This window comes from Kitasatospora sp. NPDC059088 (assembly GCF_042738155.1).
Taxonomy (GTDB): domain Bacteria; phylum Actinomycetota; class Actinomycetes; order Streptomycetales; family Streptomycetaceae; genus Kitasatospora.
Genome location: NZ_JBHYGR010000078.1, coordinates 877 through 42133, shown reverse-complemented (window position 1 = coordinate 42133; position 41257 = coordinate 877). Strand labels below are relative to the sequence as shown.

Here is a 41257-nt window from a genome sequence, read left to right as displayed (position 1 = left end):
TGGCACGCTGTTGAGTTCTCAAGGAACGGACGCTTCCTTCGGACCGCCTTCCAGCGGGCCCTCCGGGCGCTTCGTTCTTTCGTGTTTCCAGCTTATCAGATGTTTTCCGCTCCGTTTTCCGGGGCTTCGTCATCCAACTCGCCGGTGTCTTCTGCGGCTTGACGCCCCGTCCGACGTTTCAAACTCTAGCCGATCCCCGCTCCGAAAAGCGAATCCGGCCGCAATCCGATAAACAGCGCACGCCGAATAAGCACCGAGCCGAGACGCGTAAAAGCGAAACGACCGGCACGAACCGGAAGTGGTGATTCAAGGGATTGGCCGCTCCGGGACCGTCCGCGCCGATGCGTGTCCGGTGCTCCCTGCCGGGCGACTAGGAAACACTACCCCTCTCCGGCATCGGGAGCAAACGGGCCCCGGGGACCGTCCGGGTGCAGAGCGCCCGGCCCTGCTTCACGTACTCGCCGTTGGGGTGGTCGTTGCCGGTGACCCAGCGCAGGGCGGTGGCCTCGTCCCGGCCACCGTCGCGGTGGCGGCGGAGCAGCCGCTCCTCGCGGACGGTGTCGTCGGTGTCGACGTACCAGAGTTCGCGCAGCAGCCGGCGGGCCTCCGGCCACGGGGCGTCCGCGGCAGCGAGGTAGTTGCCCTCGGTGATGACCAGGCGGGTGTGCGGGCGGACGACGTGGCGGGCCGCGACCGGTTCGTCCAGGGTGCGGTCGAAGTCGGGGACGTAGATGTCCTGGAACCGGTCGGCCGCGACCCTGCGCAGCAGGGCGACGTAGCCGTGGGCGTCGAAGGTGGCTGGGGCGCCCTTGCGGTGGGTCAGCCCGAGGCGGTCGAGCTGGGCCGTGGAGAGGTGGAAGCCGTCCAGCGGCAGGTACGCGGCGGTGCCGGGGCCCTCGGCGCGTTCGACCTCGGCGACCAGGTGCCGGGCGAGGGTGGACTTGCCGGCCGCGGGCGGGCCGACAAGTCCGAGGATCGTGCGGGCGTTGCTGCCCGGGCCGCGGAGGAGTCCGAGGGCAAGGGCGGTGAGGCGGTCCTCGTTCATGGCCGCACCCTACTCACCGGCCCGGGGCCGACGGTCGGCTCAGGCGGAGCCGGTTGCGGTGTCGGGAGCGGCGGTGGGGACGAGGGCGGGCAGCTCCAGGGTGAGCGTGCCGGCGTCCGCGTCGAGCAGGGCGGGGACGCCGAGCGGGACGGTCAGGGTGGACGGGCAGTGGCCGAAACCCAGCTCCCAGAGCACGGGCACGCCGAGGCCGCCGAGGCGGTCGGTCATCACGTCCCGTACCCGTTCGGGCCGCCCGCAGCCCTCCCAGGAGCCGAGGGCTATGCCGGCCACGCCGTCGAGGGCGCCGGAGCGCAGGAGCTGGGTCAGCAGCCGGTCGAGCTGGTACTGGTGCTCGTTGACGTCTTCGAGGACGAGGATGCGGCCCGCGTAGGAGGGGCGGGCGGCGGGCGTGCCGCGTTCGGCGACGAGTACGTGGAGGCAGCCTCCGGCGGTGACGCCCCGGGCGCGGCCGGGGACGAGCGGGCCGGCGGTGGGCGAGGTGAGGACGGTGGTGGCGGCCGGGTCGAAGAGGGTCCGGCGCAGGTGCTCGGCGGTGGGGCCGTCCTCGACGAAGGAGGCGGCGGCGGCCATCGGCCCGTACAGGGTGGCGAGGCCGAGGCGCTGGGCGAAGGCCTCGTGCAGGGAGCTGACGTCGCTGAACCCGATGAGGGGCTTGGGGCGGGCGGAGCGCAGGGCGGTCCAGTCGAGCAGGTCGACGATGCGGTGGACGCCGTAGCCGCCCCGGGCGCAGATGACGGCGTCGACGTCGGGGTCCAGCCACGCGTCCTGGAGGTCGGCGGCGCGGTCGGCGTCGGCACCGGCCAGGTAGCCGAGGGTGGGGTGGGTGTCGAGGACGTGCGGGGCGACGGTGACCCGCAGGCCCCAGGATCGGAGGATCTCGCAGCCGGCGGTGAGGCGCCCGGCGTCGATCGGGCCGCTGGGGGCGACGACGGCGATGTGGTCGCCGGGGCGCAGCTGCGGCGGGCGGGTCAGTCCCTGGCCGGGCGTGGTCGGTTGCTGGTCCATGGACCGGACCTTTCGGGGAAGGGGCGGGCTGTGGGCGGCCTCGGGGGTGTGGTCGAGGCCGCCCGGTGACGATATGCCCGCCGGTCGACCGGCCGATGTCCGCAGACGGGCCCGTCACGGGGCGCCGGTCGGCTTGAGGGCCGTTCAGATCGCGCCCATCACCTCCCGCACCTCGGCGAGAGTGGCGTCGGCGATGGCGTTGGCCCGTTCGGCACCCTCGCGCAGGACCTGCCGCAGGTGGCCGCGGTCGGCGGCGAGCTCGGCGCGACGGGCGCGCAGCGGGCGGAAGTACTCGTTGACGGACTCGATGACGGTGCGCTTGAGGGCGGCCGCGCCGCCGTCGCCGACCTCCTCGGCGATCGCCTCCGGGGCGCGGTCCTGGCAGAGCGCCGCGAGCAGGACGAGGCCGGACACCTCGGGGCGGCCGACCGGGTCGTAGCCGATGCGGCGGTCGGCGTCGGTCTTCGCGCCGCGGATGATCCGGGCGGTGGTGTCCTCGTCGGCGCCGAGGGCGACGGCGTTGCCGCGGCTCTTGCTCATCTTGCCGCCGTCGGTGCCGAGCAGCATCGGGGCGTCGGAGAGCAGCGCCCGGGGGCGGGGGAACACGGCGCTGCCGTCGGCGTGCGGGTAGCGCTCGTTGAAGCGGCGGGCGACGGTGCGGGCGACTTCGAGGTGGGGCAGCTGGTCCTGGCCGACCGGGACGAGGTCGGCCTTGCAGAACAGGATGTCCGCGGCCTGGTGGACGGGGTAGGTGAACATCAGCCCGTTCACGGCGGCCTGGCTGGAGTGGGCGATCTCGTCCTTGACGGTGGGGTTGCGGCTGAGTTCGGCGACGCTCACCAGGCTGAGGAAGGGCAGCAGCAGCTGGTTGAGGGCGGGAACGGCGCTGTGGGCGAAGATCGTGGCCCGTTCGGGGTCGAGGCCGGCGGCGAGGTAGTCGAGGACGAGGTTCTCGGTGTGTTCGGCGAGCCGGTCGGCGATGTCGCGGTCGGTGATGACCTGGTAGTCGGCGACCAGGACGAACATCTCGACGCCCTGGTCCTGCAGCCGGACCCGGTTCTGCAGGGTGCCGAAGTAGTGGCCGAGGTGGAGCGGGCCGGTGGGGCGGTCGCCGGTGAGGACCCGGTGGGAGGACGGGTCGTCGATCCGGTCCTGGGCGGTGAGGTCGGACGTGCCGGCGGTCATGGCCGTGGTGGCGACCGCACCAGCGGTGGTGGTGGCGGCGCCGGTGGTGGTGGCGGTGGTGGTCATCGGGTTTCTCCCTCGGTACGGCGGCGGTGGCGGCCGTCCGGGGCGAGGGGCCCGTCCCGTGGGGAAAACGCGACAGGGCCGTCCATCCCGGACGGCCCTGTGGTCAGGCGAGTGGGGTGACCGTCCTAGGACGGCCACCAGCACAGGCCCACGAAGCGCTTCACGGCTCCAACGATAGCGCCGGCCCCCTGCACCGGTCACCCGGTTCAGGTCTCCTGCACCGGCCCCCTGCACCGATCCCCGACACCGTGGACCGGCGTCAGTCCTCCACGACCAGGGCCCGGGTGCCCTGCCGCAGCGTCTCGCCGCGGAAGAACTCCGGGCGGATCCGGCCGTACCAGGTCATCAGCGCGGCACCGAGCAGCAGGATGCCGACGCCGATCACGAACACCGAGCCGACGCCGAACACCGCGCCGCTGCCGTAGTCGGGGGACCAGGCGTCGGTCAGGGTCTGGAGGAGGACGGCGCTCAGCAGCAGGCCGCCGAGCAGCGGGGCGACGCCCATGAGCAGCAGGTCGCGCGGGCTGTCGCGGAGCGAGTGGCGGAAGTGCCGGACGCAGGCGAAGGCGGTCAGCGCGTAGTAGAAGCAGATCATCAGACCGAGCGCCAGGATGGTGTCCTGGACGACGTTCTCGCTGATCAGGCTCATGCCGACGTAGAAGACGGCGGTGGCGAGGCCGGCCGCGACGGTGGCGTAGCCGGGCGTGCGGAAGCGCGGGTGGACGGTGCCGAAGCGCGGCGGCACGGCGCGGTAGGCGCTCATCGCAAGCAGGGTGCGGGCCACCGGGATGAAGGTGGTCTGCAGGCTCGCGGCGGCACTGGCGACGACGGCCAGGAACAGCAGGATGCTCCACGGCGAGCCGAGCACCGGGCGGGCGAGCGCGGCGAAGACGTTGTCGGCCGTGGCCGGGTTGCCGAGGCCGTCGCCGGTGCTGCCGACACCGGCGAACATCTGGGCGGCGACCGCGACCAGCAGGTACGAGCCGACCAGGGTGACCATGGAGACCATCGCGGCCCGGCCCGGGGTCTTGGTGCTGCCGAGGGTCTCCTCGTTCATGGTGAGGCAGGTGTCCCAGCCCCAGTACATGAAGATGGACAGCGACAGGCCGGCGGTGAACGCGCTGAACGAGCCGACCTGGAGCGGGTTGAGCCAGGAGAACGAGAAGCCGATCGAGTCGGGCAGGTCCCCGGCGGCGGCCTTGCCGATGGCGATGGCCGAGAAGAGCAGCAGCACGGCCAGCTGGAGGCCGACCAGGCCGTACTGGAACCACTTGGTGGCCGTCATCCCCCGGTAGCTCATCGCGGTGGCACCGGCGATGAGCAGCACCACCGTGAGCAGATGGACGGCCTTGTTCTGGTCGAGCCCGGCGATCCAGCTGCTGCCGGTCATCTCACCGAGCATCAGGTAGAGGAACTCCGTCGCCACGCCGGCCAGGTTGGAGAGCACGATGATGGTGGCGACGGTCAGTCCCCAGCCGGCCATCCAGCCGACCCGGGGGCCGAAGGCCCTGACCGTCCAGGTGAAGGACGTACCGCAGTCCGGGAAGTCCTTGTTCAGCTCCTTGTACGCGAACGCGACGAGCAGCATCGGCAGGAAGCCGGCCAGGAACACGGCCGGCATCTGGACGCCGACCGCGGTGACCGTCGGCCCGAGCGTCGCGGTCAGGCAGTACACCGGGGCGACGGTCGAGACGCCCAGCACCACGCTGCCCAGCAGGCCCACCGAGTTGCCCCGTAGACCCTTGTCCCCCGCTCCCCCAGCCGCCCCCGGTTCGGGAACGCCACCACTGGTGCCACTGACCGGGGCACCCTGCGGAGCACCGGGCGCCGTTGCCCGGCCGCTGCTTGTGTGCTCTGAGAGCTGCTGATCAAACACCAGCGCACTCTAAGCCGCGCGAAGAAGGTTGAATAGACCAACTCTTGGTGATTTTGTGCACTGATGATGACCTTTGGCCCCTCGGTGCGCACCCCCGTGCGGAGGGTGCGTCCGGCCACGGGATAGGTTTGCCTCACCTAACCTCGACCGTCCGGTCCCGACCGTGAAGGAGCGTCGCGTGGCCCCCGACTCCGACGACCCGAACCTGGCCCCCGCCCCCGCCCTCGTCCCCGCCCTCGTCGCCCGCACCCCCAGCCGGCGCCGCTTCCTCGCCACCGGAGTGACCGGCGCCGCCGTGCTCGGCCTCGGCGGGCTCCTCGCCGCCTGCGGCAGCTCGGGGGGCTCGGGCGGCTCCGGCGGGTCCGGAGGCGGCAGCGGCGCGAAGCCGGGCAGCGGCGGCTCGCCGGACCAGAAGTCGGTGAAGCAGGGCGGCGACGACTACGCCGGTGTCATCGAGAAGATGAAGGGCTTCGGGACCGACGCCGCCCCCGGCGTCTACCCGCGCACCGTCAAGCACGCCATGGACGAGACCGTCATCCCCGCCAGGCCCACCCGGGTCGTGGTGCTGGACACCGGCGAGCTCGACAACGTCGTCTCGCTCGGCATCCAGCCGGTCGGGGTCGTCCACACCGACGGCTCCAAGTCGCTGCCCTCCTACCTCAAGGACAAGGCGGGCAACCCGGCCGCCGTCGGCACCATCAACAGCCTCAACCTGGAGGCGATCGCGGCGCTCAAGCCCGACCTGATCCTCGGCAGCCAGCTGCGCGCCCAGGACCAGTACGCCCAGCTGTCGAAGATCGCGCCGACCGTCTTCTCACTGCGCCCCGGCTACCCGTGGAAGCAGAACTTCCTGCTCAACGCCAGTCCCTTCGGCCTGCAGGCGGAAGCCAAGACGCAGCTCGACGCCTACCAGGCCGCCGCCACCGCGATCGGCGCCGCCCTCGGCGGCAAGCGGCCCACCATCACGCCGCTGCGCTTCATGCCCGGCCGGACCAGGCTCTACGCCGAACTCTCGTTCATCGGCACCATCCTCACCGACGTGCCGCTGCCGCAGCCCGCGATCGAGCAGGTCAAGGAACTCGCGGTGGAGGTCAGCCCGGAACAGATCGACAAGGCCGACGCCGACTGGATCTTCTACGGCGTGTACGGCAGCCCCAGTTCGACCAACCAGGACGCGGTGCTGGGCGGGGCGCTCTGGAAGACCCTCGGGGCGGTCAAGTCCGGTCAGGCGCGGCCGGTTTCGGACGAGACCTGGTTCCTCGGGCTCGGCGTGACGGCGGCCAACGCGGTGCTCTCCGACCTCAAGGACTTCGTCGCGTCCGGGAGTTGAGCCGATACGCCCGGTAGGGTCCGCCGCTGATCACCCGGTGGTCACGGCGTGCTCCCGGGCGCCCGTGCGGGAATGACGCTTGGAGCTGGTGGCGCGGTGCGGGAGGATCGTCGGGACCGTCCCCCGAAGGGCCCGCCGATGACTTCGCTCCACCCCGGTTCCACCGACCCCGCCCCGCCCGGACCGTCCGGGACCGCTGCGGACGGTGCCGACTCCTCGCCCCCGACCGACGGGCCCCGCCCGCCCGGCGCGGGGGCGCCGATCTGCTCGATCGCGACGGCGGCCGACGTCGGCGCGCCCGGCGCCCCGGGCGCCCTCGTCCGCCACGACTCGGTGCCGCAGCCGCGCACGCCGGAGGACGTCGAAGCGCGGCTCCGGCGCGCCAAGGCGGACGGCACTGCGGCGGATGGCGCTGCGACGGATGGCGCTGCGACGGATGGCGCGACAGCGGACGGCGGCGGCGCTGCCGGCGGTTCCGCGGACAGCGGCACCGACGACTGCGGCGCTGCCGACGGCGGTACGGCGAGCGACACGACGAGCGGCGCGGCGACCACGGCACGGCTCCGGGAGGCGTTCGCCGACCGGCTGCGGGCCGCGCGCGCCGAGGGGCGCTCGCTCGCCGAGCTGGCGGCCGCGTGCCGTCGGCCGGTGGCGGAGGTACGGGCGCTGCTCGGCGAGGCCGAGGAGGCGTCCGAGGCGGAGTCCGGGCCCGAGGCCGGCGTCGACGCCGGTGCGGATGCCGGTTCGGGTGCGGGTGCCGGTTCGGGTGCGGGCTCCGCCTCCGAGCGGACCGGGTCGGGGTTCGTCCGGTTCGAGCGGACCGCAGCGCCCGTCGAGGGCAACCGGCCCGCAGCGGTGGCGCGTTCGGGGCGCGAGGAGCTCCGGAGCCTCGGCTCGCGGCGGCCGTCGCCGTCCCGCCGACTGCGTCGGATGCACCCGCCGGCCGGCCCGACCGGGCAGGAGGCGGCCGCACGGGAGACGGCCGCGACCGACCCGGCCGGCACCCGGCCGCCCGGTGCGGGGTGGACGGGTACACCGACCGGTGCAACGGGGCCGGTGGCCGGTCACCCGACCACCGCGCCCCCGGAGCCCGGGACGAACGCCGCGTACCGGGCCGGCACCGGGCTCGGGGTCGGGACCGGAGCGGGCACCGGAGTGGGGGTCGAAGGCGCGACTGCTGTCAGGGCTGCCCTCGGGACCGGTACCGAGGCAGCCCGGGCCGAACCACCGCTCGGCATCCTGATCGGCGGCAGCCCGGTCCAGTCGGACGCCGTGGGTCGCCCGGAGGAGCGGACACCGGTCCGGGTGACGGCGGAGCCGATCCGGGTCGGGCGCGGGACCAGCCTGGTCGTACTGCCCTCCTGGCGTCCCGCCATCGCCGTCTCGGTGTCGACCGAGCAGCTGATCATCGAAACCGGGCTCACCGTCGAGCAACTGGCCGGCGCCCGGCTGACGGTGCGGATGAACCCGTGGGCGCTGCACGACCGGGAGCTGGACCTGCACGGCTGGGAGCCCGGCCCGGCCGGGCCGGGCGGACGGGCCGCCCGGCGCGGCGGGCGCGGTCAGGCGTTCGGGATGTAACCGAGGTCGACGGGCACCGGAGGGCGCCCGTCGACCGCCCAGCCCGCGCGGACGGGCTCCAGCAACTCCGGTAGCCGGGGCGGCCAGAGTGCGTCCGCGTTCTCGTCGGCGAGCTCGGCCGGGGTCCACCAGCGCCAGTCGAGGATCCGGTCCTGGGCGTGCACCGCACTGACATCGCCGACCGGGCCGCGGTGCGGTCCGCGGGTGAGGTAGATGTGCTCGTGCTGGCGGACCGGGGTTCCGTGCCAGGTGAAGTCGTGCTCCCAGGTGCAGAGCAGCGGGCCCGGTTCGAGATCGGTCCAGCCGGTCTCCTCCCACAGTTCGCGCCGGGCGCCGACCAGCGGGGTCTCACCCCGCTCCAGCCCGCCGCCGGGCATCGTCCAGTGGACGCCGACCTCGTCGTTGTCCGAACGGAGCAGGAACACCGAGCCGTCGCCGTCCAGCACCACCGTACGGGCGGCCCGGCGGGGAACGCGTCGGTGCGGTCGCAGCAGTCTTCGCATCGGGACACTCTGACAGCGCCCGCACCGGGCGTCGACCGGATCCGCCGTCCCGACGCCCCACGGGGGAGGAACCGGGGCGACCGACCGCCGCCGGATCGCAGCCGGGAGCGGCCCGCTGGCCTTACCCTGACCGCCATGCCCGTACCCTCGATCCTCTTCCCCGCCGATCCGCTCAACCCGCGCCGGCCCGATCCGCACTTCGCCTGGGAGGCCCGGCTGCTACGGGAGTTGGGCGGTGAGCACCACCTCGTCGACCACGACGCACTGCTCGCCGGACACCCCGAGGAGGCGGTCCGGCGGGTGCCCCGGGACTGCGGACCGCTCTGGTACCGGGGCTGGATGCTCCCCTCCGCCCGGTACGCCGGGTTCGCCGCCGCCCTCACCGCCCGCGGCGGCAACCTGCTGACCAGCGCGCCCGGCTACGCGGCGGCGCACGAACTGCCCGGCTGGTACGGGGTGTTCGAGGGCGCGACCCCGCCCAGCGTCTGGATCCCGTCCGACGGGACGGCGGCACCCACCCCGGCGGAGCTGGCGGACGCCGTGGCCCGGCTCGGCGGCACCGGGCCGGCGATCGTGAAGGACTACGTGAAGTCCCGCAAGCACGAGTGGCACGAGGCCTGCTACGTACCGGAGTTGGCGGACCTGGCGACCGTCGGACGGGTGGTCGGGCGGTTCGTCGAGCTGCAGGGCGAGTCCCTGGCGGGCGGGGTGGTGCTGCGCCGGTACGAGGAGTTCGAGCGCGCCGACGGAACGGGCCGGGCCGCTGACGGTGCTGAGGGAGACGCGAGCGGCGCGGGAGGCGCGGGAGGCGCGGGAGGCCGTGGCGGCACGGGCGGCGTCGGCAACGCGGGCGGCCCGAACGACACGGGCGGCGACGGGCGGGCGGTGGAGGTCCGGGTGTGGTGGCTCGACGGTCGGCCGATCCTGGTCGGCCCGCACCCGGACACCCCGCACCAGCGGGTCGAGCCCGACCTCACCCACGTCCCCGCACTGGTGCGAAGACTCGGCTGCCGCTTCGTCACCACCGACCTCGCCAGCCGGGCGGACGGCTCCGGCTGGCGGGTGGTGGAGGTCGGGGACGGCCAGGTGAGCGACCTGCCGCGCGGCGTCGACGCCTCGGGCCTGCTGGCCTCGCTGATCGCCGCCTGAGCACATCGCCCAATCGCCCGATCGTCGGACCGCCGGGCCGCCGGGCTGCCGGGCCGCCGTCGGACCGCCCGACGACCCGACCGCGGTTACCCGGCGGCGACCGTCTCGGTCGGGGCCGGGTGGCCGTCCGCGATGAACGCCTGCCAGAGCCGGGCGTACGTCCCGTCCAGCGCGAGCAGTTCGGTGTGGGTGCCGTCCTCGACCACCCGGCCGTGGTCCAGCACGACCACCCGGTCCGCGCGTTCGGCGGTGGTCAGCCGGTGGGCGATGACCAGAGTGGTGCGACCGCCGCTGAGCCGGTCCGCGGCCTGGTTGACGGCGGCCTCGGTGGCCAGGTCGAGCGCCGCGGTGGCCTCGTCCAGCAGCAGGATGTCCGGGTCGACCAGTTCGGCCCGGGCCAGCGCGATCAGCTGGCGCTGACCGGCCGAGAGGTTGCGTCCGCGGCCGGCGACCTCGTGGTCGTAGCCGCCCGACAGTCCGACGATCATGTCGTGCGCGCCGACCGCCCGGGCTGCCGCCTCCACCTCGGCCGCCGAGGCGTCCGGGCGGCCGTAGGCGATCGCCTCGCGGACCGTGCCCGCGAACAGGTACGCCTCCTGCGGCACCACGCCCAGCCGGTGGCGGTACTGGGCCAGGTCGTAGCGGGTGAGGTCCACCCCGTCGACCCGGACGGTGCCCTCGGTCGCGTCGTAGAACCGCGCGACCAGCTTCACCAGCGTCGACTTGCCCGCGCCGGTCTCGCCGACCAGCGCCACCGTCTGACCGGCGGGTATGTGCAGGTCGACGGCGCTCAGCACCTCCGGTGCGCCGTCCGCCCCGCCGTTGTAGGCGAAGCCGACGCCCTCGAAACTGATCTCGCCCCGCAGCCCCTTCGACACCGGGACCGGATCGGCCGCCGCGGCCGTGGTGGTCGGGGTGCGCAGCAGCTCACGGATCCGGCCGAGGCCCACCGAGGCCTGCTGGTAGCCGTCGAACACCTGCGACAGCTGGTTGACCGGGGCGAAGAACAGGTCGATGTAGAGCAGGTACGCGACCAGCGCGCCGACCGTCAGCGTCCCCGCGTCCACCCGGGCGGCGCCCACGATCAGCACCAGCGCGGCGGCCACGCTGGAGAGGAACTGGACGAACGGGAAGTACAGCGAGATGTAGAACTGCGCCCGGACCCTGGCCTCCCGGTAGGCGATGCCGCGGGCCACGAAGCGGTCGGTGTTGGTGTCCAGACGGCGGAAGGCCTGGACGATCCGCATGCCGGCCACGTTCTCCTGGAGGTCGGCGTTGACCGTGCTGATCAGGTCCCGGGAGCGCTCGTACTGGTCCTTTGACCTCTTCCGGAACACCAGGGTGGCGATCACCAGCAGCGGCAGCACCGCGAAGACCACCAGGGCCAGACCGGCGTCGATGATCAGCAGGGCCACGAAGATCCCGGCGAAGGTCAGCAGACTGACCACCGCGGTGACCATTCCGGTCTGCAGGAAGGACGTCAGCGAGTCCAGGTCGGTGGTCATCCGGGTCATGATCCGGCCGGTCAACTCGCGCTCGTAGTAGTCCAGGCCGAGCCGGTTGAGGTGGGCGAAGATCTTGAGCCGGAGGGTGTAGAGCACCCGCTCACCGGTCCGGCCGCTGACCCGGTTCTCGGCACCCTGCACCAGCCAGTCCAGCAGCACCACGACGAGCGCGGTGATCGAGGCGACCGCGACACCGGCCATCAGGCCCTTGCGGACGCCCTCGTCGATCCCGTGCCGGATCAGCACCGGCAGCACCAGCCCGGCGGCCGCGTCCAGGGTGACCAGCAGGAAGGCGATGAGCAGCGGGGTGCGGAAGGGGCGCAGCAGGCGGCCGAGGCTGAAATCCGGATCCCCGGCCTCGGCCTCGGCGCGGGGGACGGCGGGGGCGTCGGCGGCCGGCGGGAGGGCGGCGACCTTGGCCAGCAGCTCGGGGTCGGCGGTGCGGGCCGCCTTGGCGAGGGCGGGGGTGGGGAGTGCGGGGGTCTGCGCGGACGGCCGGTCCTTCTCCGCGGCCGGCGCGGACTCGGACTCGGAGCCGGAGGCGTCGGTGGTGGCGGAGCCGGAGGCGGCGGAGTCAGCGGGGGTATCGGCGGTGCCGGTGCTGGTGGCGGTGGCGGGCCCGGGTTGTGGCTCCGGTGCACGGCTGGCTTCCGGGTCGGTGATCAGGGCCCGGTACTGGGGACATCGGGCTTCGAGTTCCTCGTGCGTGCCGAGGTCCAGCAGTCGGCCGTGGTCCAGGACCGCGATCCGGTCGGCGAGTTGGAGGGTCGAGCGGCGGTGGGCGATCAGCAGGGTGGTGCGGCCGGTCATCACCGAGCGCAGCGCGTCGTGGATCTCCGCCTCGACCTGCGGGTCGACCGCCGAGGTGGCGTCGTCCAGCAGCAGGATCCGGGGGTCGGTGAGGATCGCCCGGGCCAGGGCGATGCGCTGGCGCTGGCCCCCGGAGAGGGTCAGGCCCTGCTCGCCGACCTTGGTCTCGTAGCCGTCCGGCAGCGCGCGGACGAACTCGTCGGCCTGGGCGGCGCGCGCGGCGGCGACGATCTGCTCGTCGGTGGCGTCCGGGCGGCCGTAGGCGATGTTGGTGCGGACCGACTCGGAGAAGAGGAAGCTCTCCTCGGGCACGATGCCGACCGCCGCACGGACCGAGTCCAGGGTGAGGTCGCGCAGGTCGTGGCCGTAGAGGCGGACGGCGCCGCCCGCCGGGTCGTAGAAGCGGGGCACCAGCTGGGCCACCGTCGACTTGCCGGAGCCGGAGGCGCCCACCAGGGCGAGGGTCTCGCCGGGGGCCAGCGCGAGGCTGAGCCCGTGCAGCACCGGGGCGGGGTGCTCGGGGTCGTAGCGGAACTCGACCCGGTCGAACTCCAGAGCGACGTCCGGGGTGCGGGGGCCGACGGTGCCGGCCGGGGCGCCGGCCGGGGCGCCGGCCGGGCGGTCAGCCGCGGTGTCGGCGGGGGTGTCGGCGGGGGTGTCGGCGGGGGTGGTCCCGTCCCTCGTCAGGTCCAGGGTGAGCGCGTCCGGGCGCTCCTGGACGAGCGGGCGCTCGTCGATCAGCTGCAGCACCCGCTCGACGCCCGCCCGGGCCTGCTGGCCGACCGTGATGACCATGGTCAGCATCCGCACCGGGCCGGTCATCTGGGCGACGTAGGTGGAGAAGGCGACGAACGTCCCGAGCGAGACCCGACCGTCGACGGCCAGCCAGCCGCCGAAGGCCAGCACCGCGACCTGAGCCAGGGCCGGGATCGCCTGCATCGCCGGGTTGTAGCGGGCGTTCAGGCGGATCGACCGGAGCCGGGCGGCGAACAGGTTGCGGGAGACCAGCTCCAGCTTGTCCTGCTCCTGCGCCTCCTGACCGAAGCCCTTGACCACCCGGACCCCGCCGATAGCGCCGTCCACCACGCCCGCGACGGCGGCCGCCTCCTGCTGGGCGGCCCAGGTGGCCGGGAACAGGCGCTTACGGCTGCGCACGCTGACCCACCACAGCGCAGGGGCCATCACCACGGCTATCAGGGTCAGCGGCGGGGACAGCCAGACCATCACGCCCAGCGACATCACGAACATCAGCAGGTAGCCGGTCATCATCGGCAGCATCGAGAGCAGGCCGTTGATCAGCTGGAGGTCCGAGGTCGCGCGCCCCACCACCTGACCGGTGTCCAGGCGGTCCTGGCGGTGGCCGTCGAGCCGGCCGAGCGAACGGAACAGGTCGCTGCGCATGTCGTGCTGGACGTCGAGGGCCAGCTGGCCGCCGTAGTAGCGACGGACCTGGGTGCAGCCGAAGACCACCACGGCGGCGAGCAGCAGCACCACCGCCCACGGGGTCAGCGAGCGGGTGTGGGCGACGATGACGTCATCGATGATCAGCTTGGTGACCAGCGGCACCAGCGCGGTGACAGCCATGCCGACCAGCGAGGCGCCGAAGGCGAGCAGCACGCTGCGACGGGACCGCCAGCTGTAGCCGATCAGGCGACGCAGCCAGCCGTCGGCCTGAGCGGCCGGGCTCGGAGCGGCGGCCGGGCTCGGAGCGCCGTCCGGGCTCGGAGTGGTGGCCGGGCTCGGAGTGGCCGCCGCCTCCGGCGCGGGGCCTGCTTCGGTGGCCCTCAGGCCGTCGACGGGGGCCGCCGGGTCGGGGCCGGGGGCCGGTTGGCCGCTCGGGGATTGCTCCACCATGGATCCGTGAGTCTCGGGCATATTTAGGGATGCTAACCATTTCGTCGGGTGGCCGCCACGGCATTTCCGGCCGCGCGAGGCGATCGGAACTGACTCCGGTACGGCCCGGATCGTCCGGTCCGGCGACTGGGCAACAGCTTGCGGCCTGCGGTGATTCCCGATCGAACACAGCTGCGGCCCGACGGTCCGGCCCTTGCCCCCAGGGTCGCCCGAAGACCCGGCGCGCGCCCAGCGCCCCGGGGGCGGGCAGGCGCCGTCCTTTGGACCTAGGCCCTGTCCGGTCGAGCCTTGCCCGGGACGGTACCGGGTCGGCGACGTCGGGAAAGGGCAGCGGACGGGGAGTGAACGGGCCTACGCGGACCCAACCCCCCGGTCGACGCCCGTGGCGTCGGCCGCAGCCACGGAGTCGGCGGCCGCGGCGAAGGCGCCGTGGGCGAGGGTGTGCAGCAGCGCGGCCATGCCGTCGCGCTGCAGACCGGCGCGCTCGCCCTGGGCCGGATCGGGGCCGACGCTGTGCGGGGTCGAGTTGATCAGGCCGAAGACCGCGTGCACGGCGGCCCGCGCCACGGGCTCCGCGCCGGGATCTGCGAGCGGCGGATGGGCCTGCCGGACCACGTCCACCCACAGCTCGACGTAGCCGCGCTGGAGCCGCCGGACGGTACGGCGGTCCTCCTCCTTGAGGTTCAGCAGCTCGCGGTCGTGCAGGGTGATCAGGTCGCGGTCGTTCAGGGCGAAGTCGACGTGGCCGCTGATCAGGGCGTCCAACGTGGCGGCCGGGCCGTCGCCACCGCCCGCCCGGCGTCGCCCCTCCTCCAGCAGGCGCTCGCTGATGCCGATCAGCAGGTCGGCCAGCATCGCGTCCTTGCCGGCGAAGTGGCGGTAGAGGCCGGGGCCGCTGATGCCGACGGCCTTGCCGATCTCGTCCACACCCACGCCGAGGAAGCCCCGGGCGGCGAACAGTCGCGCGGCCTCCCTGCGGATCTGGTCGCGGCGTGGGAGCGCGGAGGCTGCGGGGACGTTCGGCATGCCGCCCATCGTAGACAGTCGGGTTATCGGCCGTTAACCTGAGCGCGTAAGTTAACGTTAATTAACGTGAGGATCAGGGGCGCACCGTACTCGGCCCGCCCGCCTGCTGCCGAGGGCAAGGGAGCTCTTGGGAATGGTCATCTCAACCACCGGTGCCTCCTCCGGCGTCCGGTTCGGCGCACCGACCGGCACCGCGCCGGCACCGGGTGCCACAGCACCGATCGCCGCAGCACCGGGAGCCGCCGCGCCGGCACCCCGGCTCGGCACCTCCGCCGACCCGGGCTCCGCGGCCTACCGGGCCAACACCGAGGCGCACCGGGCCCTGGTCGCCGAACTGCGCGCCAAGCTCGACGCCGCCGCCCTCGGCGGGGGCGCCAAGGCGCGCGCCCGGCACACCTCGCGCGGCAAGCTCCTCCCCCGCGACCGGGTGGACACCCTGCTCGACCCGGCGTCGCCCTTCCTGGAGCTGGCGCCGCTGGCCGCCGACGGGATGTACGACGGGGCGGCGCCCGCGGCCGGGGTGATCGCCGGCATCGGCCGGGTCGCCGGACGCGAGGTGGTGGTGGTCGCCAACGACGCCACCGTCAAGGGCGGCACCTACTACCCGATGACGGTGAAGAAGCACCTGCGCGCCCAGGAGGTCGCGCTGGAGAACCGCCTCCCCTGCATCTACCTGGTGGACTCCGGCGGCGCCTTCCTCCCGATGCAGGACGAGGTCTTCCCGGACCGCGACCACTTCGGCCGGATCTTCTACAACCAGGCCCGGCTCTCGGCCGCGGGCATCCCGCAGATCGCCGCCGTGCTCGGCTCCTGCACGGCCGGTGGCGCTTACGTCCCGGCGATGAGCGACCAGGCGGTGATCGTCCGCAACCAGGGCACGATCTTCCTGGGCGGACCGCCGCTGGTGAAGGCCGCGACCGGGGAGGTGGTCACCGCCGAGGAGCTGGGCGGCGGTGACCTGCACTCCCGCACCTCGGGCGTGACCGACCACCTGGCCGAGGACGACGCCCACGCGCTCTCCATCGTCCGCACCATCGTGTCCGAGCTCGGCCCGCGCACGCCCAGGCCGTGGCCGCTCACTACGGCCGAGCCGCCGGCCGTCGACCCGGCCGGCCTGTACGGGGCCGTCCCGGTCGACCCGCGCACGCCCTACGACGTGCGCGAGGTGATCGCCCGGCTGGTCGACGGCAGCCGCTTCGCCGAGTTCAAGGCCGAGTACGGCGCGACCCTGGTCACCGGCTTCGCCCGGATCCACGGCCACCCGGTCGGCATCGTCGCCAACAACGGCGTGCTGTTCTCCGAGTCGGCAGTCAAGGGCGCCCACTTCATCGAACTGTGCGACCAGCGCGGTATCCCCCTCCTCTTCCTGCAGAACATCACCGGCTTCATGGTCGGTCGGCAGTACGAGGCGGGCGGCATCGCCAAGCACGGCGCCAAGATGGTCAACGCCGTGGCCTGCACCCGGGTCCCGAAGCTGACCGTGGTGATCGGCGGCTCGTACGGGGCCGGCAACTACTCGATGTGCGGCCGGGCCTACTCACCCCGCTTCCTGTGGATGTGGCCGGGCGCCAAGATCTCCGTGATGGGCGGCGAGCAGGCGGCCTCCGTACTGGCCACCGTCCGCCGTGACCAGTTGGAGTCGCGCGGCGAGGAGTGGCCGGGCGAGGCGGAGGAGGAGTTCAAGCGCCCGGTCCGCGAGCAGTACGAGCGCCAGGGCAGCGCCTACTACGCCACCGCCCGGCTCTGGGACGACGGCGTGATCGACCCGATGGACACCCGCACCGCCGTCGGTCTCGCCCTCACCGCCTGTGCCAACGCCCCGCTGGCGCCGCCCGCTCCGTTCGGTGTCTTCCGCATGTGACCGCTCCGGGGTGGCCGCCCCGACGCGACCGCCCCGACGCGGGCACTCCGACGCCACCGCTCCGGTGACCCCGCTCTTCCGGGTGTGACTCCTGCGGCGCCGGTCCGACGACCGGGCCGGCGCCGCAACCGCCCACCGCCCCCTCCTCTCTTACGGCTCCCCTCGACCCGGAGGAACGCCTCCCATGTTCGACACAGTTCTGGTCGCCAACCGCGGTGAGATCGCCCTGCGGGTGATCCGCACCCTGCGGCGGCTCGGTGTCCGCTCGGTCGCCGTGTTCAGCGACGCGGACGCCGACGCGCCGCACGTCCGCGAGGCCGACGTCGCGGTCCGGCTCGGCCCGGCCGACCGCAGCGACAGCTCGGCCGCCGAGACCTACCTGCGCACGGATCAGATCCTCGCCGCCGCCCGCCGCACCGGCGCCCAGGCCGTCCACCCCGGCTACGGCTTCCTCGCCGAGAACCCCGGCTTCGCCCGCGCCTGCGCCGACGCGGGCCTCGTCTTCATCGGACCACCTCCCGGTGCGGTCGAGCTGATGGGTGACAAGATCAACGCCAAGGAGGCCGTCCGGACCGCCGGCGTCCCCGTGGTCCCCGGCAGCCAGGCCACCGCGCCCACCGACGAGGACCTCGTCGCCGCCGCCGACGAGATCGGCTACCCCGTCCTGCTCAAGCCCTCCGCCGGTGGTGGCGGAAAGGGCATGCGCCTGGTGCGGGACCCGGCCGAGCTGCCCACCGAGATCGCCGCCGCCCGCCGCGTCGCCCGGACCGCCTTCGGCGACGACACCCTGCTGCTGGAGCGGTGGGTCGACCGACCGCGCCACATCGAGGTGCAGGTGCTCGCCGACGCCCACGGCACCACCGTCCACCTCGGCGAGCGCGAGTGCAGCCTCCAGCGCCGCCACCAGAAACTGATCGAAGAGGCTCCCTCCGTCCTGCTCAATGCCGAGACCCGCGCCGCGATGGGCGCTGCGGCCGTCCGCGCCGCCGAGTCCTGCGGCTACACCGGGGCCGGCACCGTGGAGTTCATCGTCCCCGGCATCGACCCGGATGCCCCCGCCTCCGCCGCCGAGGGGGTGCGGGACTTCTTCTTCATGGAGATGAACACCCGCCTCCAGGTCGAGCACCCCGTCACCGAACTCGCCGTCGCCGTCGGTCCGGAATCGGCCCGACTGGACCTGGTCGAGTGGCAACTGCGCGTCGCCTCGGGCGAGCCGCTCTCCTTCGGCCAGTCCGACGTCTCCTTCCTGGGCCACGCCATCGAGGCCCGCATCTGCGCCGAGGACCCGGAACGGGACTTCCTGCCCACCGGCGGTCGCATCCTCACCCTGGACGAGCCCCAGGGCGAGGGCATCCGCGTCGACTCCGGGGTCGCCCCCGGAACCGTCGTCACCAGCGCCTACGACCCCATGCTCGCCAAGGTCATCGCGTACGGGCCCGACCGCCCGACCGCGCTGCGCCGGCTGCGCGCCGCGCTGGCCGACACCCGCATCCTGGGTGTCACCACCAACACCGGCTTCCTGCGCCGACTGCTCGCCCACCCCGACGTCGTCGCCGGCCGACTGGACACCGGCCTGGTGGAACGGACGGCCCAGCAGCAGCCGGCCCTGCTCGTCGCACCGCACTCCCCGTCGAACGCGGCAGCCCCGACCGCGGCGACCCCGGACGCGGCAGCCCCGACCGCGACCGATCCCGCCGACGCCTCGGCATCCGAACCACCGTCACCCGCCCACCTCCTCTACTACGCGGCCGCGCTGGCACGGCACCTGGACCTCACCCCGGCCGCCGACCCCGGCGGCTGGACCGACCCGTTCTCCCTCCCCTCCGGCTGGCGCCTCGGCGGCACCCCCGCCTGGACCACCCACCGACTCCGGACCCCCGGCCAGGACCCGGTGTCGGTGCGCATCCGTTCGATCACTGCGGGCAACGTAACCGACGCCACTGACAATGCGTCCGGGGCCGCCCGCGAGGTGGAGCTCCAGCTGGACGCCGGGCCCGTCCACCGCGCCCGCGCGACCCTGGTGGCCGAGCGGCTGCACCTGACCGTCGACGGCCTGCAGACCGCCTTCACGCTGGCCACCGACGCCACCCCCGGCCTCCCGGCCGGCCCGGTGACCTGGCTCGGCATCGAGGGCGACGCCTGGCCGATGCACGCCTACGACCCGGTCGTCGAGAGCGCCGGCGGCGCCTCGGCGCACCACGGCGCGCTGACCGCCCCGATGCCCGGCACCGTCACGGTCGTCAAGACCACGGCGGGCGAGACGGTCCGCAAGGGCCAGCCCCTGCTCGTGCTGGAGGCCATGAAGATGGAACACGTGATCGCCGCGCCGCACGACGGCGTGGTGGCCGAGCTGCGGGCCACCGCCGGCGCCACCGTCGCGATGGAGGACCTGCTGGTCGTGGTCACCCCGGCCGAGGCGGCCGCCGAGCCCGCGGAGGTGCGGTCGTGACGTCCCCGGAGAGCCCCGCCACGGAGACCCCCGCCCCGGGGGCCGCCACCCGCGAGCCCGACGCGCTCGACCTGGGCCTGCCCGACCCGGTCCGCGCCCCCGGCCTGCCCGAGGAGGTCCGGATCCACGAGGTCGGGCCGCGCGACGGGCTGCAGAACGAGAGCTCCCTGGTGCCCGTCGAGGTCAAGGCCGAGTTCATCGGCCGGCTCGCCGCCGCCGGGCTGCGGACCGTCGAGGCGACCAGCTTCGTTCACCCGAAATGGGTACCCCAGCTCGCCGACGCCGAGGAGCTGGTCCCCCGGCTCGCCGGCCTGCCGGAGCTCCACCCCGGTCTGCGGCTGCCGGTGCTGGTCCCCAACGAGCGCGGCCTCGACCGCGCGCTCGCCCACCACGCCACCGACATCGCGGTGTTCGCCAGCGCCACCGAGACCTTCGCCCGGCGCAACCTCAACCGTTCCGCGGACGAGGCCATGGCGATGTTCCGCCCGGTCGTGACCCGGGCCACCGAAGCCGGGGTCACCGTCCGCGGCTACCTCTCGATGTGCTTCGGCGACCCCTGGGAGGGGCCCGTCCCGGTCGACCAGGTGGTCCGGTACGGCGTCCAGCTGCTGGAGATGGGCTGCGCCGAGCTGAGCCTCGGCGACACCATCGGCGTGGCCACCCCCGGCCAGGTCGGCGCGCTGCTGGCCGGGTTCGCGAAGGCCGGCGTGCCCGTCGGCCGGATCGCCGTGCACTTCCACGACACCTACGGCCAGGCGCTCAGCAACACCCTGGCGGCGCTGCGCGAGGGCGTCACCACGGTGGACGCCTCGGCGGGCGGACTGGGCGGCTGCCCGTACGCGAAGAGCGCCACCGGCAACCTGGCCACCGAGGACCTGGTGTGGATGCTGCACGGGCTCGGCGTCCGGACCGGCGTCGACCTGCGCGCGCTGGTCGCGACCAGCGGCTGGATGGCCGGGCAGCTCGGCCGCCCGAGCCCCTCCCGCACCGTCCAGGCGCTGCTCGGCGCCGCCCGGGGCTGACCCGCCCCGCCCGACTTCCCGGCGCCGGCCGCCCGAACGGCCCGGCCGGCGCCACCACACCGCTTTCATCCGTCAACCACACCGTGCGACCGTCACACCGTCAGACGGACGCCGGCCGTCCCGCTCATGCCCGCGGCCACCCCGGCCGGGCACCAGGAGGATCAGATGCTCGACCACCGGCTCAGCAGCGAGTACGAGGAACTGCGGCGCACCGTCGCGGAGTTCGCCCAGGACGTGGTGGCGCCGAAGATCGGCGGGTTCTACGAGCGGGAGGAGTTCCCCTACGAGATCGTCCGCGAGATGGGGCGGATGGGCCTGTTCGGCCTGCCCTTCCCGGAGGAGTACGGCGGCATGGGCGGCGACTACTTCGCCCTCGGCCTCGTCCTGGAGGAACTCGCCCGCGTGGACTCCTCGGTGGCGATCACCCTGGAGGCCGCCGTCTCGCTCGGCGCGATGCCGATCCACCGCTTCGGCACCGAGGAGCAGAAGCGCGAGTGGCTGCCCCGGCTGACCTCCGGCGAACTCCTCGGCGCCTTCGGCCTCACCGAGCCGGAGGGCGGCTCGGACGCCGGGGCCACCCGCACCACCGCCCGCTACGACGAGGCCACCGACGAGTGGGTCATCAACGGGACCAAGTGCTTCATCACCAACTCCGGCACCGACATCACCGGACTGGTCACCGTCACCGCGCTCACCGAACCGATCGCTCGTTCGAGTGAAGAAGGCGAATTGCGCTCGCCCGTGCGGGAGATCTCGTCCATCATCGTGCCCACCGGGACCCCGGGGTTCCAGGTCTCGAAGAAGTACTCGAAGGTCGGGTGGAACGCATCCGACACCCGCGAACTGTCCTTCACCGACTGCCGCGTCCCCGCGGCCAACCTGCTGGGCGAGCGTGGCCGAGGCTACGCCCAGTTCCTGCGGATCCTCGACGAGGGCCGCATCGCGATCGCGGCCCTGGCCACCGGCCTGGCCCAGGGCTGCGTCGACGAGTCCGTCAAGTACGCCGGCACCCGCCGGGCCTTCGGCCGCCCGATCGGTGCCAACCAGGCCATCCAGTTCAAGCTGGCCGACATGGAGCTGCGCGCCCACACCTCCCGCCTGGCCTGGCGGGACGCCGCTTCCCGGCTGCTGCACGGTGAACCGTTCAAGAAGGAGGCCGCGATCGCGAAGCTGTACTCGTCCGAGGCCGCCGTCGACAACGCCCGCGAGGCGACCCAGATCCACGGCGGGTACGGCTTCATGAACGAGTTCCCGGTCGCCCGCTTCTGGCGCGACTGCAAGATTCTCGAGATCGGGGAGGGCACGTCCGAAGTCCAGCGCATGCTCATCGCCCGGCAGCTCGGCGTCACGTCGTGACGATCGGCAGCTGACCGTCGACTCCTGACGGCCGGCTTCCGGTGGTCACCCCGGGAGCCGGGCCCACCGGGCCAACCCACCGCTCCACAAGGGCTGTTGAGGAGTGACCGCGTCGGCGGGTACCGCCGCCGCGGGGACTCCGCGGCAGCGGGCAGTCCTCAAGGGATCACGATCACCGGGCGGTTGGCCCGCCGCGCCAGCCGCCCGGAGACCGAGCCGAAGATCTTGCCGAGCAGGCCGTGCGTCGTGCCGACGACGATCGCGTCGGCGGCGTACTCGCGGCCGACCTCCTCGATCTCGTGGCAGATGTCGCCGCCCCGCTCGATCAGGACCCACGGCACCCCCGCGAGGAAGTCCGCGCAGGCGAGTTCCAGGCCGAGGACCTCCGTGCGGTGGTCCGGGAGATCGACGAAGACGGGAGGCTCACAGCCCGCCCAGACCGTGGCGGGCAGGCGGTTGGCGACGTGCACGATCACCAGGCCGCACTGCGACCGGCGGGCCATGCCGACGGCGTAGGCGAGGGCGCGCTCGCTCGACAGCGAGCCGTCGAAGCCCACCACGACGCCGTGCTGGAACACCGGATCGAGGGAGCGCCCGGGCGCGTCCGTCGCCGACGGCTCGGTGTGCCCGCCGAGCGGACCGGAGGCAGTGTCCGGACGTTCGGCACCGGGGCCGGGGCGGCCCGTCACCGGGGGCTCCGCGGGCTCGGCCGGACGCCCGTCACGGCGCTGGCGCGGCCCGGGACGGTCACGCCTGGAGAGGCCGCTGCGCCGGAGGCCGCGCAGGGCGCGCACCAGGGCGTGGGGTTCGGCCCACCCAGGGCTCGCGGCTGCGGGCCGCGGCGTCCCGACGGCGCCTGCCCGTCCGCCGTCCGGCCCGCCGTCGGGGTGGGCCGAACCGTCGGCACGGCCGCCGACCTCGGCACCGGTGCCGGCACCGGGGTCGAGGTCGAGGTCGAGGTCGGCGCCAGGATCGCGGCCGGTAGCGGCACTGCCGTCCGCATGCTGTTCGGGCTGCCCGCCGGGCAGTTCGACGCGCCGCTCGCCGCGCTGCTCGCCGATGCGTCGGTCGTCGAGCTCGGCGACACATGGCTCGACACGCGCGTCACGCGCGTCGTCGCGCTCGTTGACGCGGTCGTCGTCACGCACGCCGGACGGGTCGAGGTGGGTGCGGGCGCCGTCTCCCCGGGGCCCTGCGCCCGCACTGTGGGGCGCGTCCGGTTCGACCGGTCGGGAAGGCTCAAAACCAGCCATGGCTCACGGCTCTTCAAGGGAGAGGGGCCGACAGGAGAGGAGGACAACGCTGCCCGGGCAGCAGGCCCGCCCACGGGATGACGTCGGTCGGCGACGCGCAGCACCGTATGTGACCTTTTCCTTTCAGAGTACGACGAGCACGGGGCCCGGCCCAGCGGCGAAGCCCCGGAGCGGCGTTGTTCCCGCGAAAGGAGGATGCGCCCGCCGTGGCAGTGCGCCCTGCCCGCAGGCGATCGCGCCCCCCTCCAGAACGGAGGTTCTAAGGAGCTTGACTGAGCGGGCCCAGTGGCGCAACAGGCCCGCCGGACACCGTGACCGGACTGTCATGGATTGGCGACGATCCGTTGCGGAATGTCGCCAACCGTTACGTCCCACGGATCCCGGCCTGCTCACCGGCCCGCCCAGGCCCGCCCCGTCCATCCGGTGTCCGGGTCCTTTCAGCCACTTCGTACGGCTTCGCGACGCGGTCTGGCATTTGCCAGGTGCATGGGCCGGGCCGCTGGCACCATGCTCGGCATGCCGCTGCTCCTGTTCGACCTCGACAACACGCTGCTCCCCCGGGACGCCGCCTTCCGGGCCTGGGCGCGGGACTTCCTGTCCGAACACCACCTGCCGCCCGGGGACCTCGACTGGTTCGTCACCCTCGACGGGGGCGGCTACGTGCCGCGCAGCACCGTACTGTCCGCGGTCCGGCGCCGCTATGGCCTGGACGCCTCGCTCGAGTTCCTGCTCGCGCACTTCCGACGCGGCATCAACTCGCACATCCACTGCCCGCCCCGGACGGTGGAGGCGCTGCGGACCGCGCGGGCGGCCGGGTGGACCCTCGGCATCGTCTCCAACGGCGGCACCCGGCCGCAGTTGGAGAAGATCCGGCGGACCGGGCTGGGGCCGCTGGTCGACGGCTGGGTGATCTCGGAGGAGGCCGACTGCGTCAAACCGGACCCGCTGATCTTCGAGATAGCCGCCCGGCGGTGCGGCATCCGACCGGCCGGGGACTGGACGGCGCACACCTGGATGGTCGGGGACCACGCGCCCGCCGACATCGCCGGTGCCGAACTGGCCGGGCTGCGCAGCGTCTGGCTGCACCACGGCCGACCGTGGGCGGAGAACGGCTACCGGCCCACGCTGAAAGCGGCCGGGATCCCGGAGGCCGTCGGCCTGGTGCTGTCCGCACGCAACGCACCCTCCGCACGCAACGCGCCCTCCACGCGCACGGGCGCCCGGCCGGGGGTGCGCGCGGGTGGGTCCGGGCGGCAGCAGGCGGCCACCGTGCCCGCCCGTGCGACGGCGCAACTCGGCGCACGGACCGGCGCACGTGTCACGGCGACCGCCCTGGAGGGTCCGAGTGCGCCCGTTCCCGTGAGCGTCGGGACGGCCGTCGCCCCGGTTGCCGGGGCCGGGTCCGGTGTCCGAAACCGATCAGGCGGGTTTGCCGCGATCGCCGACGGCCTCCAACGCCCGGGAGCGCGCCGGGGGCCGGACGCCGGGGCGGCCGGGGACCTGCGGACGGGCGGTGGGGCGGAGCCGGGCGCGAACCGCGACCGGTCGTTCGCGCCGGGGCGGTCAACCCCCTTCCGCAGCGCGGCTGGTGGGGCGGGTGGAGCCGAAGGTGCTGGTGGAACGGGTGGTACGGGCAGTGCGGGTGGGGCAGGAGATATGGACGGGACGGGTGGGACGGGGCCTGCCCGTACGGTGTTCGCCGTGGCGCCCGCCGTCGCAGAGGTCGTCGCCGTGGTCGCCGCGGCGGTCGCCGGGTAGCGCGGGCCCGCAGGTCAGCCTCTCGGTGAGGTCCTGGTCCACCACCAGGTAGGACCCTGTCCGGTGAACCCGAGCTTGCGGTAGAGCGGTTCACCGACCGAGGTGGCGACCAGGGTGGCCGGGCGGTCCGGGTGGGCATGGGTCAGCGCGGCCTCCAGCACGGCCCGGGCCACGCCCCTTCCGCGCTGGTCGGGCAGGGTGGCCACCCAGTACACCCCGGTGGCGGTGCCGTCGTCGTAGGTGAGGCAGGCACCGGCCGGTGCTCCGTCGACGCGGCCGAGCCAGGCCCGGCAGCCGGGTTCGGCGAGCAGCCGCTCCGGGAGGGCTTCGCCGCGGGTCCAGGGCTGTCGGGCGGGCAGCGGGAAACCGTCCACGACGATGCGTTCCACCAGCGCGAGGGCGTCGCCATCCGATGCCTCATCAACCGTCAGGAGGGCGCCGTCGTGCGCCGTCGAGACGAAGGGCAGCCCGGCGTCCGGGCCGTCGACCGCCGCGCCGTCGACCGCCGGGCCGTCGGCCACCGAGCCGGCGGCGGTCACACCGCCGACCGGTCCGGGCTCCCGGGCCATCACCGGCATGAGCGGCATCAGGACGGCTCCGAGGTGGGTCAGGTCGAGCCCGCCGTACGGGTCCTCCAGGGTGAAGCGGATGGTGCCCCACTCGGCCTGGAGCTCGGCCAACTGCCGTTCCAACACGGCTGGTTCGGCGTAGGGGCGGGTGACCACGAAGCGCTGGGAGTCGTCCGGGGTGCGGGCGCAGCGGACGGCCGTGAGGCCCGGTCTGACGCGGGAGTGCCAGCCGTGCGCACGGGCTTGGGCGAGCCAGAAGGCGGCGGCGTTGTCGTTGGCCTGTTCGAGCCGGCGGTCGGTGTTCACGGCAGGAACGTAGCCGGGCCGCGGGGGTAACGGTCCGCCCGTCCTGGCACTGGCCGGATGAAGCCTGGGAGGCGCACGGCCGGTGCCCGTGCGCCCTCCCGTGCACCGCCGATTTTCGGTCAATTTCGCGCCACGTGCTCCGCCTTGGGCAAATCCGCAGCCCAGACCCGCCGACCGGGCGCCCGGAAGCCGGACACCCCAGGAACCGTCCTGCGACAACCAGCCACCGTTGTACCGGCCCTCTTCCCAGAAGGGTCGACGGGTGCCACGCTTCGTGATCGAATGCATCACGCCAAATTGCCATGTCGACATAGCGTCGGATGGTGAACTTGTCACAACGGCAACGGTCCACCCGATAGATTTCGATCTTGGCCAGCAGTGCCGCACCACCCACACCACACCACCGAGGGGGCTTGAGCGCCTTGAGCAGGGTGAGCAGGAGCGACGCGGGTCCTGACAGCGGCCAGGCGCCGACCGGCACCGCGAGTCGGCCCGTGAGAAGCACCGGCACCTCCGCGATCGCCGCCACCACCCGCGCCTCCGGCATCCCGAGCCCCTCGGGCCACGCCTCGCACTCCCCCTATCCCGCCGTGCCGTCCGCAGCCCCCGGCCACTCCCCGGTCGAGCACGGCGGCCCCGCCCCGTACGGCACGCAGCCGGCCCCGGGCGGGCATCAGAGCGGGTACCAGGGTGGGTACCCGGGTGGCTACCCGAACCCCGCCGGACAGCCCGTCAGCCGAGGCCCCGTCAACCCCGGCCACGGCGCGGCGCACGGCGCGGGCCAGCCCCACGGCGGCCCCGCGCAGCCCTACGGCGACTACCCGGGCTACCCCGGCCACCCGGCCTACCCCGCCACCGGCGCGGCCCCGGGGCTGAACGGTTCCGGCGCCGGCCCGCTCGGCGGCGGCGGCCTGGCCCTGGGCACCGCCCCCGGCCACGGCCCGCTGGGCCACGGCGCCCCGGGCGGCAACGGCTCCGCGGGCGCGCTGGCGACCATCGGTTCCCCGCGCAAGCTGTCCGGCCGGCGCCGCCGGGAGACCGTCGCGGTGCTGATCTTCGGCGGCGCACCGATCTTCGAGAGCTCGATCCCGCTCTCCGTCTTCGGCGTGGACCGCCAGGACGCCGGGGTGCCCCGCTACCGACTGCTGGTCTGCGCCGGGGAGGAGGGACCGCTGGCCACCACGGGCGGCCTGACCCTCTCCGCTCCGTACGGGCTGGAGGCGCTCGCCCGGGCCGGCACGATCGTCGTACCGGCCTGGCGCTCGATCTCCCAGCCGCCCCCGGTCGAGGCGATCACCGCCCTGCGCAAGGCCCACCACGAGGGCGCGCGGATCATCGGCCTCTGCACCGGTGCGTTCGTGCTCGCCGCAGCCGGCCTGCTGGACGGCCGCCCGGCGACCACCCACTGGATGTACGCGCCGACCCTGGCCAAGCGGTACCCGCGGGTGCACGTGGACCCGCGGGAGCTGTTCGTGGACGACGGCGACGTGCTGACCTCGGCCGGCACCGCCGCCGGCATCGACCTGTGCCTGCACGTGGTGCGCAGCGACCACGGCGCCGAGGCCGCCAACGCGCTGGCCCGCCGCCTGGTGGTGCCCAGTCGCCGCAGCGGCGGAGGACAGGCCCAGTACATCGATCAGTCTTTACCGGAGGAGATCGGCAACGACCCGTTGGCCGAGGTCGTCACCTGGGCGCTGGAGAACCTCAACCAGCAGTTCGACGTCGAGGTGCTGGCGGCCCGTGCCTACATGAGCCGGCGCACCTTCGACCGCCGTTTCCGCACGCTCACCGGCAGTGCGCCACTGCAGTGGCTGATCACCCAGCGGGTGCTCCAGGCACAGCGGCTGCTGGAGACGTCGGAGCTGTCGGTGGACGACGTGGCGCGCCGGTGCGGGTTCCGGTCGCCGGTCGCGCTGCGCGGGCACTTCCGCCGTCAGCTCGGGGTCTCCCCGGCCGCGTACCGGACCAGCTACCGGGCGCGCCGCCCCGGGCAGCAGACGCCGACCCCGGCGGCCGACATCCGGCTGCCCGGCGCCCTGTCGCACGCGGCGGCCGCGGCGGGCGGCGGGCTGTTCGGCGGCGCGGGGCACGGCGGGCCGCAGGGCCACCCGTACCCGGCCGGTCCGGGCGCCCAGGGGCAGGCCGGCCAGCCGGGCCAGCACGGGCAGCCGGTCGGTCACGGACAGCAGGTGCCGCACGGACAGGCCGGTCCGTACGGTCCGGGGCAGGCCGGGACGCCGGCCGCCCAGGGCTTCCACGGCCGGGCGGGCCAGCCGTACCCGCACCAGCAGGCCGCGCAGCAGCCGCACCCCGGGCAGCAGGGTGCGGCGCGCGGTCCGGTGCGGTCTCCGCTGGTGCCGCCGCAGGCCGGTCCGGGTGCGGGGCGTCCGCCGCGCACCGCCGAGCACGCGGCGGCCGAGGACGGCCACCCCCAGCCGGGGGCGCGCGGTCAGGGCCAGGGGCACCGCAGCGCGGACGGGCGCCCCGGTGACGAGCCGGGCGCGGCCGGACGGGCGCACGGTGCCCCGGGCGGCCGGGTTCCGACGGGTGCCGCCGGTCAGCCGGCGACCGGGGCGGGTGAGCTCCGGGGCCGGCAGGCGCGGGCTCCCCAGGTCCGCGCACCGGGCGCCCGGGTGACCGCGGCGGACGGGGCACGGGCGGCGCGCGAGGCACGCCCCGGGCGGGAGGGCCACCCGGTCCGCACCGGCCGGGAGGGCGAGCGCCCGGACGGCCCCGGCACGCACGACGGGGCGGAGGAACACCAGGCCGACGGCTGCGCTCCGGCACCCCGGTCGGCTCCTCCGGTCCCCGCGGCGCGTGATCGCGCCGTAGGGTGAGTTGCGTGAATGACCGTTTGGTATGGATCGACTGTGAAATGACCGGCCTCGACCTCGACCGGGACGCCCTGGTCGAGGTCGCGGTGCTGGTGACGGACTCCGAGCTGAACATCCTCGGCGAGGGCGTGGACGTCATCATCCGCCCCCCGGCGGAGGCCCTGGCGAACATGCCGGAGGTGGTGCGCGCGATGCACACCTCCTCCGGCCTGCTGGAGGAGCTGGAGCAGGGCGTGACCCTGGCCGAGGCCGAGGAGCGGGTCCTGGCGTACGTGCGCGAGCACGTGCCGGAGGCCGGGAAGACGCCGCTGTGCGGCAACTCGGTGGCCACCGACCGCGGCTTCCTGGCCCGGGACATGCCGGCCCTGGAGAAGCACCTGCACTACCGGATCGTGGACGTCTCCTCGATCAAGGAGCTGGCCCGCCGCTGGTACCCGAAGGCGTACTACAACAGCCCGCCGAAGGGCGGGAACCACCGGGCGCTCGCGGACATCCGGGAGAGCATCGACGAACTGCGCTACTACCGCGAGGCGGTGTTCGTGCCGCAGCCCGGCCCGGACGCCGAGACGGCGCGCGGGATCGCGGAGAAGTACCGGGCCGCGACCGACTGACCGGGTCGTCGCGGGGTCGGAGGGGGTGCCGCCGTCGGCCGGGACGGAACCCCGGCGCGAGCACCCTCTCGGATCCTGTACAGTTCTTCCTGTCGGAACGGGAACGCGGAAGCGGGAACGGACCGGACAGATGGTGGGTATAGCTCAGTTGGTAGAGCACCTGGTTGTGGTCCAGGTGGCCGCGGGTTCGAGTCCCGTTACTCACCCCAGAGCCCGAGGGGCCGATCTCTTCAAGAGATCGGCCCCTCGGGCGTTTTCGCGTTCTCGCATCGTCTCGCGTTCTCCGATCGGGCGTGGGTTCAGTTGTGCCCGGCGGTCCGGGTTTTCCGGTCCGCCCCTGCCGCAACAAGCTACCGGCTAGTAACATCGTCGCCATGACCACTCCTTCGATCGGCCAGATGCTCGACGCCACCGTGCCGATGGCGCACACCCTCAAGCTCGAGTACCTGGAGACCACCCCGGACCGCGCCGTGCTCCGGCTGCCCGACCAGCCCGCGTACCACAACCACGTCGGCGGCCCGCACGCCGGCGCGATGTTCACCCTCGCCGAGTCCGCCAGCGGCTGCATCGTGCTGGCCGCCTTCGGGGACCAGCTCTCCCGGGCCGTGCCGCTCGCCGTGAACGCCGAGATCGCCTACAAGAAGCTGGCGATGGGCGAGGTCACCGCCACCGCCGTGCTCGGCCGCCCGGCCGCCGAGGTGGTCGCCGAGCTGGACGCCGGCGGCCGCCCCGAGTTCCCGGTCACCGTCGAGATCACCCGCGCCGACGGCGCCGTCACCGGTGTGATGACGGTCACCTGGACCCTGCGTCCCAACTCCTGACCGCCGCGCGGCCGGTGGCCCCGGGGGACAGCGCCCCGGGGCCACCTGCGCGATGACTGTCCGTGACGGCGGCCGTGACCTCACCGCCCGCCCGCTCGTTCTCAACTCACGTGCGAGCCAATCACGCGACCGAGCCCCAGGAACCCGCCGCCCGCGGCGTCGCCGGAGCACGGCGAGCGGCCGCCCGGTGGTTGCCCCGCCCGCGCACCGTCGCCGCCGGCGGGGCCCTGCTCGCCCAGCTCTGGGGCGTCGGCGCCCCCGGCGCGTACGCGGCCACCGCCGGACCCCCCTCGGAGCAGCCCCGGCCGGCCGTCCGCCGGGCCGCGCACGGCGGGCCCGCGCTCGACGGGCCGTCAGCCGTCCGCCCGGTCGGGCCGGGGCAGCACGGCGGCGCGGACCCCGGCCGCTCCCCCGGTCCGGTCGGCGAACCGAGCGGCGGCGAACCGGCCGACGGTGAACGGACCGGCGGCGCCCGGACCGGCGGCGAGCCGGCGGGCAGCCCGACCGACGGGGCCGCGGGGGTGGTCGACGGTGTCCTCCAGGAGCGCATCCGGGCCGGCGGGCTGCCGCTGCCCGGCCAGGGCACTGCCGTCCCCGACGCCTTCGCCCTCGCCTCCGGTCTGCTCGGCGGTGTCCCCGCCCAGGACCGCCCCACCGGGACCCGCGCCTCCCGCGAGGGCGAACCGGCCGCACTGCCGGTCGCCCCCCGCCCCCGGTCCGGCCGCACCACCGGCGCCGACGACCCGAACGCGCCGGACCGGCCCGGAACGGCCGGGGCGGTGGGGACACCCCTCGTCCGGGAAGCCGCGGCGCACGAGGGGCCGGGCTCGACGGCACCCGCCGGGACGGCCGGTACGGCGACCCCCGCCGCGACCCCGACCGCCCCCGCGGGCACCGGGACGCCCGAGGCCCTCGCCCTCGCCGACACCGCGACCGTGACCGCCGCGGAGGACGGCACCGCCACCGCGACCGCCGTACTGGCCCCCATCGCCGCCGGACTGCTGCTCACCGGCGCGGCGATGTTCAAGCACCGCGGACTGCCGCGCGGGCACTGAGCCGCCCCGGCCGCGCGGGCTCAGAGGTCAGGGCTCAGGCGTCAGGGCTCAGGGCCCCAGCTCCACCGCCAGCAGCGGGAGTTCACGCCCGGGTATCGAGCCGGACAGCGTACTGCCGATCCGGACGGCGCCCATCGCCAGGTAGAAGGGCTCGGCGTTCGGGTCGGCGTCGACGGTGAAGCGGCGCAGGCCGAGGGCCCGGGCCCGGTCGCGGACCTCCTCGAACAGGGCCCGGCCGACGCCGCGGCCGATCCGGTCCGGCTCCACGTAGAGCAGGTCCAGCTCGCCGGACGGCGGGGCGCCGGTCAACGCGGCGAACCCCAGCACCCGGCCGCCCTCCTCGGCCACCAGCGTCGACGCCCGTTCGACGGCGGCCGCGTCCAGGGTCAACTCCTCCCGGCAGGCGGCCATGAAGGCCTCGTCGTAACCCCAGTACGCCTTGGCCCGCAGGCCGATGGCGGTGAGCAGCTCCGCCTCGTCCGGGCGGGCGGATCGGATGCGCATGCGGCCCCCTCGCGTCGACAGCGGTCCGGCTGCGGCCAGTGTGCGCCGCAACCGGACCGCACACCAACGGATTTACCGCACGACGGACGGCACCGGAGGACACCGGCACCGGAGGACACCGGCACCGGCACCGTCAGCGGAAGACGCCCGGCGGCGGCGCCGGGGAGGGCGCCGCGGTGGCGTCCGTGGCAGGGATGGCGCCGGCCGTGAAGTCGGCCAGGGCGCGGCCGTGTTCGACCCGGCCGAGGGAGGCGTCGGAGGCGACCCGGCGGGTCAGGTCGGCGATCGGGAGCGGGGTGTGGGCGGCGGCCAGGATGAGGTTCCCGAAGCGCTTGCCGCGCAGCACGGCCGGGTCGGCGGTCAGGGCCAGCTCGGGGAAGACCGCGCCGAGGGTCGCGACCTGGGAGCGGGCGAAGGGCAGCGCGCCGCCGTCGGCGATGTTGGCGGCGTACCAGCCGCCGGGGGCGAGGGCACGGGCCGCGAGGGTGGTGAACTCGACCGTGGTGCAGTGGGCCGGGGTGCGGGCGCCGGAGAAGACATCGGTGATGACCAGGTCGACGCTGCCCTCGGGGGTGCGTTCCAGCACGTCGCGGGCGTCCCCGCCGCGGACCTTGATCTGCCAGCCGCGCTCCAGGGGGAGTTCGGCGCGGACGAGTTCGGTGAGCGCGGTGTCGATCTCGGCGACCTGCTGGCGTGAGCGCGGCCGGGTGGCGGCCGCGTAGCGGGCCAGGGTGAGCGCGCCGCCGCCCAGGTGCAGGACGGTCAGCGGGCGGCCGGGCGGCGCGACCAGGTCGATCAGGTGGCCGAGCCGGCGCTGGTACTCGAAGCCCAGGTGGGTGGGGTCGGCGAGGTCGACCAGGGACTGCGGGGCGCCGTCCACCAGCAGCGTCCAGGCGTGCGGGCGGTCGCGGTCGGGGCGCAGTTCGGCCAGTCCGGAGCCGACCTGGCGGGTCAGCGGCCCCTGGGCGTGGGTACGGCCGTCCGCGCCGGTGGCGAGCTCCGGTTCGGGGCTTCGCGCGGCCCTGTTGCTTCGTCCCATGGAGGCCATTATCGCCGGACAGCGACACGGGCCGGGAGTCCCCGGACGGCGACACGGGCCGGGAGTCCCCGGACGGCGACAGAGGCAGGCGTCCGGGCAGGTCACCGCCGAGCGGGCGCCCCCTGGTCCGGGGGCGTGCCACGGGGATCCGGTCGGAGGCGTACGGGCCCGGCCTGATCCGCGCGGCACGCCCGCTAGAACGGGCCGAGGCCGCCCGCGGTGAGCGTGCAGGCGGCCTCGCAGAGGGCGGAGCGGAGCACCCAGGCGTCGGTGGGGCGGGTGGCGCGGCCGGTTCCGGTGGGCGGGATCACCCAGCGCGGGTCGGTGGCGCCGGGCACCAGGGCGCCGGCCGTACAGGAGCTGCCGGGCAGGTGCCAGGTCTCCCAGGTGCCGGCCGGGACGAGGAAGGAGACGGTGCTGCCGTTGCGGCTCTGCAGGACGGCCCCGCAGGCGCGGCGCAGCCTGAGGATGTCGACGGCCTCCAGGCCGTGCCGCAGGGCGACCGTCACCGTGTCGCAGCCGGTGAGGAGGGTGTCCTCGGCCGGGACGACGGCGTCCCGGCGCAGTCCGCCGCAGGAGCCCCGGCCGCCCTCGACCGGGCCCCGGCCGGGGAACCGGTCGTCGGCGGGGTCGGGGAGCAGGGCGGGGACGGCGGCGGCGAGCACGCCCCCGGCGACGGGTCGGTGCTGCGGCAGTCCGGTGGCCATCATGGGCCCTCCTGTACCTCGTCGGTTCGGAAGCCCTGCCGCCGGGTGTGGGGCCGCGGGGCGGGGACGGGCCGGGGGGACGGCCTGGGCTTCCACGTATCAGGACAACGCCGCGGGACCGCCGGAGGCCACGGGGCGCATTACAGCAAGGCATGGCATTTCATGGCGGATATCCGACAACAATGCCCGCTTTGCACCGGATTGACCGGAGATGTCGCACCAACCGAATGTGTCCGACCGGTGACTCCGAGTACTCTCGGCGCCATGGCAGCCACCCCACCGGCCGAGCCGAACCGACCGTCCCCCAACACCGTGATGCGCGCACTGCGCGGCGACCGCTCACCGGGCGAGTTCGCCACGGCCGTCCGCCGCGCCGCCCGCGAGATCGGCGAGCACGTGTCCTGCGACGCCCGCTACGTCGGACGGGTCGAGTCCGGTGAGATCCGCTGCCCCAACTACGCCTACGAGCGGGTGTTCCGGCACATGTGGCCGGGATGCACGCTCACCGACCTCGGCTTCGCCCCCCGCACCGCCGTCCGCCGCCGCTCGGCGAACGGCGGCGGGGCGTCCGCCGGGGCGGCCGCGCTCCACCTCCCGGTCCATCCACCGTTCCCGCCCCTGCCCGCCCCGCGCTCACCACTCTCCACTCAACTCCCGTACGCTGCCTCGCCGTACGCGGATCCAACCGCTCCGGACGGGCCCCCGTGGCCGATGGCCGGCGCGGTGCCCAGGGGGCCCGATGGATCGCCCTATCTCGACGAGGAGAACGACGACGTGCGTCGCCGTACGTTCCTGGCCGGCGGCACCACCGCGCTGGCCACCGTGATCGGCATCGACCGGCCGGCCGCCGCCGGCCCGGTCACCCCTGCTGTCACCGCCACCGGCCCCGGCTTCGGCCCGGCGCCCGGCCGATCCGCCTTCCCCGGTGCGGAGTTCACCGCGCCCGCACTGCACGGCGCCGATCCGGTGGTGTTCGGGCGCCCCGGGCCGGTGCCGCCGCTGCGCAAGGTCGGCGCCGCCGAGGTGTTCGGCGTCGAACAGGCCGTCCGGGACATCAGACTGGCCGACGACGCCCACGGCGCGGACGCCCTGTACGAACTCGCCGGACAGTCCCTGCGCACCGCCTACGTCCTGCTCAACGAGGGCGAGTACAGCGCCGAGACCGAGCGCCGGCTCCAGGCCGGGGCCGGTGAACTGGCCATCTCGGTGGGCTGGTTGGCACACGACTCGAACCGGCTGGCGGACGCCCGCTCGTTCTACGCCGAGGCGCTCGCCACCGCCCGGATGGCCGGGGACTCCGCCCTGGAGGCGCACGTCTTCTGCAACAGCGCCTTCCTCGCCCGGGACGCCGGACGCCCGCGCGAGGCGCTGCGCGCCGCACAGGCCGGGCAGTCCGCCGCCCGGGAGGTGGACTCCGCCCGGCTGCTCGCCCTGCTCGCCATGCGCGAGGCCGGCGCCTGGGCCGTGCTGCGGGACCGTTCCGCCTGCGAACGCGCGATCGGCCGGGCCTACGCGCTGTTCGACCGGGGGCCGTCGGAGACCGACCCGGAGTGGATGTCCTTCTTCGGCGAGGCGGAGATCGCCGGGCTGCAGTCGCAGTGCTGGTCCGCCCTGGAGGACTGGGACCGGGCCAGCGAGCAGGCCGCGCTGGCCATAGCGCTCCAGGAGCCGCACTTCGTCCGCAACCGGGTGCTGTACACCGCCGAACTGGCCCACGACCGGCTGGGCCGGGGGGACTTGACGGGGGCGGCGCACCACGGCTCGGCCGCCGTCGCACTGTTCGGCGAGGTCCGCTCGGCCCGGATCCGCAGCATGCTGGCGGACACCGCGGGGCGGCTGCGGCAGCACGCCTCGGTCGCCGAGGTCCGCCGCTTCCTGATCGGCTACGACCGGGCCGCGGCGGCCTGAGCGGACCGACGACCGCCGTGACGGGTCGTCACCACCGGCCTCAGTGGCCCGCGTTCAGCCCCTCCAGGTGGGACAGGTCGTTCCAGACCTCCACCGCCGGGGCGCCGTACTCCCAGGACAGCACGCACAGCGCCGCCGTACCGAGCTTGAACCGCTGGGCGAACTCGGGCGGCAGGCCCAGCCAGCGGGCGGCCAGGATGCGCAGCAGGTGGCCGTGCGCGAACAGGACGACGTCCCGGTCGGCGCAGTGCATCTCGGTGGTGTCCGACTCCGGGACGCCGTGCTCCTCGTTGAGTCCGGCCAGGAAGGCGTCCACCCGGGCGGCGACGTCGGAGAGCTTCTCGCCGCCGGGCACGCCGTCGCGCCAGATCAGCCAGCCGGGGTGGTCGGTGGCCCGGATGTCGGCGCCGGTGCGGCCCTCGTACTGCCCGTAGTCCCACTCCAGCAGTTCGGGGCGGTCGACCGCGCGGTCGCCGAAGCCGGCCAGCGCGCAGGTCTCCTTCGCGCGGCCGAGCGGGCTGGTGTAGACGAGCGCGTCCGGCAGGCCGTTCCAGGGGGCCTCGGCGAGTCGGGCGCCGAGCGCCCGGGCCATCGCCCGGCCCTCCTCGGTCAGCGGGATGTCGGTGCGGCCGGTGTGACGGCCGGTGGCCGACCACTCGGTCTCACCGTGGCGGACCAGCACGATTCGGGCGGGCATGGCAGGCTCCTCGCAACGGGGCGGTCAACGGTCGGTCTCACCCTTGAGCACCGGGCTCCATGATCCCCCACCGGCACGGCGGCCACGATCGCGGGCCCCGGCCGCCCGGTCCGCACCGCGTTGTCGGACCCGGATGCGACACTGGGCCGCACCATGAACGTCTCGACGAACGTCCCGCTCGGCGGGCCCGCTGAGCCGCTCGCCCTGCGGCTCGCCGAGCTGCGCGGACCGGCCCCGCAGCGCAGTCTGAACGCCCGCTCCCTCGCCGCCCTGGCCGCCAATCCGGGCTGCCACCGCCGCGCCGTCCTGGACGCGGCCGGAGTGGACAAGTCGGTGCTGGCCGCCCGGCTCGGCCGCCCCGCCCCCTTCGGGCAGTCCCCGTTCGCGATCGCCCGCGGCCTGGTCTTCGAGTCCCGGCTGAAGGCGGACGACCACGCCGCCCTGCTGGAGCCGCTCCGCGCCCACCTCGGCGTCCCCGCGGACGACCGCACCCCGCTGCTGGTCCCGGACCTGCTGCACCGCTCCGGCCCGGCCGTCCGCGCCGACCGGACGGCCGAGGCGCTGGCCCGGGCCGCCGCCGACCCGGACGCCTGGACGCTGCTGGACCACCCGATGCTGCGGCTCGCCGTCGCCGGCAGCACCGCCTACCTGGAACCGGACGCCCTGGTGGTGCACGGCGGGCGGTGCACGGTGGTCGAGATCAAGTCCTTCCCGGTGCTGGACGGCAGTGCGGACCCGGCCAAGGTCGGCGCCGCCGCCCGCCAGGCCGCCGTGTACGTGCTGGCGCTCCAGCACGCCGCCGCCGCGGCCGCCGGGCTGCCGCTCGCCGACGACCCGTACACCGAGCAGCGGCTGCCGGGCAGCCCCCGCACCACCGTGCTGCTGGTCTGCCCGAAGGACTTCGGCAACCGGCCGACCGCGGTCGCCGTCGACGTCCGCCGCGAGCTGGCCACCACCCGCCGCCAGTTGAGCCGGATGACGGGCATCGGCCGGCTGCTGGAGGCGCTGCCGCCCGGCACCGACTTCGACCTGGCCGCCGACCAGGACGGCGCCCCGGCCCGCAGCACCGAACAGCTGACCGCCTCGGTCGAGGCGGTGCCCGCCGCCTACAGCCCGGACTGCCTCTCCACCTGCGAACTCGGCTTCCACTGCCGCGCCCGGGCCCGCCGCGACGACCGGGTCGAGCAGCTCGGCCGGGGCGTGCGCGGCGAGCTGGGCGACCTCCGGACGGTCACCGAGGCCCTGGCCGCCGCGGCCGGCGCCGGGGGCTCGAACGGCGAGGACGGCGAGGCCAGCGAGGACAGGAACGGGGACGGGGACGGGGACGGGGACGGCGAGGACGGCGACGGCGCGCACGAGGCGGCCGCACGCCTGGCCTACGCCGCCGCCCTGCGCGCGGAAGCCCTGGGCGGGACCGCATGAGCCTGCTGACCACCCTCGCCCGGCTGGAGGCCGTCCGCAGCGGGCAGGCCGAGCCGCTGGCCACCGTCCGGCACCGGCACCTGTCGGAGCGCCCGATGGTGGTCGTCCCGCTGACCGCCGCCGGTGAGGCCGGCGCGCCGCTGGCCGTCCTGCTGGGCACCGACCGGGACGCGCCCCGGCTGCACCTGGTGCCGCAGCCGCTCAACCGCACGCTCCGGTTCGACTACCTGGCCGCGCTCGCCGCCGACCTGCTGCCCTACCTGGAGTCCTTCGGCACGGACGTCGAACAGATCGAGGGCTCCGAGAAGGACCCGGAGAGCGGCGAGAAGACCCAGGTGTTCCGGGAGTTGTGCACGGACGCGCCGCAGCTGATCGTGCCCAACGGCGGGGGCGTGCACCACCTCGCCCTGATCGGCCGCTCCACCCGCTTCCGCCGCACCGCCGAGGACGCCGACCCGGGCCCCCACCCGGCACCGCTGCGGGTGCCGCTGCTCGGCCGCTGGCTGACCCACCTCACCGACCGCGCCCAGGTGCCCGGTTCCAGCCTGCTGCTGCCGATGACCGGCCTGCTCGCCCGGCACTGGGCCACCGGCCAGAGCCACCTGGAGGACCAGCACCTGGCGGCCCGGCTGGCCTGGCACGCTCCGCCGCCGGGGCTGACCGGGGCCAGGGCGGCCGAACTGGCCGAGTCCGCCCGCGACGAGCACGGCCAACTCGTGCACCCGCCGGCCGGTCCGGCCACCGACCCGGCCTTCGACGAAGGGGTGCTGGCCCCGGCGATCGCCCGCTACGACGCGGCCGTCAACGCGCTGCAGCACAGCACCGAGCAGCGCGACGAGGCCGCCGCCGAGCGCGCCCGGGCGGCCGTCCGCGCGGCGGTCGAACAGCTGGAGCGGGCGCTGTCCGCCGTCCTCCTCCCGACCTGGCGGGACGTCTGGCGGGGCCTGGACCTGCTGCGCGCCCTGCCGCCGGCCGGCCACCTGGAGGAGCGCTGGACCGGCGACCGCTGGTCCTACACCGGCCACCGGGACCGCCTGGCGGCCGGCGAGCCCCCGCAGCCCCGGCAGGACGACGCCGTCACCGCGGCCCGCAAACTCGCCCAGCGCGAGCGCGAGCAGGCCCGGCTGGACGTCCAGGAGGCCCTGGACGACCCGCTGGCGATGGCCGAACACCGGCTGTCCGGCGAGGCGTTCAGCGGGGTGGTGACGGAGGTGGTGCCGGACTACGACACCACCGGCCGCTCCCCCAAGCCGCGCCCGCTGGTCACCCTGCGCACCACCGACCGCCCGCACGCCGACCTCGGCCGGGAGGCGCACCGGGTGCACGGCCCTACGGCGCAGAAGGCGCGGATCGTGGCGGTCGACCCGGCCGAGGGCACCATCACACTGCGGGTGCTGTCCGGCATGGGCCGCAAGAAGGAGCCGGAGCCGGGCAGCCTGCCCGAGCCCGGCGAACCGGTCACCTTCACCCTGTTCGAGCTGACGGTCCGCCAGTCCGCGCCGCTGCCCGAACCGGACGACACCCCGTGGACCCACGGCGGCCCGCCGGGCGCCGCCCCGGCCCCGCCGTCCACCGCACCGTCCGCCACCGCCGCTGTCGCCGTCGAGGAGTGGGAGTGATGGCCGAACCGATCGACGCGCAGTCCCCGGGGGCGGCCGCCGACGCCGCCGTGGCCCGGATCCTGGCGGCCACCGTCCACCCCGCGGTCGGCGCGCCGCGCGGCGTGGTGGTGGACTCCCCGCCCGGTGCCGGGAAGTCGACCCTGGTGGTGCGGGCGGCCCGGGAGCTGGTGGCGGCCGGCGAGCGGCTGATGGTCGTCGCCCAGACGAACGGCCAGGTGGACGACCTGGTCGGCCGGCTGGCCGAGAAGGCACCGGACTTGACGATCGGCCGACTGCACGCGGCGGACTCCCGCCCCGGCCCGGAGGTGCTCCGGCACGCCAATGTCACGCCCTCCGACAAGGTCGCCGACCTGGTCGAGCACGACGTGGTGATCTCCACCGCCGCGAAGTGGCAGTGGGTGCGGGCCGAGGCGCCGTGGCGACACGCGATCGTCGACGAGGCGTACCAGATGCGCTCGGACGCCCTGCTGGCGGTGGCCCGACTGTTCGAGCGCGCGCTGTTCGTCGGTGACCCGGGCCAGCTGGACCCGTTCACCGTGGTCGGCACCGAGCAGTGGGCGGGCCTGTCCTACGACCCCTCCAGCAGCGCGGTGGTGACGATGCTGGCGCACAACCCGCAGATCGAGCCGCACCGGCTGCCGGTCTCCTGGCGGCTGCCGGCCAGCGCGGCGCCGCTGATCTCCCGGGCGTTCTACCCGTACACGCCGTTCCGCTCCGGCACCGGCCCGGACGACCGCGGGCTGACCCCGGCCGTCCGCCCGGACGGCTCGGCGCTGGACGCGGTGATCGACCGGGCGGCCGAGCACGGCTGGGCGCTGCTGGAGCTGCCCGCCCGGCACACCGTGCGGACCGACCCGCAGGCGGTGGCGGCCGTCGCGGCGGCCGTGCGGCGACTGCTGGAGCGCGGGCTGACCGCCCGCTCCGAGCAGGGCGAGGCGCCGCTCACCCCGGACCGGATCGCCGTCGGCACGGCGCACCGGGACCAGGCGGCGGCGGTCCGGGCGGCCCTGCTCAAGGTGGGCGTCCCGGTGGACGGCACGGTCGGGCCGGCCGTCACGGTGGACACCGCGAACCGGTTGCAGGGCCGGGAGTACGACGTCACCGTGGTGCTGCACCCGCTCTCCGGGCGCCCCGACGCGACCGCCTTCCACCTGGAGACCGGCCGGCTCTGCGTGCTCGCCTCCCGGCACCGGCACGCGTGCATCGTGGTCGCCCGGGCCGGGATCGCCGAACTGCTGGACGAGCACCCGTCGACCGAGCCGGTCCAGCTCGGGGTCCCGGTGGCCTTCCCGGACGGCTGGGAGGCCAACCACCAGGTCCTCCAGCACCTCGGCGGCCACCGGGTCCGGCTGAGGTAGCCGGTCGTGGACGGTCAGTCCTCGGTCTCGCAGACCGCGAAGGCCACCACGGACCCGTGCGCGGCCTGGGCGCTCCAGCCGGTGGCGTCGGCGGTCGGCCCGCTGGCGCGCACCGGGCCGTCGGCATCGGGCTGGAGCCGGTAGCCGCCGCCGGTCAGGTGGGTGCCGTTCGGGCAGGTGGCCGTGGAGGTGCCGCCCGGGCTGCTGGGCGGCCCGGTGACGACCTTCGCCGTCTCCGCCGCGGCGGCCGGGGCGGCGGGGACGAGGACGGCCGGGACGAGGACGGCGGCGGCCAGCAGGAGGCCGGTGGACAGTGCGCGCATGGGGTACTCCCGGTTCGGTGGACGGTGCTGCTCGACGGCCGCCGCTCGGCGGGTGCTTCCCGGCCCGCCGGGCGGCCGCCGTACCCGGTACAACCGGTTCGCATGCGACCTGGAAGCGCGGCGCCCGGGTCACCGCCCCGGCGCGCGCCCGGGAATAGCGCCTGCACGCGCACCGTTCCGCTACCGGCCGCCGCCGCGAGACAATGGACGACGGCCACGACCGGGCGGCGCGGCCCGGAGCAGCCCGCCGCCCTCCCTCACCGAGACCCCGGAGGTGTCCGTCCATGCCCGACTCCCCCGCCGAGACGCCCGAGCCCACCAGGCGCCTGCGCCCCGCGCAGCTCCTGTTCGAGCCGCAGGCTGCCGAACCGGAGCCGGAACGATTCTTCGACCTGGAGTCGATCGACGACCCCGCCGAGCTGCTGCGCCGCTCCACCGAGCTGGCCCTGGCCTTCCGGGCCGCCGCCGAGCGGGCCACCGACTTCCAGGCCGTCGCCGCCGCACAGCTGGCCGACCCGCGCCGGTTCGACGCGCTGTCGGACACCGAGGTCGCCGAGCGCGCGGACTGGACCCCGGACTACGCGGCCAAGATGATCGAGTACGGCCGAGGCCTGATCCAGCCGCGCCGCCACGAGGACTGACCCAGCCCCTCGAACCCCGCCCCTCGAACCCCGCCCCTCGAACCCCGCCCCTCGCGTCCCGCCCCGGCCCCTTCCGCAGACCCTCCCCGGGGGGGGGGGGGGGGGCGGCGGGCGGGGGGGGGGGGGGGGCGCGCCCGCCGCGGCGGCGCGCGCGGCGCGGGCGCGCCCGCGCGCGGCGGCCCCGC

The 41257-nt window shown here is 74.8% G+C and carries 31 protein-coding genes, 1 tRNA gene and 1 pseudogene; 19 read left to right on the top strand and 14 right to left on the bottom strand.

The features are described 5' to 3' along the window. Nucleotides 1–370 precede the first annotated feature (370 nt). The 4 genes from ACFWXO_RS29170 to ACFWXO_RS29155 all read right to left on the bottom strand — a co-directional run bounded on the left by ACFWXO_RS29170 (nucleotide 371) and on the right by ACFWXO_RS29155 (nucleotide 5045). Entirely contained in the window at nucleotides 371–1045 is a 675-nt protein-coding gene (locus tag ACFWXO_RS29170; RefSeq protein WP_380527219.1) for a nucleoside/nucleotide kinase family protein, read from the bottom strand. Between the two features lie 39 nt (nucleotides 1046–1084). Next, nucleotides 1085–2071, bottom strand: a complete 987-nt coding sequence (locus tag ACFWXO_RS29165; protein WP_380527217.1) for an LD-carboxypeptidase — start codon at nucleotides 2069–2071, stop codon at nucleotides 1085–1087. A 144-nt stretch (nucleotides 2072–2215) separates the two neighbouring features. Beyond that, complete coding sequence (gene trpS, locus ACFWXO_RS29160; RefSeq protein WP_380527224.1) at nucleotides 2216–3256, bottom strand: tryptophan--tRNA ligase; 1041 nt, start codon at nucleotides 3254–3256, stop codon at nucleotides 2216–2218. A gap of 325 nt (nucleotides 3257–3581) precedes the next feature. After that, on the bottom strand, nucleotides 3582–5045 hold the full coding sequence (locus tag ACFWXO_RS29155) for an APC family permease (protein WP_380527215.1): 1464 nt from the start codon (nucleotides 5043–5045) through the stop codon (nucleotides 3582–3584). Between the two features lie 433 nt (nucleotides 5046–5478). Here ACFWXO_RS29155 and ACFWXO_RS29150 point away from each other — a divergent pair, with 433 nt between their 5' ends. Together ACFWXO_RS29150 and ACFWXO_RS29145 are read left to right on the top strand one after the other, a co-directional pair. After that, nucleotides 5479–6528 carry an ABC transporter substrate-binding protein gene (locus ACFWXO_RS29150; RefSeq protein WP_380527222.1) on the top strand — a complete coding sequence of 350 codons (1050 nt, stop codon included), beginning with the start codon at nucleotides 5479–5481 and terminating at the stop codon, nucleotides 6526–6528. Nucleotides 6529–6666: 138 nt separating this feature from the next. Then, the gene (locus ACFWXO_RS29145) at nucleotides 6667–8109 is read left to right on the top strand and encodes a hypothetical protein (RefSeq protein ID WP_380527213.1); all 1443 of its coding nucleotides are present in this window, start codon (nucleotides 6667–6669) and stop codon (nucleotides 8107–8109) included. On the opposite strand, the gene ACFWXO_RS29140 is transcribed toward ACFWXO_RS29145, so the two are convergent. After that, entirely contained in the window at nucleotides 8091–8612 is a 522-nt protein-coding gene (locus ACFWXO_RS29140; protein WP_375883428.1) for an NUDIX hydrolase, read from the bottom strand. The genes ACFWXO_RS29145 and ACFWXO_RS29140 overlap by 19 nt on opposite strands. A gap of 135 nt (nucleotides 8613–8747) precedes the next feature. Between ACFWXO_RS29140 and ACFWXO_RS29135 the strand changes: the two genes are divergently transcribed. Next, entirely contained in the window at nucleotides 8748–9761 is a 1014-nt protein-coding gene (locus ACFWXO_RS29135; RefSeq protein WP_380527212.1) for an ATP-grasp domain-containing protein, read from the top strand. A gap of 86 nt (nucleotides 9762–9847) precedes the next feature. On the opposite strand, the gene ACFWXO_RS29130 is transcribed toward ACFWXO_RS29135, so the two are convergent. Together ACFWXO_RS29130 and ACFWXO_RS29125 are read right to left on the bottom strand one after the other, a co-directional pair. Beyond that, on the bottom strand, nucleotides 9848–13951 hold the full coding sequence (locus tag ACFWXO_RS29130) for an ABC transporter transmembrane domain-containing protein (RefSeq protein ID WP_380527210.1): 4104 nt from the start codon (nucleotides 13949–13951) through the stop codon (nucleotides 9848–9850). 330 nt (nucleotides 13952–14281) lie between these two features. Next, complete coding sequence (locus ACFWXO_RS29125) at nucleotides 14282–14956, bottom strand: TetR/AcrR family transcriptional regulator (protein ID WP_380527208.1); 675 nt, start codon at nucleotides 14954–14956, stop codon at nucleotides 14282–14284. A 133-nt stretch (nucleotides 14957–15089) separates the two neighbouring features. On the opposite strand from ACFWXO_RS29125, the gene ACFWXO_RS29120 reads away from it, so the two are divergent. The 4 genes from ACFWXO_RS29120 to ACFWXO_RS29105 all read left to right on the top strand — a co-directional run bounded on the left by ACFWXO_RS29120 (nucleotide 15090) and on the right by ACFWXO_RS29105 (nucleotide 21644). Further along, nucleotides 15090–16817, top strand: a complete 1728-nt coding sequence (locus ACFWXO_RS29120) for a carboxyl transferase domain-containing protein (protein WP_380527206.1) — start codon at nucleotides 15090–15092, stop codon at nucleotides 16815–16817. A 184-nt stretch (nucleotides 16818–17001) separates the two neighbouring features. Then, nucleotides 17002–19266, top strand: coding sequence for a biotin carboxylase N-terminal domain-containing protein (locus ACFWXO_RS29115; RefSeq protein ID WP_380527204.1), 2265 nt, complete (start codon nucleotides 17002–17004; stop codon nucleotides 19264–19266). A gap of 71 nt (nucleotides 19267–19337) precedes the next feature. After that, a complete protein-coding gene (locus tag ACFWXO_RS29110; RefSeq protein ID WP_380527220.1) occupies nucleotides 19338–20288 on the top strand; it encodes a hydroxymethylglutaryl-CoA lyase in 951 nt (316 codons plus the stop codon). Nucleotides 20289–20453: 165 nt separating this feature from the next. Then, nucleotides 20454–21644 carry an acyl-CoA dehydrogenase family protein gene (locus ACFWXO_RS29105; protein WP_375883416.1) on the top strand — a complete coding sequence of 397 codons (1191 nt, stop codon included), beginning with the start codon at nucleotides 20454–20456 and terminating at the stop codon, nucleotides 21642–21644. 158 nt (nucleotides 21645–21802) lie between these two features. Here the strand turns inward: ACFWXO_RS29105 and ACFWXO_RS29100 are convergent, their stop codons facing one another. Beyond that, nucleotides 21803–22333: a universal stress protein gene (locus tag ACFWXO_RS29100; RefSeq protein WP_375883414.1), complete on the bottom strand. Its 531-nt coding sequence runs from the start codon at nucleotides 22331–22333 to the stop codon at nucleotides 21803–21805. A 198-nt stretch (nucleotides 22334–22531) separates the two neighbouring features. Here ACFWXO_RS29100 and ACFWXO_RS29095 point away from each other — a divergent pair, with 198 nt between their 5' ends. Next, nucleotides 22532–22978 carry a hypothetical protein gene (locus tag ACFWXO_RS29095; RefSeq protein WP_380527201.1) on the top strand — a complete coding sequence of 149 codons (447 nt, stop codon included), beginning with the start codon at nucleotides 22532–22534 and terminating at the stop codon, nucleotides 22976–22978. 435 nt (nucleotides 22979–23413) lie between these two features. Beyond that, a complete protein-coding gene (locus tag ACFWXO_RS29090; RefSeq protein ID WP_380527199.1) occupies nucleotides 23414–24655 on the top strand; it encodes an HAD-IA family hydrolase in 1242 nt (413 codons plus the stop codon). 14 nt (nucleotides 24656–24669) lie between these two features. Here ACFWXO_RS29090 and ACFWXO_RS29085 read toward each other — a convergent pair whose 3' ends face one another. Further along, nucleotides 24670–25530: a GNAT family N-acetyltransferase gene (locus ACFWXO_RS29085; protein WP_380527198.1), complete on the bottom strand. Its 861-nt coding sequence runs from the start codon at nucleotides 25528–25530 to the stop codon at nucleotides 24670–24672. A 986-nt stretch (nucleotides 25531–26516) separates the two neighbouring features. On the opposite strand from ACFWXO_RS29085, the pseudogene ACFWXO_RS29080 reads away from it, so the two are divergent. From ACFWXO_RS29080 to ACFWXO_RS29060, 5 genes and pseudogenes are all read left to right on the top strand, one after another. Beyond that, nucleotides 26517–27525: pseudogene (locus tag ACFWXO_RS29080) on the top strand (helix-turn-helix domain-containing protein); the annotation flags it as partial. 847 nt (nucleotides 27526–28372) lie between these two features. Further along, nucleotides 28373–28975: an oligoribonuclease gene (orn, locus tag ACFWXO_RS29075; protein ID WP_375883407.1), complete on the top strand. Its 603-nt coding sequence runs from the start codon at nucleotides 28373–28375 to the stop codon at nucleotides 28973–28975. A gap of 133 nt (nucleotides 28976–29108) precedes the next feature. Next, a tRNA-His gene (locus tag ACFWXO_RS29070) sits at nucleotides 29109–29184 on the top strand. A 165-nt stretch (nucleotides 29185–29349) separates the two neighbouring features. After that, nucleotides 29350–29796 (top strand): DUF4442 domain-containing protein, encoded by a 447-nt coding sequence (locus ACFWXO_RS29065; protein WP_350504886.1) that lies wholly within the window; start codon nucleotides 29350–29352, stop codon nucleotides 29794–29796. 110 nt (nucleotides 29797–29906) lie between these two features. Then, entirely contained in the window at nucleotides 29907–30851 is a 945-nt protein-coding gene (locus ACFWXO_RS29060; protein WP_380527195.1) for a hypothetical protein, read from the top strand. A gap of 48 nt (nucleotides 30852–30899) precedes the next feature. Here the strand turns inward: ACFWXO_RS29060 and ACFWXO_RS29055 are convergent, their stop codons facing one another. The 3 genes from ACFWXO_RS29055 to ACFWXO_RS29045 all read right to left on the bottom strand — a co-directional run bounded on the left by ACFWXO_RS29055 (nucleotide 30900) and on the right by ACFWXO_RS29045 (nucleotide 33104). Next, nucleotides 30900–31355 (bottom strand): GNAT family N-acetyltransferase, encoded by a 456-nt coding sequence (locus ACFWXO_RS29055; RefSeq protein WP_380527193.1) that lies wholly within the window; start codon nucleotides 31353–31355, stop codon nucleotides 30900–30902. A gap of 133 nt (nucleotides 31356–31488) precedes the next feature. After that, on the bottom strand, nucleotides 31489–32394 hold the full coding sequence (locus tag ACFWXO_RS29050; protein WP_375883398.1) for a spermidine synthase: 906 nt from the start codon (nucleotides 32392–32394) through the stop codon (nucleotides 31489–31491). Nucleotides 32395–32588: 194 nt separating this feature from the next. Next, complete coding sequence (locus ACFWXO_RS29045; protein ID WP_375883397.1) at nucleotides 32589–33104, bottom strand: hypothetical protein; 516 nt, start codon at nucleotides 33102–33104, stop codon at nucleotides 32589–32591. A 261-nt stretch (nucleotides 33105–33365) separates the two neighbouring features. On the opposite strand from ACFWXO_RS29045, the gene ACFWXO_RS29040 reads away from it, so the two are divergent. Further along, on the top strand, nucleotides 33366–35009 hold the full coding sequence (locus ACFWXO_RS29040; protein ID WP_380527191.1) for a tetratricopeptide repeat protein: 1644 nt from the start codon (nucleotides 33366–33368) through the stop codon (nucleotides 35007–35009). A 40-nt stretch (nucleotides 35010–35049) separates the two neighbouring features. On the opposite strand, the gene ACFWXO_RS29035 is transcribed toward ACFWXO_RS29040, so the two are convergent. Continuing rightward, entirely contained in the window at nucleotides 35050–35706 is a 657-nt protein-coding gene (locus tag ACFWXO_RS29035; RefSeq protein ID WP_375883391.1) for a histidine phosphatase family protein, read from the bottom strand. A gap of 153 nt (nucleotides 35707–35859) precedes the next feature. Between ACFWXO_RS29035 and ACFWXO_RS29030 the strand changes: the two genes are divergently transcribed. The 3 genes from ACFWXO_RS29030 to ACFWXO_RS29020 are packed head-to-tail and all read left to right on the top strand — an operon-like array spanning nucleotide 35860 to nucleotide 40108. Continuing rightward, nucleotides 35860–37128, top strand: coding sequence for a hypothetical protein (locus ACFWXO_RS29030; RefSeq protein WP_380527189.1), 1269 nt, complete (start codon nucleotides 35860–35862; stop codon nucleotides 37126–37128). Further along, nucleotides 37125–38747: a hypothetical protein gene (locus tag ACFWXO_RS29025; protein WP_380527187.1), complete on the top strand. Its 1623-nt coding sequence runs from the start codon at nucleotides 37125–37127 to the stop codon at nucleotides 38745–38747. The genes ACFWXO_RS29030 and ACFWXO_RS29025 overlap by 4 nt, the downstream gene beginning before the upstream one ends. Beyond that, nucleotides 38747–40108, top strand: a complete 1362-nt coding sequence (locus ACFWXO_RS29020; RefSeq protein WP_380527185.1) for an AAA family ATPase — start codon at nucleotides 38747–38749, stop codon at nucleotides 40106–40108. The genes ACFWXO_RS29025 and ACFWXO_RS29020 overlap by 1 nt, the downstream gene beginning before the upstream one ends. 14 nt (nucleotides 40109–40122) lie before the next feature. Here ACFWXO_RS29020 and ACFWXO_RS29015 read toward each other — a convergent pair whose 3' ends face one another. Beyond that, the gene (locus tag ACFWXO_RS29015; protein WP_380407075.1) at nucleotides 40123–40431 is read right to left on the bottom strand and encodes a hypothetical protein; all 309 of its coding nucleotides are present in this window, start codon (nucleotides 40429–40431) and stop codon (nucleotides 40123–40125) included. A 284-nt stretch (nucleotides 40432–40715) separates the two neighbouring features. On the opposite strand from ACFWXO_RS29015, the gene ACFWXO_RS29010 reads away from it, so the two are divergent. After that, nucleotides 40716–41072, top strand: coding sequence for a hypothetical protein (locus ACFWXO_RS29010; RefSeq protein WP_375883340.1), 357 nt, complete (start codon nucleotides 40716–40718; stop codon nucleotides 41070–41072). Nucleotides 41073–41257: the final 185 nt, after the last annotated feature.

Coding starts and splice junctions, on each gene's coding strand:
- trpS (WP_380527224.1), bottom strand. CDS start 3,256: ATGACCGCCGGCACGTCCGACCTCACCGCCCAGGACCGGATCGACGAC.
- ACFWXO_RS29015 (WP_380407075.1), bottom strand. CDS start 40,431: ATGCGCGCACTGTCCACCGGCCTCCTGCTGGCCGCCGCCGTCCTCGTC.
- ACFWXO_RS29130 (WP_380527210.1), bottom strand. CDS start 13,951: ATGCCCGAGACTCACGGATCCATGGTGGAGCAATCCCCGAGCGGCCAA.
- ACFWXO_RS29090 (WP_380527199.1), top strand. CDS start 23,414: ATGCCGCTGCTCCTGTTCGACCTCGACAACACGCTGCTCCCCCGGGAC.
- ACFWXO_RS29025 (WP_380527187.1), top strand. CDS start 37,125: ATGAGCCTGCTGACCACCCTCGCCCGGCTGGAGGCCGTCCGCAGCGGG.
- ACFWXO_RS29115 (WP_380527204.1), top strand. CDS start 17,002: ATGTTCGACACAGTTCTGGTCGCCAACCGCGGTGAGATCGCCCTGCGG.
- ACFWXO_RS29105 (WP_375883416.1), top strand. CDS start 20,454: ATGCTCGACCACCGGCTCAGCAGCGAGTACGAGGAACTGCGGCGCACC.
- ACFWXO_RS29010 (WP_375883340.1), top strand. CDS start 40,716: ATGCCCGACTCCCCCGCCGAGACGCCCGAGCCCACCAGGCGCCTGCGC.
- ACFWXO_RS29045 (WP_375883397.1), bottom strand. CDS start 33,104: ATGATGGCCACCGGACTGCCGCAGCACCGACCCGTCGCCGGGGGCGTG.
- ACFWXO_RS29035 (WP_375883391.1), bottom strand. CDS start 35,706: ATGCCCGCCCGAATCGTGCTGGTCCGCCACGGTGAGACCGAGTGGTCG.
- ACFWXO_RS29120 (WP_380527206.1), top strand. CDS start 15,090: ATGGTCATCTCAACCACCGGTGCCTCCTCCGGCGTCCGGTTCGGCGCA.
- ACFWXO_RS29125 (WP_380527208.1), bottom strand. CDS start 14,956: ATGCCGAACGTCCCCGCAGCCTCCGCGCTCCCACGCCGCGACCAGATC.
- ACFWXO_RS29050 (WP_375883398.1), bottom strand. CDS start 32,394: ATGGGACGAAGCAACAGGGCCGCGCGAAGCCCCGAACCGGAGCTCGCC.
- ACFWXO_RS29140 (WP_375883428.1), bottom strand. CDS start 8,612: ATGCGAAGACTGCTGCGACCGCACCGACGCGTTCCCCGCCGGGCCGCC.
- ACFWXO_RS29030 (WP_380527189.1), top strand. CDS start 35,860: ATGAACGTCTCGACGAACGTCCCGCTCGGCGGGCCCGCTGAGCCGCTC.
- ACFWXO_RS29020 (WP_380527185.1), top strand. CDS start 38,747: ATGGCCGAACCGATCGACGCGCAGTCCCCGGGGGCGGCCGCCGACGCC.
- ACFWXO_RS29165 (WP_380527217.1), bottom strand. CDS start 2,071: ATGGACCAGCAACCGACCACGCCCGGCCAGGGACTGACCCGCCCGCCG.
- ACFWXO_RS29055 (WP_380527193.1), bottom strand. CDS start 31,355: ATGCGCATCCGATCCGCCCGCCCGGACGAGGCGGAGCTGCTCACCGCC.
- ACFWXO_RS29040 (WP_380527191.1), top strand. CDS start 33,366: ATGGCAGCCACCCCACCGGCCGAGCCGAACCGACCGTCCCCCAACACC.
- ACFWXO_RS29065 (WP_350504886.1), top strand. CDS start 29,350: ATGACCACTCCTTCGATCGGCCAGATGCTCGACGCCACCGTGCCGATG.
- ACFWXO_RS29135 (WP_380527212.1), top strand. CDS start 8,748: ATGCCCGTACCCTCGATCCTCTTCCCCGCCGATCCGCTCAACCCGCGC.
- ACFWXO_RS29170 (WP_380527219.1), bottom strand. CDS start 1,045: ATGAACGAGGACCGCCTCACCGCCCTTGCCCTCGGACTCCTCCGCGGC.
- ACFWXO_RS29145 (WP_380527213.1), top strand. CDS start 6,667: ATGACTTCGCTCCACCCCGGTTCCACCGACCCCGCCCCGCCCGGACCG.